This window comes from Microcoleus sp. B3-D7, from assembly GCF_036705305.1.
Lineage (GTDB): Bacteria > Cyanobacteriota > Cyanobacteriia > Cyanobacteriales > Microcoleaceae > Microcoleus.
On the sequence record NZ_JAUBUE010000043.1, the window covers coordinates 1 to 53,118 of the forward strand.

The 53,118-nt window shown below is 45.6% G+C and carries 44 protein-coding genes and 4 pseudogenes; 16 read left to right on the forward strand and 32 right to left on the reverse strand.

Going from position 1 to position 53,118, the window contains the following annotated elements; genetic code table 11:
* Nucleotides 1-145: 145 nt before the first annotated feature.
* The 6 genes and pseudogenes from QUB25_RS23245 to plsX all read right to left on the reverse strand — a co-directional run bounded on the left by QUB25_RS23245 (nucleotide 146) and on the right by plsX (nucleotide 6,615).
* Nucleotides 146-934: an IS4 family transposase gene (locus QUB25_RS23245; RefSeq protein WP_333186581.1), complete on the reverse strand. Its 789-nt coding sequence runs from the start codon at nucleotides 932-934 to the stop codon at nucleotides 146-148.
* 112 nt (nucleotides 935-1,046) lie between these two features.
* Nucleotides 1,047-1,778: pseudogene (locus tag QUB25_RS23250) on the reverse strand (transposase); the annotation flags it as partial.
* Nucleotides 1,779-1,782: 4 nt separating this feature from the next.
* Nucleotides 1,783-2,852, reverse strand: a pseudogene (locus QUB25_RS23255) (IS630 family transposase); the annotation flags it as partial.
* Between the two features lie 264 nt (nucleotides 2,853-3,116).
* The gene (fabD, locus tag QUB25_RS23260) at nucleotides 3,117-3,998 is read right to left on the reverse strand and encodes an ACP S-malonyltransferase (protein ID WP_333064874.1); all 882 of its coding nucleotides are present in this window, start codon (nucleotides 3,996-3,998) and stop codon (nucleotides 3,117-3,119) included.
* Nucleotides 3,999-4,403: 405 nt separating this feature from the next.
* A complete protein-coding gene (locus QUB25_RS23265) occupies nucleotides 4,404-5,405 on the reverse strand; it encodes a beta-ketoacyl-ACP synthase III (protein WP_006633727.1) in 1,002 nt (333 codons plus the stop codon).
* Between the two features lie 160 nt (nucleotides 5,406-5,565).
* The gene (gene plsX, locus QUB25_RS23270) at nucleotides 5,566-6,615 is read right to left on the reverse strand and encodes a phosphate acyltransferase PlsX (protein ID WP_333064876.1); all 1,050 of its coding nucleotides are present in this window, start codon (nucleotides 6,613-6,615) and stop codon (nucleotides 5,566-5,568) included.
* Between the two features lie 214 nt (nucleotides 6,616-6,829).
* Here plsX and QUB25_RS23275 point away from each other — a divergent pair, with 214 nt between their 5' ends.
* From QUB25_RS23275 to QUB25_RS23310, 8 genes and pseudogenes are all read left to right on the forward strand, one after another.
* Complete coding sequence (locus tag QUB25_RS23275) at nucleotides 6,830-8,164, forward strand: D-alanyl-D-alanine carboxypeptidase (RefSeq protein WP_333186586.1); 1,335 nt, start codon at nucleotides 6,830-6,832, stop codon at nucleotides 8,162-8,164.
* An 81-nt stretch (nucleotides 8,165-8,245) separates the two neighbouring features.
* Nucleotides 8,246-8,530, forward strand: a complete 285-nt coding sequence (gene rpsP, locus QUB25_RS23280; protein WP_015175207.1) for a 30S ribosomal protein S16 — start codon at nucleotides 8,246-8,248, stop codon at nucleotides 8,528-8,530.
* Complete coding sequence (locus tag QUB25_RS23285) at nucleotides 8,469-9,005, forward strand: KH domain-containing protein (RefSeq protein WP_333186589.1); 537 nt, start codon at nucleotides 8,469-8,471, stop codon at nucleotides 9,003-9,005. The genes rpsP and QUB25_RS23285 overlap by 62 nt, the downstream gene beginning before the upstream one ends.
* Nucleotides 9,006-9,379: 374 nt before the next feature.
* Nucleotides 9,380-10,333, forward strand: a complete 954-nt coding sequence (locus tag QUB25_RS23290) for a PhoH family protein (protein ID WP_333039441.1) — start codon at nucleotides 9,380-9,382, stop codon at nucleotides 10,331-10,333.
* A gap of 180 nt (nucleotides 10,334-10,513) precedes the next feature.
* A complete protein-coding gene (locus QUB25_RS23295) occupies nucleotides 10,514-10,921 on the forward strand; it encodes a ChuX/HutX family heme-like substrate-binding protein (RefSeq protein WP_333186591.1) in 408 nt (135 codons plus the stop codon).
* Nucleotides 10,922-11,179: 258 nt separating this feature from the next.
* Complete coding sequence (locus QUB25_RS23300) at nucleotides 11,180-11,956, forward strand: DUF6816 family protein (protein ID WP_333186593.1); 777 nt, start codon at nucleotides 11,180-11,182, stop codon at nucleotides 11,954-11,956.
* 24 nt (nucleotides 11,957-11,980) lie between these two features.
* Nucleotides 11,981-12,171 (forward strand): annotated as a pseudogene (locus tag QUB25_RS23305) (photosystem II q(b) protein); the annotation flags it as partial.
* Between the two features lie 485 nt (nucleotides 12,172-12,656).
* On the forward strand, nucleotides 12,657-13,235 hold the full coding sequence (locus QUB25_RS23310; RefSeq protein ID WP_333186595.1) for a Uma2 family endonuclease: 579 nt from the start codon (nucleotides 12,657-12,659) through the stop codon (nucleotides 13,233-13,235).
* A 276-nt stretch (nucleotides 13,236-13,511) separates the two neighbouring features.
* Here the strand turns inward: QUB25_RS23310 and QUB25_RS23315 are convergent, their stop codons facing one another.
* The 9 genes and pseudogenes from QUB25_RS23315 to QUB25_RS23355 form a co-directional block, all read right to left on the reverse strand.
* Nucleotides 13,512-13,685 carry a hypothetical protein gene (locus QUB25_RS23315; protein WP_333186597.1) on the reverse strand — a complete coding sequence of 58 codons (174 nt, stop codon included), beginning with the start codon at nucleotides 13,683-13,685 and terminating at the stop codon, nucleotides 13,512-13,514.
* Between the two features lie 252 nt (nucleotides 13,686-13,937).
* Nucleotides 13,938-14,189 (reverse strand): annotated as a pseudogene (locus QUB25_RS23320) (NB-ARC domain-containing protein); the annotation flags it as partial.
* Between the two features lie 128 nt (nucleotides 14,190-14,317).
* Nucleotides 14,318-14,719, reverse strand: a complete 402-nt coding sequence (locus tag QUB25_RS23325) for a hypothetical protein (RefSeq protein ID WP_333186600.1) — start codon at nucleotides 14,717-14,719, stop codon at nucleotides 14,318-14,320.
* A 333-nt stretch (nucleotides 14,720-15,052) separates the two neighbouring features.
* On the reverse strand, nucleotides 15,053-15,433 hold the full coding sequence (locus QUB25_RS23330) for a pentapeptide repeat-containing protein (RefSeq protein ID WP_333186603.1): 381 nt from the start codon (nucleotides 15,431-15,433) through the stop codon (nucleotides 15,053-15,055).
* Between the two features lie 71 nt (nucleotides 15,434-15,504).
* A complete protein-coding gene (locus QUB25_RS23335) occupies nucleotides 15,505-16,467 on the reverse strand; it encodes a hypothetical protein (RefSeq protein WP_333186606.1) in 963 nt (320 codons plus the stop codon).
* Entirely contained in the window at nucleotides 16,445-16,639 is a 195-nt protein-coding gene (locus tag QUB25_RS23340) for a hypothetical protein (protein ID WP_333186609.1), read from the reverse strand. The genes QUB25_RS23335 and QUB25_RS23340 overlap by 23 nt, the downstream gene beginning before the upstream one ends.
* 12 nt (nucleotides 16,640-16,651) lie before the next feature.
* Complete coding sequence (locus tag QUB25_RS23345) at nucleotides 16,652-16,858, reverse strand: DUF433 domain-containing protein (protein WP_333186611.1); 207 nt, start codon at nucleotides 16,856-16,858, stop codon at nucleotides 16,652-16,654.
* Nucleotides 16,859-16,990: 132 nt separating this feature from the next.
* Nucleotides 16,991-17,203: a Uma2 family endonuclease gene (locus QUB25_RS23350; protein ID WP_333186614.1), complete on the reverse strand. Its 213-nt coding sequence runs from the start codon at nucleotides 17,201-17,203 to the stop codon at nucleotides 16,991-16,993.
* Nucleotides 17,204-17,210: 7 nt separating this feature from the next.
* Nucleotides 17,211-17,519 carry a hypothetical protein gene (locus QUB25_RS23355; protein ID WP_333186616.1) on the reverse strand — a complete coding sequence of 103 codons (309 nt, stop codon included), beginning with the start codon at nucleotides 17,517-17,519 and terminating at the stop codon, nucleotides 17,211-17,213.
* Nucleotides 17,520-17,565: 46 nt separating this feature from the next.
* On the opposite strand from QUB25_RS23355, the gene QUB25_RS23360 reads away from it, so the two are divergent.
* From QUB25_RS23360 to QUB25_RS23370, 3 genes are all read left to right on the forward strand, one after another.
* Complete coding sequence (locus QUB25_RS23360) at nucleotides 17,566-17,925, forward strand: substrate-binding domain-containing protein (RefSeq protein WP_333186659.1); 360 nt, start codon at nucleotides 17,566-17,568, stop codon at nucleotides 17,923-17,925.
* 233 nt (nucleotides 17,926-18,158) lie between these two features.
* Entirely contained in the window at nucleotides 18,159-18,797 is a 639-nt protein-coding gene (locus QUB25_RS23365; RefSeq protein WP_333064137.1) for a lysophospholipid acyltransferase family protein, read from the forward strand.
* 154 nt (nucleotides 18,798-18,951) lie between these two features.
* On the forward strand, nucleotides 18,952-19,485 hold the full coding sequence (locus QUB25_RS23370; protein ID WP_333186619.1) for a hypothetical protein: 534 nt from the start codon (nucleotides 18,952-18,954) through the stop codon (nucleotides 19,483-19,485).
* A 273-nt stretch (nucleotides 19,486-19,758) separates the two neighbouring features.
* Here QUB25_RS23370 and QUB25_RS23375 read toward each other — a convergent pair whose 3' ends face one another.
* The 8 genes from QUB25_RS23375 to QUB25_RS23410 all read right to left on the reverse strand — a co-directional run bounded on the left by QUB25_RS23375 (nucleotide 19,759) and on the right by QUB25_RS23410 (nucleotide 31,010).
* Entirely contained in the window at nucleotides 19,759-20,298 is a 540-nt protein-coding gene (locus QUB25_RS23375) for a GAF domain-containing protein (RefSeq protein WP_333186622.1), read from the reverse strand.
* Between the two features lie 176 nt (nucleotides 20,299-20,474).
* Nucleotides 20,475-21,065, reverse strand: coding sequence for a YdcF family protein (locus QUB25_RS23380; protein WP_333186624.1), 591 nt, complete (start codon nucleotides 21,063-21,065; stop codon nucleotides 20,475-20,477).
* A 734-nt stretch (nucleotides 21,066-21,799) separates the two neighbouring features.
* Nucleotides 21,800-22,630, reverse strand: coding sequence for a GUN4 domain-containing protein (locus QUB25_RS23385; protein ID WP_333186627.1), 831 nt, complete (start codon nucleotides 22,628-22,630; stop codon nucleotides 21,800-21,802).
* 150 nt (nucleotides 22,631-22,780) lie between these two features.
* Complete coding sequence (locus tag QUB25_RS23390; RefSeq protein ID WP_333064131.1) at nucleotides 22,781-23,923, reverse strand: hybrid sensor histidine kinase/response regulator; 1,143 nt, start codon at nucleotides 23,921-23,923, stop codon at nucleotides 22,781-22,783.
* A 150-nt stretch (nucleotides 23,924-24,073) separates the two neighbouring features.
* The gene (locus tag QUB25_RS23395) at nucleotides 24,074-26,728 is read right to left on the reverse strand and encodes a GAF domain-containing protein (RefSeq protein WP_333039485.1); all 2,655 of its coding nucleotides are present in this window, start codon (nucleotides 26,726-26,728) and stop codon (nucleotides 24,074-24,076) included.
* Between the two features lie 585 nt (nucleotides 26,729-27,313).
* Complete coding sequence (locus QUB25_RS23400) at nucleotides 27,314-28,447, reverse strand: glycosyltransferase (RefSeq protein WP_333186631.1); 1,134 nt, start codon at nucleotides 28,445-28,447, stop codon at nucleotides 27,314-27,316.
* 713 nt (nucleotides 28,448-29,160) lie between these two features.
* On the reverse strand, nucleotides 29,161-30,309 hold the full coding sequence (locus QUB25_RS23405) for an NAD-dependent epimerase/dehydratase family protein (RefSeq protein WP_333039493.1): 1,149 nt from the start codon (nucleotides 30,307-30,309) through the stop codon (nucleotides 29,161-29,163).
* Nucleotides 30,310-30,419: 110 nt separating this feature from the next.
* The gene (locus tag QUB25_RS23410) at nucleotides 30,420-31,010 is read right to left on the reverse strand and encodes a chromophore lyase CpcT/CpeT (protein WP_333064124.1); all 591 of its coding nucleotides are present in this window, start codon (nucleotides 31,008-31,010) and stop codon (nucleotides 30,420-30,422) included.
* Between the two features lie 199 nt (nucleotides 31,011-31,209).
* Here QUB25_RS23410 and QUB25_RS23415 point away from each other — a divergent pair, with 199 nt between their 5' ends.
* A complete protein-coding gene (locus QUB25_RS23415; protein WP_333186636.1) occupies nucleotides 31,210-31,434 on the forward strand; it encodes a KTSC domain-containing protein in 225 nt (74 codons plus the stop codon).
* A gap of 299 nt (nucleotides 31,435-31,733) precedes the next feature.
* Here QUB25_RS23415 and petL read toward each other — a convergent pair whose 3' ends face one another.
* Nucleotides 31,734-31,835, reverse strand: a complete 102-nt coding sequence (gene petL / locus QUB25_RS23420; protein ID WP_006633742.1) for a cytochrome b6-f complex subunit PetL — start codon at nucleotides 31,833-31,835, stop codon at nucleotides 31,734-31,736.
* Between the two features lie 77 nt (nucleotides 31,836-31,912).
* On the opposite strand from petL, the gene aroB reads away from it, so the two are divergent.
* A complete protein-coding gene (aroB, locus tag QUB25_RS23425; RefSeq protein WP_333064122.1) occupies nucleotides 31,913-33,007 on the forward strand; it encodes a 3-dehydroquinate synthase in 1,095 nt (364 codons plus the stop codon).
* Between the two features lie 96 nt (nucleotides 33,008-33,103).
* Here the strand turns inward: aroB and QUB25_RS23430 are convergent, their stop codons facing one another.
* Nucleotides 33,104-33,874, reverse strand: a complete 771-nt coding sequence (locus QUB25_RS23430) for a tetratricopeptide repeat protein (protein WP_333064120.1) — start codon at nucleotides 33,872-33,874, stop codon at nucleotides 33,104-33,106.
* A gap of 191 nt (nucleotides 33,875-34,065) precedes the next feature.
* Here QUB25_RS23430 and QUB25_RS23435 point away from each other — a divergent pair, with 191 nt between their 5' ends.
* Complete coding sequence (locus QUB25_RS23435) at nucleotides 34,066-34,905, forward strand: stomatin-like protein (protein WP_333039505.1); 840 nt, start codon at nucleotides 34,066-34,068, stop codon at nucleotides 34,903-34,905.
* On the opposite strand, the gene folP is transcribed toward QUB25_RS23435, so the two are convergent.
* From folP to QUB25_RS23460, 5 genes are all read right to left on the reverse strand, one after another.
* A complete protein-coding gene (gene folP, locus QUB25_RS23440; RefSeq protein ID WP_333186641.1) occupies nucleotides 34,896-35,765 on the reverse strand; it encodes a dihydropteroate synthase in 870 nt (289 codons plus the stop codon). The genes QUB25_RS23435 and folP overlap by 10 nt on opposite strands.
* 135 nt (nucleotides 35,766-35,900) lie before the next feature.
* The gene (locus tag QUB25_RS23445; protein ID WP_333186643.1) at nucleotides 35,901-36,461 is read right to left on the reverse strand and encodes a Uma2 family endonuclease; all 561 of its coding nucleotides are present in this window, start codon (nucleotides 36,459-36,461) and stop codon (nucleotides 35,901-35,903) included.
* A 115-nt stretch (nucleotides 36,462-36,576) separates the two neighbouring features.
* Nucleotides 36,577-37,302 carry a triose-phosphate isomerase gene (gene tpiA / locus QUB25_RS23450; RefSeq protein WP_333064152.1) on the reverse strand — a complete coding sequence of 242 codons (726 nt, stop codon included), beginning with the start codon at nucleotides 37,300-37,302 and terminating at the stop codon, nucleotides 36,577-36,579.
* 75 nt (nucleotides 37,303-37,377) lie between these two features.
* Nucleotides 37,378-37,563, reverse strand: coding sequence for a PCP reductase family protein (locus tag QUB25_RS23455; protein ID WP_006633749.1), 186 nt, complete (start codon nucleotides 37,561-37,563; stop codon nucleotides 37,378-37,380).
* A gap of 100 nt (nucleotides 37,564-37,663) precedes the next feature.
* On the reverse strand, nucleotides 37,664-38,632 hold the full coding sequence (locus QUB25_RS23460) for a hypothetical protein (RefSeq protein WP_333186646.1): 969 nt from the start codon (nucleotides 38,630-38,632) through the stop codon (nucleotides 37,664-37,666).
* An 850-nt stretch (nucleotides 38,633-39,482) separates the two neighbouring features.
* On the opposite strand from QUB25_RS23460, the gene QUB25_RS23465 reads away from it, so the two are divergent.
* On the forward strand, nucleotides 39,483-40,487 hold the full coding sequence (locus QUB25_RS23465) for a PleD family two-component system response regulator (protein ID WP_333186649.1): 1,005 nt from the start codon (nucleotides 39,483-39,485) through the stop codon (nucleotides 40,485-40,487).
* Between the two features lie 234 nt (nucleotides 40,488-40,721).
* Nucleotides 40,722-46,760, forward strand: coding sequence for a response regulator (locus tag QUB25_RS23470; protein ID WP_445251980.1), 6,039 nt, complete (start codon nucleotides 40,722-40,724; stop codon nucleotides 46,758-46,760).
* Nucleotides 46,761-47,072: 312 nt separating this feature from the next.
* Here the strand turns inward: QUB25_RS23470 and QUB25_RS23475 are convergent, their stop codons facing one another.
* Together QUB25_RS23475 and psbC are read right to left on the reverse strand one after the other, a co-directional pair.
* Nucleotides 47,073-50,930 (reverse strand): GAF domain-containing protein, encoded by a 3,858-nt coding sequence (locus tag QUB25_RS23475; RefSeq protein ID WP_333186655.1) that lies wholly within the window; start codon nucleotides 50,928-50,930, stop codon nucleotides 47,073-47,075.
* 568 nt (nucleotides 50,931-51,498) lie between these two features.
* Nucleotides 51,499-52,878: a photosystem II reaction center protein CP43 gene (gene psbC / locus QUB25_RS23480; protein WP_333048188.1), complete on the reverse strand. Its 1,380-nt coding sequence runs from the start codon at nucleotides 52,876-52,878 to the stop codon at nucleotides 51,499-51,501.
* Between the last annotated feature and the right edge of the window lie 240 nt (nucleotides 52,879-53,118).

Consider the following 53,118-nt stretch of genomic DNA (forward strand, 5'->3'; position numbering starts at 1 on the left):
TTCTTTCTTATGTTTGGGTACTAATTTACAACACAGACACCTACTAACTGTAGCACTACTTTAGGAAATTGGTATAAGTCGGTTTCCTTTGAGGCTAGTTCCTTCAAGATCGTAGCCTCCTGTTTTACAGTCTCGGAACATTTCTTCAATGCCCATCCGTTGCTTGTAAGCATCGATCGCTGCCGACAAGTCGCTGTAAATCTGTGAGAATAAACCACGCTTCCTCAACCTTCCATGCCCCATAGTTTCTTTTCCACTTACAAGCAACATCAAATCCAGTAGCGGGCTGACTTTTCCTCACTCTTTTACCTTGAAAATACAAAGAGGTTCCTGGCACAATCCCTAATTCATCTAGCCGTCGCCAAACTAAATGTTCTGTTTCGATACAATGATTCCTCTTCAGTCTCAAACAAAAAGACACACCCTTTTCTTTCAGCCAGTTTCCCAAGTCTACCGAACAAAATTCACGGTCTCCTAAAACTATTACTTTATATTGGGAAAACAATGGTAAAATCGGCTGTAAATTTGTAGTTTGTTCGTCGAAGTTGCTGCTTCCCAATTTTGGCAATAATGACCAGTATAATGGAATTGCTCTTCGCTCCCAGATTAAGCTGACCATAAACAGATTAATAGACCCCCATTGACTGCGATCTATTGCGATTGACAAGCTTTGACCAACAGGGCAATAAGTAATCAACCAATAAGTAATTAATGGAAACCAAATTAATTCGATCGTTAACTGAGGTAAATCTAAAAATCTTTGTAATTTCCGCCGCCGACTTTCGGCTGTAATTAGACAGGGAAATACTCGCGAGAGCCGTTCTAATCTCACTTGTTTTTCTGATTGCATCAAGGATACCAAGGTTGTCATCATCAGAAACTGAGATGGCGTCAGGTATTTTTGTAAATGAGTCTGGTAGAATGTTAGTATCATTATTTTTTTGGATAGGCAAGCGTGTAACTATGCTGCTGCCTATCTTTTTTTACCACAAATAGGCTCAATCCTTACAAAATATGGCTTTGGGGCTGGTTGTCACCCCCCCAGGCCGCTTACTCAAGTTGTTTAAAGTAGCTCCTAGCTCAATTAATCTTTCAATGTGAGAGAGATTTCTTTTAAGGTATTGCAGTTGTTTTTTAATCGCCGTTTTTTTTTGCTCTGTGACGGTCTGCGCTGCTTGGCAATGGATAGGTAGTCTTTACGTGCTTTGTTGCGGTAGGTTCGAGGTTTTTTCTGACAGAGGTTTTTAATCGAATTGTAGAGGATATCTACAATCTTTTCTTTTTGCATTCTTGCTCGATCGAGAATGCTTATGTCTGTGGGATAGGTAATATCGGCGCTGGCACAGGTCGCATCTAACAGTAATTTTCCTCGGAGTACACTGTCACTAGGTTCTTCTGGTTCTTTTTTGTTTCATTCAGATTGAGGGGTGGTGGCCCAGCGGATCTTTTTCACCATTTTTTGATTCACTTTATTAACCAGATTGACGCTTATTCTTTGTCTAAAATGAACCAAGAGAGAGGCATCAAACGGGATTTCATTGCTGTAAGATGAGAGACAAATAAAGTATTGTAGGTATGGGTTTTCCCGTATTTGTTCGACGGTTTCGCGATCGCTCGCCCCTAATTTCTCTTTGATGATTAATGCTCGATGATGCCATCCGAAACGATTTAGCTGGTTCTCCCATAGATGAGGCAAAATTTTGAGCATATTCTGATTCAAATTCCGACCACGGTATCAGTTGGGCCATCGTTACCCAACGGTTGTCTGATACCATTTTTTAAAAGATGTGATAGAGATAAAGAATGTAAAATCCAAGACCATCCGGTGAGAAAACCAATGACGCGAGCGGTGAAAGATGCCAAAATTTCCTGGACTTTTGTGCGGAGCTCGTCAAGATTACTAAACACCGACTTTCGCTAAAAAATCTTTGAGATATTCCCACACTCTTTCTGTGGGATTTACTTCTGGACAAGCCGGAGGCTGAAATAGTAAAATTATATTGTCTGGTAATTCAGATGAGCTTAAATTATGAGCGGGTGCGTTATCTACTTGAATGATGTGTAATTCATGAGGATATTGTCTTGACAAAAGTTGTAAATATGCTTCAAAACAAACTTTGTCTAAATGCGAAAACTCCCAAAAAAAACTTTTTCCCGTAGCGCTCGAGACTGCCCCATACAGCCAAAAACACTCAAATTTCCATTGATGCTTCTTAAGGGGCTTTACACCTGAAAGCGTCAGCTTGCGCCGACGAATTGTATGCAGCCCTATCCGCGTTTCATCACGCTCACCAATAAGTGACTTTTTTATATTTGCTTACTTGAGGTAAAGCTTTGTGTAGTAAAGCTTTTATCTGTTGATGCAAATTATTTTTCAATTCCTTAATCGCCGTAGATTTCTGAGAAATACTGCGAGGTCTTGGAATTTTTAATTTACTTTTCAATTCACCTCTAACCAAAGAATATACAGCCGGGTAACTACTGGCTATTCCTTTAATCAACCAGGGCCAAAGATGAACTTCTTTATAACTCTGAAATCCTTCAGGGTCTCTCAACTCTTGTTGCAATGAAGCTGCTATTTCAACTGAGAACTTTTTTGGGCGACCGAAAACCTGCCGATTTTTTAACAAATTTTCCAGACCGCCCTTTCTATATTGGGAGAGCCAGCGATGAATGGTTGCCTCACTTTTACCTAAAACTGTGGATACTTCGCGAACAGTTTCTACTTGTTTTGACTGAAATAAATAAAGCATTTGAACTTTGTTATAAGCTAGGATTTTTTTTTGCTGTTTGAGGATTTCTCGTAAATTTTCTACAGATTCGGTAATCTTTATATGAGGACGACCAGACATTGTAATTCTCGCCTTTACTTTTAACACAAGTCTATCACATCTTTACAAAAATGGTATTACATCAGGATTTGTCGATCGCCCCGTCAGGTCGATCGATTTCTCTATTTTGGATTAATATTTTCTAACTGTCTGGATCGTCTATCCCCAATTTGCACAACAGGCAATATTCGGATTTGCCTGTTGTGCTATTTGTTTTTCGGCAATCTTCAGGCCTGTTAACTCTCAATTTTACGACCTGGGATTTCATCACAGGTTAAAAATAGATTAAGCGGGCAAATCTGCAAAACTGCTAACATTTACCAGCGCTAAATCCGGACAAGTCCGTTTGATCAAACCTGTGAGAACTTTGCCGGGGCCAATTTCCACTACGCGATCGATTCCTTGTTGTGGCAGTTGCAGCGAAATTTCTCGCCACCGGACGCCTTTGGTCATCTGCTGAGTCAACCGCTGCTTTAAAGTGGCTGCGCTGGTAGTGGCTGAAGGTTCTGCGTTCGAGAGCACCAGCATTTTAGCATCGGAAAACCTTGCAGACTTTAACGCTAGTTGAAACTCTGCCGCCACCCCGGCCATCAGGGGAGAGTGAAACGCACCAGAAACATTCAATTTAACGGCGCGTTTGACTTTGATTTTGGCAAGCAAATCTTCTACTGCTGCGGGCGTTCCAGAAATCACGACTTGTGCTTCGCTGTTGTCGTTTGCCAGCACTACGTCTCGGCTGTATTGAATTTGCAGTTCTAGTTCCTGCCTGTCGAACCCGATCAAAGCCACCATTTGACCGCCGGAGGCAGTGTCCATGAGTTCGGCGCGGCGTTTGACTAAGCGCAAGCCGGTTTCAAAGTCAAAGACGCCTGCTGCGTAGAGGGCGACGTATTCTCCTAAACTGTGACCGGCAACTACCGCTGGTCGATCGCTTTTTTCTCGCATTAAGTCGGTCAAAATACTTTCTACTACGAACAAGCAAGGCTGAGTGTAGAGAGTCCGAGATAGTTTTGCTTCTTCTTGTTGGCAAACTTCCGAGACAGACCAACCTAAAATTTCTTTAGCGAGCTCAAATTTGGCTTTGGCTGTTGGCAAGTTTAATAAGTCTGCACCCATCCCGATCGCCTGGGAACCTTGCCCGGGAAATACCCATGCTGTTTTAGTCATTTTTCCGGTAATCTGCTAATTGGTGGTTGCTAATTGGTGATTGCAAAAATTCTTTCTTTCCCGCTTCTAAGTTCGCTCGCTGGTATCCGCTATCTTTCGGTTAACGAACTATCTACTCGCGACTCACAATTATAACATAATAATTGCATTTTTTACGAAGTTTATATTTTTTTTGCTACTTTAATTAAATTAATAGCAGTAACAAAATTTTCCACCTTCTAGCCGGGGAAAGTCGATCAAACAATAGAGGATTTTCTATTTCAGGGCGTGCTTGTCAAGAACTCCTGTCCCGGGGGTGTGCGGCTGCACACCTTGCCCTATGTATGGCGTGTTCAAGGATTTGTATTTTGCAAGTGTCACAGCCCCGACAATAAGCAGGGCAAGTTTACAGCCGGCCGCCAAATATTACCTTCCCCATTGAAAAATCGCCGCCCCCCAAGTCAAACCTGCACCGAAACCAGCCGCAGCAATAGTATCGCCCGGTTTAACTTTACCCAGACGCACGGCTTCGTCTAAGGCAAGGGGAATTGAAGCCGCTGAGGTATTGCCGTAATTCGCCAAATTGCTGATTACTTTTTCGGGGGGAATCTTTAGCCTTTGGGCAACTGCATCGAGAATCCGCTGATTGGCTTGGTGCAACAGCAGCCAGTCAATTTCTGCAGCGTTAATATTAGCCCGAAACATAGCTTTTTCTATGACTTCCGGCACTTTTTTTACGGCAAAGCGATAAATTTCTTGACCATTCATTGTGATGGGATTAAATCCGCCAACTCCGACGCTGACGCCCTCAATTAATTCTTTTGACTCGGCTTTGTAAGCCAAATTTAGAGACGAATTTTGTGTGCCGTCGCTGCGAATTTCAAATCCCAAAAAGCGATCGACTTCTGAAGCTTGTAATACCACCGCACCTGCACCGTCTCCAAAGAGAATACAAGTACCCCGATCCGACCAATTCACCCACCGAGATAAAATATCTGCTCCGATCAGCAAAACATTTTGATAAACCCCTGTCCGAATGAACTGCGAGGCTGTAACTAAACCAAAAACAAAGCCCGAACAAGCTGCTGTTAAATCAAAAGCCACAGCTTTTGTGGCGCCCAACTGATATTGAATTTTACTGGCAGTGCCAAACAAATCGTCAGGACTCGAAGTCGCCAAAATAATCAAATCAATATCTGTCGGCGAAATTTCTGCCATTGCGATCGCCTGAAGCGATGCCTCCGAGGCTAAATCGCACAAAGAAGTACGATCGTCTGCCAGCCTGCGGGAGCGAATGCCCGTCCGCGCCCCAATCCACTCGTCAGAAGTTTCTACTATCTGACTCAAACCGTTATTATCCAGCGAAACCTGCGGTGTACAAGAACCGCTACCTGTGACGGCAATGCCGAACCCTGATTGCTGCAACATTCCTCTCCATTTATGAGCGATCGATCGAGAAATTAAAAATTAAAAACTACCAATTAAAATTATTTTTTAAACTGCTGAAATTACTTTTTAAGCAAAACAGTGGGTTTAAGCTGACTTTTTTAATTTTACATTTTTAATTTTTAATTCCTACTTACTGCCTCTAATTCACAGCTTCTTGTTCCATAGCGCTTTGGTGATTGGACGATCGAATTCGCTCCAGCACTTGGTTGTCAATAGCCTCCTTCGCCAAACGAATGGCATTAAAAATAGAGCCAGCTTGAGACGAACCGTGGCTGATAATGCAAACTCCAGCAACGCCCAATAGCAAACCGCCGCCGTGTTCAACGTGGTCTACCCGCTGCTTAAATCCTTGCAAGCTTTTTTGCAGCAGAGGATCGTTAATTTGATGTTGGAGTCCTTTGACTAATTCTTCCTTCAGCACTTGCACGACGACTTCGCCCACCGCTTCGGCAAACTTCAACAACACGTTGCCGACAAATCCGTCGCAGACAATCACGTCGAATTTCCCCGACAGCACGTCGCGGCCTTCGGCATTGCCCACAAAAGGAATGTTCGGGTTGTCCACCAATAACTGGTGAGTCCGCACTGCCGCGTCGTTGCCTTTAGAAGGTTCTTCGCCAATGTTGAGCAAGCCGATTTTAGGTTCGGCGACGCCCAGCACGCACTGGCTGTAAATAGTTCCCATAAGAGCAAACTGCTCCAAAAATTTGGGGCGGCAGTCCACGTTAGCGCCGACATCGAGAATGAGTACAGAGCTGCCCGGTACCATTGTCGGTAAAACCGCACCGATCGCAGGGCGATCGATTCCGGGGAGCCGGCCCAACCTGAGCAGGGCAGCAGCCATTGCCGCGCCGGAGTGACCGGCGGACACCACAGCATCAGCTTGCTGCTGCTTTACCAAGTTCATCGCTACGTTAATCGAAGCGTTGGGCTTGCGTTTGAGGGCACTCAAAGGTTCTTCGTGCATTTCCACCGCTCCTTCAGAAGGAACGATTTCTAGCTGACCTGTAGAGACGCGGCCGATCGCGTCTTGTTGCCGGAGCGAGTCTTCTATTTGCTGCGGGTCGCCCACGAGCAAAATCTCTACGCCTAATTCTTCTTGTGCCTTAAGCGCTCCAGCTACAACTTCGGCGGGGGCATGATCCCCGCCCATAGCGTCTATTGCAATTCTTGCGCGTGTCGATCCCATTGACCAATGTTTGAGAAACACTAAAAATTCTACCAGGAAGTCAGGAGCGTGAATCCAGAAGTCTGAATAAAGAACTAACCTCCGCTCGCAACGGCGATCGGACAATTCTCATTTCCGACTACTCTGATAGAACTTGTTTTGTCACTACTTTACTATTTTTGACTGCAAATTGAAAAAATCAATGCAATAGTTTACATGACTTTAGGAGTAAAAGATGCTGGATTTATTTAGCTCAGGGATCGTGTCTCTGTGGCTGGACATGGCTGGGGTACGCAGTGTCGGGCCTAATGCTGCGTCAGTGCTGGCTTGGCGGGGAGGGATACCCGGGTTAGTGGTGGCCGAAGATTTGGCTTTTGGGGGAATAGATGCGGCAAATCCAGACTTGCCAGCAGAAGCGACGGTGCGGGAATATTTAAAAGATTTGAAAGACAAGAACCTGATTGATGGGAATCAGGGAATTTGGGTGCAAGCGGGAATGGTGCCGCTGGTAAGTCAGCAGGGCAAGACCCTGATGCCTGGGGCTTCGCTGACTAAGATTGCTACTTCTCTGGCGTCCCTGGAGACTTGGGGCCCGGATTATCAGTTTGAAACGCGGTTCCGAGCAACGGGGCCGATTAGCAATGGTGTATTGCAGGGAGATTTGGTGGTCAGCGGCGGGGGCGATCCGCTGTTTGTGTGGGAGGAGGCGATCGCCGTTGGCAATGCTCTCAATCAAATGGGGATCGAGCGTGTGGCGGGGAATTTGGTGGTGACAGGCAATTTCCGCATGAATTACCAGTCCGATCCTTTGGTGGCGGGGGACATACTGCGGCAAGCCCTCGACGGGAGCAGTTGGCCAAAGGATGTGGTGGCAATGTATTCTAAGATGGCTCCGGGAACTAGAAAGCCGCAAGTAACGGTTGCCGGCAGCGTCATTGCTGAGAAATTTGTGAGTTCGGGGCATTTGCTGCTGAAACGCCGATCGCTTCCTTTAGCCGAAATTCTCAAGCAGATGAACGTCCACAGCGATAATGAAATAGCTCAGATGCTGGCAGACGATTTGGGCGGGGCAAAAATAGTGCAGCAGCAAGCGACTTGGGCTGCGGGGGTGCCGGAGGAGGAACTTCAATTAGTTAACGGTTCGGGATTGGGAGTGGAAAATCAGATGTCTCCGAGGGCGGCTTGTGGGATGATGCAGGCGATCGCGCGCAACCTTCAGACTACTGGGCTGACGATTGCTGACTTGTTTCCGGTGTCCGGGCGCGATAAAGGAACTTTGGAATACCGACACATTCCGCCGTCGGCTGTGGTGAAAACTGGTACTTTGGACACGGTGATTGCTTTGGCTGGAGCCATACCCACGCGCGATCGGGGTTTAGTTTGGTTTGCAATTATTAATCGCGGCACCGATTGGGACTCTTTGAGAGCGCAGCAAGATATATTTTTGCAAAAATTGGTGCAGCAATGGGGAACAGCATCGATTTTGCCACTAGCAATTACACCGCACATTGACGGCGCCAGACCTGCCTTGGGGGCAGCAAATCGTAGCGATATTTTGGTCGGAGGTTAAGAAATACGGGTTGAGTTGGGGTTCGGGGAAGGAGCACTGACAAAATAGCTTAGAATTGGAACAAGACTATTGTGCAAGAAGATGATCAAACTGCGATTGAAGAGATACGGGAAAAAACGCGAGACAAGCTACCGGATTGTAGCGATGAACAGTTCTACTCGCCGCGACGGCCGTCCCCTAGAAGAGCTCGGCTATTACAACCCCAGAAATAACGAAACCAGGCTGGATGTTCCAGCGATTGTCAAGCGCCTGCAAGAAGGCGCTCAGCCAACTGACACCGTGCGTGACATCCTGAGAAAAGCCCATGTATTTGAACAAGTCGGAGCCGGAGCCAACGTTGAATCCAGCACAGCAACAGCCAGCTAGTCCCAACTATGCTGGACTGGTTAAGTTTTTAATTGGGCCTTTTTTAGAGACCCCAGGTTCTTTGCGGGTTGATTGCGAACTGCACCCGCGCCAATCGCGCGTCTGGGTTAGGCTTGCTTTTGAAGATCCCGACAAAGGCCGGGTTTACGGTAGGGGCGGACGCAATATTCAGGCAATTAGAACTACGCTCGAAGCAGTGGCGCAGACGGCGGGTCAGTCCCTCTACTTAGATATATACGATGGTGAAGCGGGCGATCGTGGATCGGGTCCGCCCAGGGGCGATCGCGACCGCCCCGATCGCGACCGCCCCGATCGCGACCGCCCCGATCGTGGCTCGCGGGAGCCGCGAGGCGACTTCCGACCCCGGACGCCTCCTCCGTCGCCGAGTCCCTTAGCTAGCAGAACTCCGAGAGAACAACCTCGCCGTACTAACACACCTACGTTTAGAACAAGCAGAAATACTCCCGGTTATTAACTAACTGCAGAGCCAAGAAAGAATTTTAGATTTTAGATTGCCTGTTGTAGACTTTGTATTACAAGCCCCGTTTGGTTTGAAATTGCCGATTTTGCGATCGGAAACAAATGTGAAATTTTAAATTTCAAATGTCAGCGGCATCAGGTGAATCTAAAATCTAAAATTTCAAATCTAAAATCTAAAATTGCCTGACTTAATAGAAGGGAGATTTGATTTGTGCCTCAAGCACCAAACTCATTTGGGAGCTAAATCTAAAAGACGCCTTAGATACTAGGTAAAGCCTAGTAACGGGCGTCTTTTTGTTCGCAAATAGTGACTGATTTAACGTTTAGTTGTGAACTTTTAATTGCTTATTTGGAGGAGCTTATGTTGGCATGAATGAAAAACTAACAATAGAGTTACCGAGTATTCAAAGCGCAATGTCGCTGGCCGGTAATCAAGAAGAAAACCTGAAAATGATCTCTAAGCAAACCGGTGCTACCCTGGTAATGCGAGGGCAAGAACTGCTGATTTCCGGCACAAAAAGTCAAGTAGAATTGTGTCATAAATTAGTGCGATCGCTCTCCGACTATTGGAAATCCGGCAAAAATATTACCGGAGTTGAAATCCAGACAGCGCGCCAAGCTTTGGATACCAACCGCCAAGGCGATTTACAAGACTTGCAGCGAGACGTTCTCGCCAGAACCCGCCGCGGCGAAGAAATTAGAGCCAAAACCTTCAAGCAGCGGCAATACGTCCAAGCAGTACGCACCCATGACCTGACATTTTGCATTGGCCCCGCTGGTACTGGCAAAACATTTCTAGCAGCTATTTTCGCCGTGCAAGCGCTGTTAAGCAAGCAGTACGAACGGCTGATTTTAACCAGGCCAGCCGTGGAAGCTGGCGAAAAATTAGGGTTTTTGCCGGGAGATTTGCAGCAAAAAGTCGATCCATATTTGCGCCCGCTTTACGACGCCCTGCAAGAAATGATCGACCCTGAAAAAATGGCCGATTTAATGGAAAGAGGCTTGATCGAAGTAGCTCCTTTAGCTTATATGCGGGGGCGCACTCTCAGCAATGCTTTCGTAATTTTGGACGAAGCTCAAAATACGACGCCGGCTCAGATGAAAATGGTGTTGACTCGTCTGGGCTTTCGATCGAGAATGGTAGTAACGGGCGATATCACTCAAACAGATTTGCCGCCAAACCAACAGTCGGGATTGTCAGTCGCCCAAAACATTCTACGCAACGTTGAGGGCATTGCTTTCTGCGAATTTTCTCAGGCGGATGTGGTGCGACATCCTCTAGTGCAGCGGATTGTCGCTGCTTACGAACTGCACGAAACATGAAGGAAGAAGGAATAAGGAAGGCTTTAGTTATCTACGAGAGAAGGAAAGCTTTAGTTATCTACGAGAGAAGGGAGAAGGAAGAATTATCCTTTTTTATCTAATTCCTTTTCCTAATTCCCAGCTACCATTTTCTTCTTATCCATTTAATCCCAAATCCACAACCCACAATCCAAAATTGATATGACTGCGACTCTGAAAGAATTCTTGGAAGCTTGCGAACAATTGGGAACGCTGCGTTTAATCGTGACTAGCAGCGCGGCTGTGCTGGAAGTGCGCGGTTCAATTCGCAAGCTGTTTTATGCGGAGTTGCCGAAGGGTAAGTATGCCAATATGCACGCCGAAATATTTGAGTTTCATCTGAATATGGACAAAATTAAACAGGTGAAGTTTGAAACTGGCGAGGCGAAAAGAGGCAATTTTACTACTTATGCGATCCGTTTTCTGGACGAACAAAATGAGGCTGCTTTGAGCGCGTTTTTGCAGTGGGGGAAACCGGGGGAATACGAACCGGGACAGGTGGAGAACTGGCAGGAATTGAAGGAAAAATACGGTGAGGTTTGGGAACCTGCACCTGTTGAGGCGCTTTAAAACAGAGGCTTTCTCACCTTTAAATTGCATCTGGGGGGCGGGAGTTCCTGCCTAACCCTACTCCCCACAATCATAAAATTTATTTTGGTGCAACAGGCCGGAAAGCCTGTTGCTGAAAAGGGTATAAAATATGATGTTTAACTGATTTGTTGTCTAATTTTTGAATTAATGAACCGCAGAGAGCGCAGAGCACACAGAGAAAAGAGAAAGAGAAAGAGAAAGAGAAATCTAAGGTGAGTTGTTTGAATGTAATGTGGTATGAAAGTAATTTGGAGTTTTTGTTTGGTTTTGCTGGTGTTGCTGTGGGGTGGCGGTGCGAGGGCGGGGGTTTTGGGCGATCGCATATCAAGTTTTCCGAATTGGGAAAGCAAGCCTCCTATCGCTGTAGCTAAGGGAGATTTGGTATATCCCGACTGGATGGGGGGGAATTGGAATGTTGCTAGCACTTTGGTAGACTTAGCCGCTCCTTTAGCGCCAAATATTGTCACACCAGGGTTTGAAAGCAACCGCCAGTATTTGCAGCAGCCACTATTATTTAAAGTGCGATTTCAACCGGACAAAAATATTGGTTTTATTTATAAAAATACATCTAAAAAAGCTACAAAGATTGTAGCCGATCGCACTTTTAACGGTTTGAACATTGCCAAGGCTTATTTAGGCGATGATGGCGTACTTTCGGTGAAAGTCGATCCGACCAATCCCAACCGCCAAATTACTGTTTTGAAAGGGGAACGCCAATTAATTTCGATTGTTACCAGTCGCGGCACTGAAACGCCGAATCCTCGCGAATTTGTGTCTACAGAGATTTCTCAGCAGGTGTTTCGGGGAGAGTCTGATATTTATTTAAACGAGGTGGAAACAACAACGGCTTATAGAGTTGTTGGAGGCGGAGAAAATGGCGATTCTGCGAGTAAAAGAATTGAGGCGGATCAGGTGACAGCGATTTATTTGTCGCCGCAAGACCCGGATTATTTTGCTGCTGGGGGGCATCCTGTGGCTTTGTACCGATATCGGTTGGAGTTGGTGCGGGCATAATTCAGTTGTCATCTCGATCGGTCTAGCAACTTCAATTTCAACCAATCTATTATCGACTCTCAAGGTCGTGCGATCAATACTTGGGCCGATGTGATTAACCGCGCTAACTGGGGTAGGAAAGTGATGCACGAGCGCAATGCTCACAACTTCCCGCTTGATTTGCTGCTGGTGAAACCACCCCAGTAGCAATGGTTGCTCCTTCTATCAATGGTTAATTTTTAACTTGAGATAATCAAAAAACGCCCCTATTTCTAGGAGCTCTTTTTGTTTAAACGGAACTTACCCCGTGTGTGGGGTAAGTTCCGTCTGAAACCATTGCGAGGTGAGACTTGCCCGGAGCCTCCAAGTCTTTTACATGACTACAATCTCTGACAACCCTTATGTGGCGGGGTTTCTGCTTAAATTCATCATAGAACAATACTCTCGCCCTAAATATTAAGAAAATCTTAAATACATGACTACGGTTTGTCGGCAGTCAAGTTGCTAAAACCGAGACGGGACAAAGAATACAGCCTCCAGAACTACCCCCGCAGGGGGTAAGTTCCGTTTAAAAAAAAATAATTTTGCGATGACTCGGCGGTTGAAACTGCGTCTACACAAACGAAGTCCACCTCCGCGGACTAAAGAATAGAATATTAGGATAGACGCCAAGTTTTGGAAGTCGTATATTATAGAAAAGCGATTGTAAAAGGTAAGTCAAATGGTTGTCGCAATTTCTAAAGCAGGATTGGGTACAGGTGTGGCTTTCCTGTCAAACGTGACATGGGAGAGTCTGGAAAAGTTGGATGCAGATTTGGCTGAGACTGGGGCGCGTTTAACTTATTTGGATGGGTGTTTAGAAATTATGGCTCCTTTTTCTGAGGAACATGAAGAGTCTAGAAACACTTTAGATCAGCTTTTAGAAATGTATATGCGGACGAAAGACATTCGTTTTTATGCGCGTGGTAGTACAACCATCGGCATGAAGGAGTTGGGTGCACGGAAGGAACCAGATGAGTCTTATTGTTTGGGTACGCGCAAGTCAGTTCCAGATTTGGCGATCGAAATAACAGTGACGAGTGGTGGAATTGATGCGCTGGAAATCTATCGTCGGGTGGGTGTGCAGGAGGTTTGGTTTTGGGAGGATGGGGTAATTTCGGTTTATTGCTTGCGTCCAACGGGATATGAGTTGGTGAGTAAGAGTGAACTGTTGCCGGAGTTGGATTTGCGATCGATCGAGTTTTATTCGCGGATGGCCGACCAATATGATGCGGTGAATGCTTTTATGCGATCGATGTAGAATAGAAAAGAGTAATTCTTTGGTTTAATTGCGTTGCGATCGGGTTAAATTACCCATAGCTTATACAATATTTAACTTGCACTGAATGTATGCTTTGAATACGGGATTGAGAAAAAACATCGATCGCGCTCCTACTAACATTTTTTCCACTAAGCCGCGTCGGGCTAAGGATTGTATGGTTTGCCAAAATTCTGATTGGGATAATTCACTATCAGCAGGTTGTCGTGAAATATCTACAGCTTCATTTTGACTGGCTAACCAGTATAACGCCTTTTTTTATGAGTCTGATAAACGCTCTAGATGAGATTCTAAAAGGGGTTCTAACTCACCTAAAAATAAATCTGCTGTTCCATCTGCTAAAAATAGCGAAACGCTACCGTTAAATAATTCCAAAATTGTAGCAGCGATGATATTTAGCCAGGAAGGATGTCCTTGATAAAGGTCGATCAAGTCTGACCATTTTTCCTCATCTCCTAATTCTTTTTCTCTGAGAATTTCGGCAGCTTGTTCTCCTAACCCTTTGAGGTTTAAGGTTTGCGTCGAGAGGTTTACTGCTTCTAAAGCAGTAATTTCTCTGGGTTTTTCCCAACTGAGGAGGATTAAACAACTTTGATGAGAGGATGTGGCAATTTGTTTGAAAAATTTGCCATAATCTTCATAGCCGGCTAAATATTGACCGGCTAATTGACTGCTTTTAAAAATATTTTGTACGTCATCAAGGATTACTAAACAGCGAGAAGATCGAAAATAATCGATGACAGTGGGTAATGGCGCTTGTGGCGATCGCCCAAAAAATTGCTTGAGTTCGGTTTGGAGGGTTGAAAGTGTGGGTGTATCAGCGAGACTTAACCAAATAATATAATCAAATTCGCTTTGAGTTTGTTCGATGAGTTTGAGGGCGAGATTGCTTTTACCAATTCCGCTTAAGCCGCAGATGGTGGTATTGAGTTTGATAAAAAATTAATCAATGATAACGATAAATAAAAATATTTTAATCACAAGGCTTAGATGTGGGTGCGTCCAATTGAGATGATTATCAAATAGATTATCGCAGGTGATGCACTCTACTAAGTCAGGACTTACTAAAATCTATAGGCTATACTATCAATAATATTTGGGTCTATTTCTTGCTTGATAATAGTTTCCCAACCTCTCTCTATATCTTCTATATAAATACCTTTACAACTTTTGTGCAATTCAAGATATTGAAATATGGGTCGAGATAATTGGGTTTGTAAATGCATCTTTCGTTTTTTAGGAATTACGATATAAATGGGAAAATTGGGGTCGATAAATGTTAGGGGGTTTAATTTGACATTAGCCACAAAATCACCCATACGCAATAGCCCAGAGTGGATAGCAGTAGTGCATTCAATTTCAAATAATGCTACTATTTTAAACTGAGTATCTAGCCATATTACATCAATTAATTTACTAATCTTTTCAACCTTTTTGTCTAATCCACCAACAGGGAATTCTTCCATTGTTAACTCTTTAAGTTTACCGAGCCTAGAGTCCTCGCAAGTATTGTCCCGCAATCTATGCTCTCCGAATATATAGTCCTTTGAGTGATCGTTTCCAGCAATCCATACTTTATGGCCTAATTTTTGTCCTATCTGTGCCAGAATTCCCTGTGTTTTAGTATGTATTGAAATATTTGGCCATAAAGCTGCTGGAGGTTTTTTATTAAAACTCTCTTGAGACTTTGGTTCATTTTTTTGTTTTCTGTAATCGGATATAACTCTGTCTTCGGGAAAAAATAGATTTAGCTGATATATATTCTTTTCTTCAATTTTCCGAATGATTTGTTCGGGTTTTTATAATCCTATAGCATTGGTTATATCAGCCCTTTCGATATTTTTTACTTTTTTTAGGTAAGCATTGGTAAGGTTAGCGCCTCTAAGATTAGCCCAATCTAGGTCTGCTCCTTCAAGATTTGTATCTTTCAAGTCTGCATAAATAATATCTGACCATTTCAGATTAGCCTCTATAAGAGATGCCCGTCTTAATTGAGCGCTGATTAAATTAGTATAGCTTAGATTGCTATAGTTTAAGTTGGCATTGCTCAAATTTGCACCACTTAGATTAGCAAAGCTCAGATCGATTTCTGTCAAATCAGCATCGCTTAAGTCACAACCATGAAAATCTCTTCTGCCTTCTGCATAAAGTTGTTTCAGTTCGTTTTCATCTATATTCATAAACTCCTATCAACTATTTTATTAAGGTACATTGCTCTAAGTGACAGTAGAGCCTATTGTCTGCGATCGCCCTACCTCCTCACTGGCTCAAATCCCTGCACAAAACTTATCCAGCGTGGTACTTTATCACCTGTAATATCTAGGATGGGAATGTTGAAACTTCTGACATCAGGGCGACCAATTTCACCAGCCGAAAAAGTAATATTCGTAGGTTCCGACTTACCTAAACCATAGGCACTAGCTATTTGATTAGCAAGTCGGCAGGTTATTTCAAAACTTCCCATATTAATCCTGCCACCTCCAGCCGCGTAATTCCATGTAATACCGGGTGTTAAAGTCCCCTCCTGACACATAAAGTGAGTGACTTCAAACATTTTAGAAATGTGAACATCATATCGCCTTAAGCGTCCTCCATAAGCCGATGCTGTGGTATCCCTTTCTGGTACTACAATCGATCCAAATCCTTCGTCAAAACCAAGCTTCATCGGCAGCGCTGTGGAACTTGTAAGCGGTTGACTCGCTTGAGGTTGTACGCGGGTTGGTGACATCTGTATTGGTTTGACAAATTGACTATTAGCGCGAATAAAACAACCTTGCGCCGCACCAGCAGTGTAGGTTTTTCCTACAAAAAGCCAAGGTAAACCCCTGGTATCACGGAAAGTAACACCAGCATTACCAGGAAAGCTTTCAAAACGCTGTCCCTGTTTTAAAACACCAACTACAGACCAATTAAAAACATCAAATGGAGTGCGGTTGTCAACACGCATAAATTCTTCAAAAGAAGAATTCATGCGACAATTTAACCCCTTTGGGTCTGAGTCTACTACTTCCCAATAAGTATGATAAGTTCTTCCTATATAATCCCCTTGATTATTAGGACTTGGGAGAGGTGCAGTAGAACCCAGTTTAGCTGTTCCTAATACCAGAAAAGTTGCCAGAGTAATGGTGTTTAATTCTTTTAACATGGGTATCACTTTTAAAACACTATATCCATCATAGTATTTAATGATTTTATGATACATTAACTCTATCATACTTTAGTATGAAAAACTCTAGCTTAGACTTAAACTTCGCCTTAGCCGCTCGAAGCTTTTCCCATGCAGCTTCCGTTCCGGGTTTTGGTGGTTGGGCGGCAATTCTAGCAATCAGATCGCGATTTTTTTCTTCGTAGTACAACCGCAGTTCCTCAGCTTCCTTAAGAACCATTTGATACTCAGCTTAAACATCAGCGCGATTTGCCTCAATATAAGCTAAAGCCGCATTAATTTGTTCCTCTGTAAGGTCAAACAATCCCCTGATAAACTTAGGCGGATATTGAGCCGTCACATAGTCCATAATGTCGTAGATAGTGATGCGCGTACCTGCGAGCGTCAGTCCTCTTTCTGTACGGATGATAGCTGTTTTTTCGTTAGATATGTTTGTCATGCTTATCGCCTCCTCGAAGTTATCTTTATATTAATATCTGATTACCCGCAATTTTTGGATTCGGTCTTACTAACTGCCTATGTTAAATTATCAATAATACTCGCAATTTTCCAGAGTCCGATCGCACTTTCATTAAAAAGCCAGTTTTTGAAATAACTCCGCAACCGGAAGAGTAAAGCCTGAGACGATTTCTTCGCCATCTAGGGAATCAGCAGACTTGAGCAGGCGATCGGGATCTTGGGACGATCGATACACCAACACATACTGTTTTTTAGGATAAATCACCCAAACTAAACGCGCTCCATTTTCAAAAAATTCTACGAGTTTGTCGTGAATTTCAACCACTATATTGCTAAGAAAAAGGATTTCTACTCGCAGTACGCTCTGGTTTCCCTAAACCATAAGTATTAGCAATATCGCTAGCCAACTGACAGTTTATTCTGAATTGCCCCATGTCAATTTTACCATTTCCGGCGCGGTAATACCAAGTTCTATCGCCAGCTTTGGGTATCTCCTGACAGTCCGAATATGTCACCTCAAACATCTTGGCGATATGCAAGTCATAGAGGTGCAACTGACCCCCATAAGCAGATTTTGTCGTATTGGTTTCTGACACCGTAAGGGTATAAGTTCCTCCGCTCAAGTTCAAGATAATCTTCAAGGAAAATACTCAAGACTCGTCGAAAGTCGGCGGCACGGCGACCCAGATTAAAGTAATTAACAGACCTGCAGTTAGCTGCACTCACCAAAAGTTTAAAGAACAAGTGCTCGGAGGTAGCGAGTTTGCCACGGCGCCAAATGTTACCCTCGATCAACGAGATGCGACAACTCCCCTGCTGCAAGTCTTAGGCAAGAACGGCATTGATTATGCCACATTCGCTCAAGTAGTCAATCAGAGAACGGTGCGCGTTGTTCCAGTCAACTGTGCGACGCCGGATGCGGGTAATTATCCTTACAAGCGGCAGTTGTACTACGCCTACAAAAATCCTCCTAGCCAAGCAGTTAAGGATTTCTTGGGCTATGCGACTTCTTCGGAAGGACAAAAAGCTATGCTGGCCAGAAATTGAGCCTTTGCAAACCTCCGACCTTCAGTGAAATAGTCCACCAGACTGAAGTCTGGCGCTACACAACCTTGCGTCCGCGCCGGCGGACTTCTTCTTTAACCCACGTAGGTGGGTTTTGTGTGTGTAGACGCGGTTTCCAAGCGCAGGCAACCCTACAAACCTCAAAATACTATTCATTTGTCATTGCTGAACTGATAGGCTAATATTCGATGTAATTTAAAACTTAAGGTTTTTCTGTGAGCAAAAGTCGCGAACCCGTCGAAAGTTTACTTCTCTACTATTTATTCAAATGGTCAATTGTCAGCCCGATGCTGCACCTTTACTTTCGAGGCCGCATCTACGGTGCAGAAAATGTTCCGACAGAAGGGCCTGTGGTAGTAGTCAGCAATCACGCCAGCGATTTTGACCCGCCGATTTTGTCGAATTGCATGAGGCGGCCTGTGGCATTTATGGCAAAGGAAGAGTTATTTAAAGTTCCTATTTTGAAGCAGGCAATTACGCTTTACGGTGCTTACCCAGTCAAGCGGGAAAGTGCCGATCGCAGTGCCATTCGATCGGCTATCCAATCTTTGGAAAATGGCTGGGCGACGGGTGTATTTTTGCAGGGAACTCGCACGCCAGATGGCAGAATTACTGAACCGAAATTAGGTGCTGCGCTGATAGCTGCTAAGGCAAAAGCGCCGCTGTTACCTGTTAGTTTGTGGGGAACTCACGCGATTTCGTCGAAAGGTTCGGGAATTCCGCGTCCGGTGCCGCTGACGGTGCGAATTGGCAAGCTAATTGAAGCGCCCGGTTCCTCGGATCGCGAGGAGTTGCAAGCGCTGACTCAAAGATGTGCGATCGAGATTAATGCCATGCACGATTTGGGTCGCTGATTTTATAACTTTTGTTGCTGTTTTTCAGGTTATATCTACAGATAGATGAATGCTGAAGATAAACATCGAAAAATATCAATATAAGTGATTGAAAACAAGCGCAATAATTAGGCTTGAATTTGAGTTTAATTGGACAGGAGATAAGAAGAAAGATATGGTAACAAGCAATCAAACCCGCGCGTTGGGATTGTTTTCTAACCGCGAAGATGCGGAGCAAGCTCTGACAGAATTGAAATCTTCCGGGTTTCCAATGGATAAAGTTTCGGTTGTTGCTAGGGATGCAGGCGAGTCTATAGGCGAGACTGAAACGATCGCTCAGGTGGGCGATAAAAATCTAGACACAGGAGCAGGAGTGGTAGCAGACACTCTGACAAATAGTGCTTTAGCCACCGTGCTAGTGGGTCTCGGAAGTTTAGCTATTCCCGGAATCGGGCCGATGATTGCAGCGGGCACTTTGGGCGCCTCACTGGTGGCTAGCGTAGCAAGCACTGGCGTCTCGGCAGTGGCTTTCGGTGGAGTGGTGAAGGCCTTGACTGACTTGGGAATTCCCGAAGAAACAGCTAGAATTTACACCGATCGCCTGCGGGCAGGCGATTATTTGGTGGTAGTAGATGGCGCTGAGGATGATATTAGTCGGGCTCAAGGGATTTTCAGCAGTCGGGGCATTCAAAATTGGGGCGTTTTTTAAACAAGAATTGTGCACCGAGTCTATCCCTAGGGCGATGCACACCTCACCATTGGTGAGAACAGTCCGCTCAAATTTAGTACCAGACTTTTCGGTGAAAATTAGCGCATCGATCCCCCCTAACTAAAAAAGGGGGGAACCGGAAACGGTGTTTCGTCCCCCGGGAAGGGTATTGAGATTCGACTAAAACCGCGATTCTAGACGCGGTTTTAGTCTGAACTGGACATTCATTCATTGCCCACGCGCTCCCTACAGGTAAATTATTGATTTTTATCGCTAATCTTTTGATGCTGAGGCGGTGACATAAGCGACAGCTAAAGGCGAAATTTTTTCTGTAACTGCTGCGATAACTTGGCGATCGAAGTCAGTCCAAACTCTGGGGCGATCGAACATACAAGGCTGCAAAACCCCCCACAATAAGCCGTCAGCACAAAGGTGAGCGTGAATCAAAGCTCGATGTCCGAACTCTTTTGCCTCAAAATTTTTGTTGACAACTTCAGGATTTGCTGTTTCAACATCCTCAACAAAAATCGAAGGTTCAGTTCGCAAAGCTGCTGCAAACAAAGGGTCTTCTTCCCCTAAAGATTCCGGTTCTTTTTTCCATTCTGCGTCCCAAACCTCTGGAATGTTCGAGTTGTGACGCCAGCAGTAAGGTACTCTGCCCATTTGCGTTTCAGGATTGCGGAGGTAGAGAAAGACCCGATCGCAATTTAACACCTCCCCTAAAGCCGGCACCAAAGCCGAAAAAACAGCATTCGGCGTTTTGCTGTCACTCAAAATTTGCTCTAGAACTTGTGGCAGAATTTGGTCGGTCATTAACTTTAGCTTTTGAAGTTCATCTACTAATTTTAAACTACTCCTTCTTTTCTCTTCTCTCCTTTTACCCATTTGTTATCAGCGTCTTCCCGATGTCTTAAATCGCTATAGAAGACAAGTTTTAAAACCAGAGGGAATGGGAAAAAATTTAAAACTTGCTCAATGCTTTCCTTTGTTTATTCAATTCTGGCTTGGCTGAAGTTAGCACCCGTATAACCGGTTGTCAGCCAAAGAATAGCCCTAGCGCCGTCGCGAATAGCTTTTTCCACCGGTTCGGGGGTTCGCCCAGACGGAACTGCCACAGGCTTAAAGGTAATGCCTCGACTGCCGAGTACGATTTCGCCGATAATCTGAGCTCGCCGCATATGATCGTCAGAAGTGATCAGATACACGCTCTCAATCCCTTGAGCTTTCAATTCATCTACCAGGGTGGTAAAATTTGTTACCGTGTCCACCGCTCTGTAGTCTAAGTGCAGGCGATCGGACTCAATTCCCGCTTCTGAAAATACCCATTCCGCGAACTCCGGATTGCTCCCAGACGACACCCAAATCGGCAATTCAGGATGAGCCCGAGCAAATTTGGCGGCAAACACCTCTCGCTCCGTAGCCCCACCTAGAACTAACAAAGCTTGGGGTCTCTGAAATTCGCTCTTAACCTGCTGATAGCCAAACCAGCACGCCGTCAAAAGCCCTACTAGGAACCAAAAACTGCGTGAAGTGTTCAAACGCTTGTAACGCTGCGTGTTTGAGTTGATTCTTAACCACATCTAAACCTATAAAAATTTTATGTAACTCACAAAGGAACCATAACAAAAAATACCGCACGTATAGCCCACTAACAGGAATTAAAAATTAAAATTAAAAAAAGGGTCGGGGGATCATAGATTTTAGATTTTAGATTTTAGATTTTAGATTTTAGATTGACTCTACGCTTGTGGTGGGGCTTAAACAGGTGATTTTAGATTTTAGATTTTAGATTTCAGATGGATTCTATAGATGTTCTGCGTAAGTCCTCATCTTCAAGCAAGTATTCGTCTGTGGGCGAATTCGTTAGCGGATATGCAAAAAAGAGGGGCAAAACTTAGGCTTACCCCTCCTGCTGTTAATTTTTCTTGATTTTTAACGGGACTGGCCGGGTTCGAACCGGCGACCTAGCGCTTCAGATTTGTGTGAGTTTCCCCACTCTCTGGACTATACCTTCACCATATGCTTGCAGCTTTTAGGTGGTGACCGTCTAGTCTCTAAACCTTCCTGATTTCAATATAGGCGATTGTTTAATCGCCCTGAACTCAGGCTTGGCTTGGTATTGCCTTAGAGTTATAGGAATCCACGAACTCTTTAGGTTTCACCAAATTTGACCACATTCACTCCCAGAGTTTCCTCGCAGGGTGCCCGATGCTTCAGGAGGCGCTTGCTCTATCCATCTGAGCCACAGCCCCAGTTGCTAAACCGTTTTGATTATAGCAGTTAATGTCGATTTTGAATTTTTTATTTTCGATGATTAGCGATCGCACGCTACCAATTTCGCAGCGATGCGGGCAAAGTTTTCTGCTGCCGTGAGTTTACCAGCACCGTAACAGGCGCGCTGTCTCCATGCGGTGACGGGGAGATGTCCGGGGGGAGCATCTTCGTTGAAGGAGAGCTCGCTGTAATATTTCCAATTTTCCTTGACTCGCCAGCCGACTCGATCGCAAAATTCAGTATAATTTGCCTCGGTACTTTCCCAAATCTGCTGCTGCACGCTTAACCCAAACCGCCCGCTGCTGTATTGTTGCCAAAGTTGGTCGATCGTGCGAAGGTCTGTAAGAGGAAAACTGTCAATATCGGCTGCACTCAGCCAGCCTTCGTCTTGCCTGACAGCGATTTGCAGCAAGATTTCCCAAGTGTGTTCATCAGCTTTGCGCCATTTTCCGGTTTCTAATAGCTTTGTCAGTTGGCGGTAGTCCATCCCCACTTCCGAGATAGCGGGAGTTTTGTCAGGTATGGCGCCGATTTTGTCTTCTAGTCGCAGTAGAGTGCTGACAATCAATTCGGGGTTGAGTTGTTCGAGGCGGTACAGAACCCATTCTAACTGAGATTGAATGTACGTGCGGGCGATCGCACCTTCCTGAAATTCGCTCTGCAACTCATCAAATTTAGCTGACCAATTTTGTTGATTGCGAGCCAATTCCCACATTTGTTTGGCCCACTGCAATCTAACTTGTTCTTTTTTTAAATAAGTTTTGGAAGGCTTAGCACGTTCCGGGTAGGGAGTCAAATCCCAGCCGCAAATCGAGCAAAACTCTGCTTTTTCTTCTATGTATTCAGCACCGCACACTGGACAGTTAGACATATTGCCATAAATTCGGTTGCCAAGTAATTATATGACATCGCGTAAATTCACCCTAATTCTATTAGGTACGCACTTTGCACCCTACAATGAGAGTTTTTCTGTACTAATGTGGGCATTTAGCACCCGAAAGTTAGAGTTATTTATACCGCTCTAACAAGGCAAGCGAATAGTAAACAAACTGCCTTTGCCCAAATCTGATTTTACCTCGATCGTCCCGCGGTGAGCTTCGACAATTTGCCGACAGAGGTGTAGTCCCAAACCTGTAGCGGATCTCTTGTGAGTTCCCGAACCAAACCTTTCAAATAACTTTGCTTTTTCGGTGGGAGAAATACCGGCACCAGTGTCTTTTATTTCTATTATTACCCATGCCAGCGGTTGGTTTTTGAAGCTCGTATAAGCAGGTGAATTGGCAGCTTTTAAGCTGACATCTATTGAGCCGTTGTCGGTGAATTTAATCGCATTTCCGATGAGATTTGTCAGCAAGCGGTGGAGTTCCAGACGATCGCCCGGATACTTCGCAATCGGTGCACTTTCTGCACTTTCTGTCAAGTCTAAATTTACCGACAAACCTTTAGCATCCGCTAGGGGAGCTAGTTCTTCAGCTACCTCAGTAATAAGCTGGCGCAAGTCCACTGCAGCGAAACTTAGGGATTTGGCGCCTGCTTCGTAGCGGTAGACTTCCAGCAGCATATTTACGAGCGCGATCAGGTTTTTGTTGCTGCGAACCATCGTCCCGAAAGCGTCGCGCATGGGAAGGGAAATTTCTCCCAAAGCTCCCTGCTGCATTAAAGTTAGCATTCGATCGGCTGCTACGAGGGGCGTCCGCAAGTCGTGAGCGAGTCGGGAGACAAAATCTTCGCGCTGGAGGGCGATCGAATTGCGCTCGTCTACGCTGTGTTTTAGTCGCAGGAGCGATCGAACCCTCGCCAGCAGTTCATCCATTTCGACTGGTTTGCGGATGAAATCGTCTGCTCCCATGTCCAATCCCTGCACTACGCTCGCACTGTCGTGAGCAGTGATCAGCAAAATCGGCATAAACGGCAATTCCTTATTTTCTCGGATTCGTTTAGTGACTTCGTAACCATCCATTCCCGGCATCATCACGTCTAGCAGTACCAAATCCGGGGCTGACTTGTCAATTTGACTCAAGGCAGAAAAGCCGTTTTCCGCCGTGCTAATTTCGTAACCTTCTTCTTCTAGGATTGTCTGAACCAACAAAACATTATCTGGTGCGTCGTCTACCACCAGAATGCGATCGGCTTTTGTGGCATTCGGAACAGATAAATAACTCATTTAATTGTTAGCCTGGAAATAAATACTAACTTTAATATGCCATCCGATTTATCATTTCACATTTTTACACTTGTTAACTCTGTCATAAGGAAGATTTAAAATCTTTATCAAATCTTTTTACTTTTGAGCACTCGGATGTAATATGAGCTACTACTTGGTTGTCATCCTATGCACACCGTCCCAATCATCGGGCGGGGGTACTTCCAAATAGCTCAGGGATCGATCGAGGTGAACTTCCACAGGTCGATCGCTGGGTCGCATTGCTAAAGCCGCTTCAAAATAACTAATAGCTTTCTGAAAGTTTCTAGCAATATAAGCATCCCTACCGTTACTGTAAAGTTCCAAAAACCGAAGGGTTTCCCCATCAATTGGTTCAGAACTATTTTGCAGCAACTCGTAAATACCAACTGGCTGATTTTTGCCCTTAACCCGCACCTTGTCTAACTCTCGCACCCAAATTCCTTCGCGACACAAACTGTATGTAAATTCGCTCAAAATTATATCGCATCCGTACTCCTTTGTAAGCTGTTCCAATCGCGAACTCAAATTCACCGCATCCCCGATTACCGTGTAATCCATGCGCTTTTGGGAACCAATATTTCCCGAAACCACTTCTCCAGAACTAATCCCGATTCCGAAGCGAAATGGATCTGCACCGGGGCGAGAATCATTAAACTCTTTCAAACGCCGGCGCATATCTAAAGCCGACTGCACCGCCATCCAACCGTGACTTTCCGGGGGATTCAGCGGCAGGGGCGCGCCGAAAACTGCCATTAAAGCATCGCCGATAAACTTGTCTAAAATGCCTTCGTAGTGGATAACGGCCTCCACCATCGTCTCAAAATATTCGTTCAGCAGAGATACCACATCGGACGCTCCCAAATTTTCGGTCAGCGTGGTATAGCCGCGAATGTCGGAAAATAAAATAGTCACTTCTTTGCGTTCGCCCACCATCAAGGCGCCTTCGCCCAAGGCCATCACTTTATCTACGACTCCAGGAGTCAGGTAGCGGTACATCGTATTTTTCATCCGCTTTTCGCGGCTGATGTCTTCGAGTACCACTAAACCGCCGCGCACTCCGCCCTCTGGATTTAGCAGCGGGTTGACCGTCAAATTCAAACTGCGTTCAATTACTTTAATTCGAGAGGCGGGGATGGGCAGCGGGCAATAAGGGTGATACAGGGCAGAATTTCGCAGGGCAAATAGAGATTGGGCATTAGCTAATTCTGCCAGCGCTACTTCCTCAGTCCACGCGCGGTTTTCGCCCCAAGCGTAATATAAAGTAGGCTCAGCGCGATCGGGCACAGCCAAAATATAACTTTCTTCTTCTTCTTTTTGTTGTTGGGAATTAAGTGTTTTTTCTACCAACAGTCCCACAGTTAAACTTTGTTCGGGAACGTAATGTCGGGCAGCATTTTTGAGACTGTCTTCTAGTCGAAATTGCAAATTGTCGATCGGCACAACTTCCCAAACATAGCGATTCACCAGTTTATCTTCCCAAATCTGGGGATTGTGTTTGCTTTTAGCTTGATTTACCGGACAGCCCAACAATTCTAGGGCTGCTTCATTGATAGTCACAACTCGCCCCTTCAAATCCGTGGAAATCACTGCATCAGAAAGACTTTGCAGCATATCTTTTTGATACTGCTTTTCCACCATCACGTTCTGAAACAGTTGAGAATTTTGCAACGCCATTCCCGCTTGGGAATTAAACGCTCGCAAAAACTCTTCGTCGGAAGGGGTGAAAGTACCTTGGTTCTTATTAATTAGCTGAGTTACCCCGATCAGCTCACCTTTAGCGTTATGCACTGGCATACACAAGACAGTCCGAGTGCGGTATCCCGTTTGCTGGTCTGTAGAGGGGTCAAAGCGGGGATCGTCGTAAGCATCTGTAATATTTAGAGGTTGACCAGTCGAAGCCACGTAGCCAGCAATTCCCCTATTCGCCGGAAGGCGGACTTCCATCATCGTTGTGCCGTCAGCCTTAGCTAATTTTGTCCAAAGTTCGTTGGTTTCCCGATTTAACAAAAATAGCGTGCTGCGATCGGCTTGCATCAAGTCGCGAGCTTGATCCATCACAGAGCGCAAAGTTGTTTCCAAGTCAAGACTTTGACCCAAAGTCGTGGTGGCTCTCAACAGTGCGGCAACCCCTCGCTGGTTGCGGGCCACGACGTAGAAAGACTGACAGCTTTCGAGAATAATCCCGATCGAATCTGCAAAAGCCTGGAACTGTTGTTCGTCTTCCTCGCTAAAGGAGACTTTGCCAGCTTTATTTAACAGTCTGACCACCGCTACGGGTTCCTCTTGGCTCTTACTGCTAAAAATTGGCATACAGAGCATGGTATCGATCTGGTAGCCCGGTGGTTCGTCTACTTCGGTATTAAAATACTCGTGCGATCGAGCTTCGGCGACATTAATCGATTTTCCGGTTGTTGCTACGTAGCCTAAAATGCCTGCATCCATAGGCAAGCGCACTTCTACATCCTCGCCCGTCAGTGGATCGAGTGTTTTGTGCCACAGTTGATTTTTGTTGGAGTCAACCAAAAAAATTGTTGTCCGGTCTGCTTGCAAAATTTGACCAATTTTGACAGTGAAGGCATCTAAAAGTTGCTCTAAGAGACTTTCGAGTGCTTCATTGTTAATCAGGTCCATCGCCCGGATAAATTGCTGAAATTCAGCCGTGATAAAGTCCAGCAGGCACACTAATTCAGGAACTGGCAGGCTCTTAACACGGGAGGTCAATGCCCCCATAAAATTGACTTGAGTCAGTGTAGCCAGAACGCTACCAGTATTGGAGAATGTCATGATTAACTGCTTGCTCAGAGGGATAGACTGACCGCAGGTCGATCGGCGCGAGATGCGACGGCGGTGCAAACTCTTGAATTTGTTTGCCAGGGCATCGGCACTCGCTTGTCGCTTTGATGAATCGTCGTGAGTTCAAAAGTGGCGCACGCAACTTCAGTTTGCTTGTTATGTATGCTCGATCGATCTTTTTTACAACCTCGATACTGATGAGGGTTCGTCAATTCAAGCTGAACTTGAGTTCGCAAAACTGAAGGCCTGAAAATTAGGTGACAGGCTTTAGTTCGATCGAGAGTGCAGTGTGGATTTGACGCTCTGTGCTCGGCCCCAGCGCGCGGTGTGACTGTTTTAGCGCACTCGGCGACCGTATCCGGTCAGGTAAAGGGCGCTATGAAAGCAGCGCGCAAGGCATTCCTACAGAGCTTACTCATAGTTTAATGGTAAACGCAACAGCAGGATAACGACGGTAATTTATGGATCAAAAAAGTTCGATCGGTCTTGGAAAACATCCCTGCTCGCTACCAACTGACGATCGAACAGCGAAGCTAAGCTGGCAGTGATGTTTAAAGGTGCTACAGATCCTGACATTTAGGCCGCTCTGGGCATGGACTCGGCAAACACCACTGATTGATAGTACCGCTGGAGTTGTGCGGCGGCGGCGGCCCAACCCCAGCGTTCGGCTTCTCGGCGAGCGTTTTGGCGCAGGGTTTCCCGTTCTTCGGGATTGGCAAACAGACGCTTGGTGGCAACCAGAGATCCTTCTTCGTCGGCGGGGTCAAATAAATATCCGTTAACACCGTCGGTGACGATATCGGGAATTCCGCCGCTGCGCGCCGCCACTACGGGCGTCCCCGCAGCCATTGCTTCTAGGAGCACTAAGCCCAGGGTTTCGGTGCGGGAGGGAAAAATGAAGGCGTCCGCCGATGCGTAAGCTGTTGCGAGTTCTTGCCCCTTGAGGTAGCCGACAAAATTGGTGGGGGTACCGGCAAAATATTGTTCCAGGGTTTGCCGGTGCGGGCCGTCTCCCACTAGGGCGAGGCGGGCGTCAGGAATCGCTGCGAGGACTGGTTTGATGCGTTCGATTTCTTTTTCTGCACCCAGGCGCCCGACGTACAGCAGCAGGGGACTGTCTGGGTTATTTTGAGAAAGGCGCGATCGCATTTCTCGACTTGCCAATTCCGGGACAAACATTTCAGTATCTACGCCCCGCTGCCACAAATCTACTCGCTCAATGCCGTGGGTTCTCAATTCCTCCACCATTGCTGTGGAAGTGCAGAGATTCAATTCTGCTTGGTTGTGCGCTCCTTTGAGCAGTTCCCACAATAAAGGTTCGAGGACTCCGAAACCGTAGTGGTGCAGGTATTTGGGCAAATGCGTGTGGTAAGAAGCCAAAATCGGAATGTTGAATTTTTTGCCGTAATATATACCCCCCAATCCCAAAATTGCGGGATTGACAACGTGAATAATATCCGGTTTAAACTGCTCTAATTGGCGACCGACAGCCGGAGAAGGAAGTGCCATTTTCAGTTCCGGGTACATCGGCAAAGGCAAACCCTCCACACCGTAAACTCGGGCGCCTTTGTATTCTTTAATCCCGTAATCTGGAGAAAATATCAGAACTTGTTCGCCCGCCCGCTGCAAGTGATCTACAGTGTGAATCAGGCGCGTCACAATGCCGTCTATTTTCGGCAGAAATGTTTCAGTGAACAGAGCAATTTTCATAAAAATAAGTTATTTAGGGAGCCGATAATCATAGCCAGGGGCCAAGGTCATCGCTAACAGGATACACTGTGTCGCGGGGAGTAAGTCATGGCGTGCGATCGGCTGCTTTTCTACACTTCTTCTTTCTGTTGCACTACCGCTTATTTCGAGCGAGAGGTTTTTGGGATAAAATGCCAATTCCCTGAATGCCAATTGATACAATTATCCCACCTAAAAGCCTTCCCACACTTTCGGTCAAGCAATTAATTCTGTGAATTTCCTGTGCTGTTCCGGCAATTTATCTTGCTTTTTAAGTGGCAGATAAGCCTTCGCTAACTCGCCACTAATTTAGATCGATCACTTGGCGTTACAGCAGCTCATTCAACTATTAAATAATAAGCACCAACTGCCCTCGCTGACAATCCCGGCAGAACCACCAAAAGCAACAGAACGAGAATTTGACTTTGTGTGGCTTTATTCCCCAAAAGCCTGCACAAAAAACCTTATGCCATTTGGCAATTAAGCGCAGAGGACGCATAGGACACAAAACAAAAGATCAAAAAGATAGATATGAAAAAATTAATCTACAACGAAATCCCTTCTGAACTTGCAAACATTTCTCTTCTCTTCCCTTCTTTTCTCTTACTTCGCGCCCTAGCGCTTACGCCCCGCTTCGCTAACGCGCCTTCGCGGTTCGTTAAACAATCTCTTACCCCGCAGGTAGATACCAGAACTTACTTCCAAGAAACCTTCGGCAAAATCTGGTTTTTATCGACACGGTGCTGATATTTTGTAGCAAAATTCAGCAGAGAATCGAGCAGGGAATCTGAGAGATAGTGCGGTTGCAAACCGAGGTCTAGCAAATTGGTGTTTTTGGCATTGAAATAATGTTCTTCTTTCTCGACTCTGGGATTTTCGATGTTGTTGATTTCTACTTTTAATCCCATTGCCATGCCTGCTTTTTGCACCAAGGAGGCTAAGTCGCCGACGCTGAATTGTTCGGTGAATTGGTTGAAGACGCGGAATTGTCCGGCTTCGGCGGGGTTGGCGATCGCCAATTCCACGCACCGCACGGTATCCCGAATGTCTAAGAAGCTGCGGGTTTGTCCGCCAGTGCCGTAAACGGTCAAAGGATGACCGATCGCAGCTTGGATGCAAAATCTGTTCAATGCTGTCCCGAATACTCCGTCGTAGTCCAAACGGTTGATCAACAGTTCATCCATGCCGGTTTCATCTGTGAGCACGCCGTAGACTACGCCCTGATTTAAGTCGGTGGCTCTTAAACCCCAGATTTTGCAAGCAAAATGGATGTTGTGGGAGTCGTGGACTTTTGACAGGTGGTAGAAACTGCCTGGTTGTTTGGGATAGGGTAGTGTATCCTTGCGGCCGTTGTGTTCGATCGTAATGTAGCCTTCTTCAATGTCAATATTCGGCGTGCCGTATTCGCCCATTGTCCCCAATTTCACTAGGTGACACTCGGGGAAGTCTTCGCGGATGGCGTACAGCAGGTTGAGTGTCCCGACGACGTTATTGACTTGGGTGAGGACTGCGTGTTCGCGATCGATCATTGAGAAAGGTGCCGAACGCTGTTCGCCGAAATGGACGATCGCCTCTGGTGCAAATTTTCTCATGCTTTTGCTGAGAAAATCGTAGTTGGTGATGTCACCGACGAACAAGTCGATCGACTTGCCCGTTAAATCTTGCCATCGCTGGAGTCGTTGCTGAATCGGTGCGATGGGAGTGAGGGTGTCGCTGCACAGTTCCAGATCCCAGTGCCGCCGCACGAAGCTGTCGAGGATGCCAACTTCGTAACCTTTGTTAGAAAGGTAGAGTGCGGTTGCCCAACCGCAATAGCCATCGCCACCAATAACCAGGACTTTCATAAATCAACGGTGAATCTTGCTTGCCAATACTGGGTTAATGTACCAGGTATTGGTGCATTCTGAACCTTTAATCAAGCGTGTTCGCCCAGGAAGGAGTCTGTTTTTTTAGATTAAACCTGAATTTCGTCGGCGAAACTGGCCCGGCGGGTGAATTCAAAAGGGCCGGCTTGGGCTCCCCAGACGTGGGCGTCGGTTTCTGGGTCACGTCCGCGATCGTGGCTAATAAATTTGTCTTGGTCAATCTCGAATTCACTGTCTAGATAGGTTTTTTTGCCCTTTCTGACCACCATGCAGCCTTTTCCGGGTTCGACAGACCCTTTGAAGCTGTTGCCCGTCCACTGCGTAATAAACGTGCAGCCCGGGAGCAGTGTTAGTTGTTCTTTTTTGATTTCTTGCAGCCGTTGCGGGTCGCGGGAAGCGCCGTAGAATTGTTCTTCGTTTTCTATGGCATAATTTTCGATGTCGATTCGATCGCCCACCGGGACTAATTTCAAAACTCGGACTCGGTACGGTACATTCAGTTCAATATCGTAGGCTTGTTCTAGATACAAGCTGAGCCCATCCAGAACTTTGATCGGCAAAGGCCTCATGCAAACGCGGATGTGGGCGAAGAATGGCGGGTTTTCAAAGGCTTGGGCTTGGTTGCTGAAATCGGCTGCCATCCAGCGGGCGAGGGTGACGATATCTGTGGAATGAGTCATTTCGATTTTAGATTTTAGATTTTAGATTTTGGATTGAGGGAGTAGAAATTATTTTAGGGGAAATTCAGGTGCGATCGCGCGCTACATCCCGGACTTCTGCGAAGTCGAGGATCTGGGTATTCTGTTTTTTTAGGCGGGCAAACTTAAATTGCAGGGCGATCGACTATAAATAGTTACATAAAAGCATCGCAGAATTACCATGAAACTAGAACCTGTTGAATCTAGCATGATCCAATCTGCTGGTTATGACGAGGAAAGCTACACCCTCGAAGTTGTTTTTAATAGTGGCAAAACCTATCGATACTTTGAAGTTCCCAAGACTGTCTACTTGGAACTGATGGAATCAGATTCCAAAGGTAGTTATATGCTATCTGACGTTATTGATTGTTTTCCCTCTGAACAATTAAAGAAACGGCGACGATAAGTACGGCATTAATCTCGGTTTGGGATACTTCTCATTTTCATCTTCTAGATAAGTGGGGAATCGAGCGATTTTAGATTTTAGATTTTAGATTTTAGATTTTAGATTTTAGATTGAAGCATTAACCAAATTACTTTCGAGAAAATATCAAATTAATCAATTATAGCCTCAAGTTAGATTAGTCGAAGCATTTGCGCCGTCAATCCAAAGATTTAATCAGAGATTGTTAGCGCAAATACTTTGTCGAACTGATACTTTTGCCAGAGATTAAATCCTCTGGTTCAGACATCTAAATTAGCAAATTAGATGAGTTTGACAGCTCGCAGACCAAACATCAGCACTGTCGCCAAGCCGATCATGCCGCCAAAAATCCCAAAATAAGTTATTGCTCCGCTAAGAGTCATTGCAATTTCTCCAAAACAATCAATAAAAAGACCTATAAGAACTATAATCTAAAATCTAATATCTAAATTAGATAAATATGCAATCCATAATTAAAGTTGACTTGGGGCCACAATCTTACAATGTTTGCGTGCGATCGGGCGGTTTAGACGAACTCGGCAGTCTGATGGGCGATCTAAGTTTGGGCAAAAAAGTGCTACTGGTGTCGAATCAGTCGATTTTTCGGCAGTACGGCGAAAGAGCAGCAGCAGCCCTCGAATCTGCCGGTCTGGAAGTCAGTAGCTGCATTTTACCACCGGGAGAACAGTACAAAACTTTAAATTCGGTGCAGAAAATTTACGGTGCGGCTTTAGCAAACCGTTTAGAACGTTCCTCGACAATGGTGGCTTTGGGCGGCGGGGTGGTGGGCGATATGACAGGTTTTGCTGCGGCGACTTGGCTGCGGGGAATTAATGTCGTGCAAGTTCCGACTTCGCTGCTGGCGATGGTTGATGCTTCTATTGGGGGCAAAACGGGGGTAAATCATCCTTTAGGGAAGAATTTAATCGGGGCTTTTCACCAGCCGCGCTTGGTTTTGATTGACCCGGATGTACTCAAAACTCTGCCGGCGAGGGAGTTTCGTTCGGCGATGGCGGAAGTCATCAAGTACGGGGTGATTTGGGATGCTGAACTTTTTGGGAAGTTGGAGAATTGCAAGCGTTTGGATCAAATGCGCTATGTGAAGGCGGATTTGTTGGCTGAAATTTTGAGTAGGTCTTGCCAAGCTAAGGCTGAGGTGGTCAGCAAAGACGAGAAGGAATCGGGTTTGCGGGCGATTTTGAATTACGGACACACAATCGGTCATGCTGTGGAAAGTTTGACCAATTACAAGGTGATTAATCACGGGGAAGGAGTGGCCATCGGCATGGCTGCATCAAGCCGGTTGGCTGTGGAGTTGGGAATGTGGGATGCTGAGTGCGATCGCCGCCAGTCTGCTTTGATTGAAAAAGCGGGTTTACCTGCCAAATTGCCGGCGGGTGTCGATGTTGAGGAAATTTTGCATACTTTGCAACTCGATAAGAAGGTGCAGGATGGCAAGGTGCGGTTTGTGCTGCCGGTGCGCTTGGGTGAGGCTGCTGTGAGCGATCGGGTGGATGGGGATTTAATTATACAAGTTTTGAAGGAAATGCTTTAGATTCTCGTTTTTCGGGGTGTTTAACCGTCGCTAAACGCCCATTAACGCCGATCGCCAAAGATGTTTTTTCTTTCAATGGGCGATCGGCGGTTGAGTTTAGGAACCGCTCGACTGCGAATTAATTTCCTCCAAAATTTTATCTACTCTGTTAGCTGCTTGAGTTCTACCTTGCTTGATAAATAACTCCTTAGCTTTTGTCAGGCTGGCTACGGCCTCCGCTTGGTTTTCCTTGTCTCCTTGCTGGTACAAACCGACTCCTAAATTGTTTAAAGCATCGGGATATCGATCGTTAATTTTAACGGCTTGTCTCCACTGAACAATTGCCTCGGGCAACTGCCCCTGACTTGCCATCGCCACGCCTAAATCGTTGTGAGCTTTGGCGTGCTGCGGGTTGACTTCAATTGCTTTTTGGAATAGAACGATCGCATCGCTCATTTTACCTTGCCCCGACAGCATACTTCCCAACTTGTAATAAGCATCCGCTTCTTTGGGATAGCGAGCGATTAGTTGCCGGTACAAAGCTTCGGCATTGACAGCATTTCCTTGACCGTAAAGGTCGTTGGCAGTTCTCAAACCCATCGTGTAGCCTTTACCTACAACTTGGCACTTTTTCTCGGAGTTGCCTTCCTGCTTGCAAATCCTTAGTTCGTCTCCCTTCATCTCGTAGGACAGAACTTCTCGAACAGCAGGGCCTCGGCGCGGTGGCTGCAAGTTCTGCGACTGCAAGTTTTGCGAGAGTTGCAGGGCGATTGGCTCAGCTTGTGCCGGTTGCGCCGCTGCGACACTGCAGATTCCTGCACCCACCAAAATGCTTGGGGCAATCCACCTCAAAGGTTTGAACCAGCGAAACTCTCGATCGTTTTTCATGTCTTTTGTGGAAACGTGTTGTTGATATGCTGGGTTTCACTAGCGCCGTAAGAGTCGGAGCCGATGAGGCCCACCCGATGAAATAGTTAGTTATTAACAGTCGAGATATTTTAGCACTGTGTGGCCGAGTTTGAGTTAAATTAGAGTAGAATTCCGATCGATTCTCAGTCAACCTTAGCAGGAAAATAGAAATGGGGCAGTCTATTCTTACCATGCTCTTTGCGCTCATCCTCGGCTACGCTGTTAACTCAAGCGTCAAAATAGTCAGCGGTGGCGACGAAGCTTTAGTGGAACGTTTGGGTCAATACAAGCGCACCCTCAAGCCAGGATTCCACTTTATCAGCCCCCTGGTCGAAAAAGTCGTCTGCGTGGACACAAGCCGTGAAAGAGTTTTAGACATTAAACCTCAGTCAGCGATCACGGGAGATAATGTGGCTCTCGAAGTCGATGCCGTTGTGTATTGGCGGGTTGTGAATTTACAGAAAGCTTATTATGGAATCGATCAAATTGAAAATGCGATCGCCAACTTAGTTTTAACGACGTTTCGCGCTGAAATTGGTCGGTTGCCCATGCAAGACATCTTGGGTTCCCGAGATGACATGAATAAAAAGTTACTCAAAAAGTTGGACGAAGCTACCGAAACTTGGGGTGTCAAAGTAATTCGGGTGGAAATTCAAAGCATAACACCTCCGAAAAGGGTGCAAGAAGCTATGGAATTGGAGCGCGCCACCAAGAGCGAGTGGCAAGCAATGGTCAATAAGGCGATCGGCACTAAGGAGTACATGAGGCTCTTAGTTGAAGCTTTAGACTCTCATCCGAATAGCAAGCAAGTTTTGAATTACTTAGTAACCGAAAAATACTTAGACGCTCAACAAAAATTGGGCGAAAGCGACAACGCCAAAATTCTGTTTATGGACCCGAGGAGCATGAGCGAAGCTCTGGGCGAGCTGATGGGTTCTATGCCCGATGTGACGCCTCCTTCTGAGGGCAGGGAAATAACAGTTATCGAGACTAACACTTCTCAAGACTGATTCCTGAAGATAGCGTCGGCTACCTGAGAGACATCGCCCATTTCTCTGACATCGTGAACGCGCAAGATATCTGCCGAATTTGCGATCGCACCTGTACAAGCCGCCGCTGTCCCCCAAACTCTTTGTTTCGCTTCTGGCTGATTCAAAATGTGACCGATGAAGCTTTTTCGCGATACTCCGACTAAAATCGGACAGTTTAAAACACGGAATTTTTGCAAATCTCGCAGAATTTCTAAGTTTTGACTGTAAGTTTTGGCAAAGCCAATACCAGGGTCGAGAATTATTTGAGATTTGTCAATCCCCGCAGCCACTGCAGCAGCAATTCGCCTCTCGAAAAATTCCTTAATTTCTCCAATTAAATCCTGATAATCTGTCAGTTGTTGCATCGTCTGGGGAGTTCCCCGAATGTGCATTAAAATTATTGGCACTTTTAACTTAGCAACGGTTGACAGCATTTCCGAATCAAAAGTAGCTCCCGAAATATCGTTAATTATATCCGCTCCGGCCTCAACCGCAGCTTTCGCAACCTGCGCTCGGGTAGTATCGACCGAAATAGGAACTGAGCCAAAAATCTCGGCTTTTTGCCGCAGTATTTGTACGAGAGGTATAACGCGATCGATCTCCTCTGCTAAGGATATTTCCACTGCACCAGGCCGAGTAGATTGACCGCCAATATCAATAATATCAACTCCCGATTTTACCATGTTTTCCGCTTGCGCCAAAGCAGATTCTCTGGTATAGAAATCTCCGCCGTCGCTAAAACTGTCAGGGGTAACATTTAAAACGCCCATTAAATAAGTACGTTTTCCCCACTCGAAAACTTTATTTCTAATAATAATTTTTTCTGGGTTATTTGTCATGGCGAGCGGGGGATTTGAGATTTGACTGGACGCACGGGTAGCCAGAAACCGGGTTTTTCACGACAATATTTCGTTGTAACCCACAGATTCTGTAAAAAACCCGGTTTCTTTGATTATTAATGCGTTCAGGACTGTTCAACCAAAACTTAACCAGCTAAAAACAGTGTCAACTGTCAATTCTAATTCGATTTTATCAATGATTGGCAACAGAGCTGCACGTTTATACAGTTCTACTTTTTGTCCTGGAAATACTGCCAAAATACTCTCTTCTTCTGGGTCTAATAACCATCCCAACTCAGTTCCGTGTCGCGAACAGTGGAGTAAGTTACTCAGCACTTTTGTTTGGCTTTGGTTTGGAGAGAGAATTTCTATCGACCAGTCGGGATTAATGTCAAAGCGGTTAGCAATTCTACCCGACGGCAAAAAAGGAATTCTTTCCCATCGGAATACTGCTACATCTGGCACGATTGATACGCCGCCAAAAGTGCAGCGTAACTCGGGAAAAGCATTGGCAATTTTCCGAGTTTTCGCTACTTGATTGATAGTCTTGCAGAGTTCACCTTGAAGTACGCTGTGTTCACCTTGAGGCATGGGCTTCTGAATGATTTGTCCCTCAAGAAATTCTGAGGCCGGTTCAGTTTCAGGAAGTTTGAGGAACTCGTCTAAGGCTGGTTTGGGTTTAACGATCGCAGTCATAGGTTAATTCTCCCGATCCGAGAAACACTGAACGGCACATCACAATTGTAGGCGATCGCTGTTTAATTCCCGCCGCCCTTGTTCCAATTACCAATTAGCAATTACCAATTAGCAATTACTGATAATTGACAATTCGATCGAAGCTAGCAGCTTCCAAACTCGCCCCGCCTACCAGAACCCCGTCAATCTCAGGCATCGCCATAACTTCATCAATATTCTCCGGTTTAACAGAGCCGCCGTACTGAATTGGCACGTCAGGATTAGTCAATTTACTGCGAATCAAACCAATAACTCGGTTAGCTTCCTTCGTTTCGCAAGTATCGCCAGTGCCGATCGCCCAAATAGGCTCGTAAGCAATGACTAACTTATTTTGGTCAACATCAACCAAATCTTTTGCCAACTGAGAAAAAATGTGAGCTTCCGTTTCGCCTGCATCTCGCTGCTGCTTGGTTTCCCCAACGCACAGAATCGGAATTAAATCGTATTTCTGAGCAGCTTTCAGCCGCAAATTCACCGTTTCGTCAGTTTCCCCAAAATATTGGCGTCGCTCGCTGTGGCCGATAATGACATAACGGACACCAAGTTCACTGAGCATTGGCCCGGAAATTTCCCCAGTAAAAGCTCCAGACTCTTGCCAGTGGACGTTCTGAGCACCGAGTCTGATCCGGCTGCCGTGCAAATTTTTCGACAGGACAGCCAAGGAAGTGAAGGGAACGCAAAGCACGACTTCCCGTTCCTCTGGGGTTTCCGTCAGGCAGGACATGAATCCTTGAAGAAACTCTAGGGATTCTGCCCTAGTTTTGTACATTTTCCAGTTGCCAGCAATAACTATTTTCCGCACGGGTGACTCAGTAGCTCTGTGAACATCAAAATCAGGCAAATTATAGTGTAAAGCTTTAGGGTACCTTTCGAGCCCTTATTGCCCAAACTCGATGCGAGCTTGCTCAACTAAGTCAACGGTGACGACTTCGGTTTCGGCTTCGCGGGCCAACTGCTCGATGCGGACGCGAGCTTGTCCCCGGACAAAATAGGGAATATTTTTCAGCTTCGCCTTGGCTTCTGGCGTCCATTTTAGATCATCGGAAAATTCGGAATCGGGCATGGCGTATTGAGCGATCGACTACAAGCCTGCATGGATCTGGCTTTGATGGAAAGCCTGGATGTCTTAAATTTACCACGATTTGCGATCGGGCCACATCTTCTCACTCTGCCTTAAATTTGTTGCCTAAAATCGCCGACGCTTCTTGTAAAAGCTGATTCTGCTCTTGTCGAATTGCCTCCAACCTTGTCAAAATATTAGCAAGTCGTTCTTGAGACTCCAAACTGTTTGATTCAACTCCCCTCAATTGTTGTAAACCTGAATTATTTTTGTATTCGGGATTTTTTGAAACCAAGGAGTTTACAGCCACTTCACCGACATTACTTACAGATTTAGAGCCGAAACTCAAAACCCCTTGCATAAATTTTCCCGGGCTTTGCAGAATAAATAACCAGCTTTCTGCAAAAAATCTACCTAAAGCCTGAAAAAAGCCCAATATAATGAATATAAATATCAGGAACATTGCTAAAGATATCAGCGGATGACTCACCAACCAGAAGACTACAGGGTGAGCGTCAATCCAATCTTTGACAGTACCATTGATAGCACTTTTGATGGCATCTGAAGCCGCACCGCTCATATTTCCCGCCTTGTTAATGCTATCTTCTAATGAAGCCTTAGCCTTTTCTGTTGCTTGATTTACACTCTCTACAGCTTGGCTAGTGCTTTGATTCAGAGTATGGACCGCAGAGTTAGTAGTTTGATTAATAGTTTCTTTAGCAGTTGCCGCAGAGTGAGAAACAGCATCAACAGCTTTGTTGGTACTTTCACTGACGCGACTAACTGCTTGATTCGCGACTTCAGATATAGAAATTCTCGCTTTTTCGGTTTTCTCAGCTACAGTACCTAAAGCATTGTTCGTAGCTTGATTCACAGTATTAACGGCAGAATTCGTAGTTTGAGTCAGAGATTCTTTTGCGTGATACGCAGTTTCGGAGAGAGAAGATTTAGCTTGTGCTGTTGCTTCTGAAACAGAATTCACTGCTTTTCCGACTTTTTCAGTCCAAACTTCTTTCGTTTTTTGAACGCTTTGAGAAAAAATTTGAGAAAAATCAGGTCGTGCTACTTCCATAGTAAGTTACCTCCATCAAGTTAATTTACTCTTTCCCAGTGATTATAGTAGAGCTTCTATTTTTAATAGGGGGACTTTAGCAAAAAATTGAGTGAGAAATAAAGCTAATATATATAGAGTCAACTTTTGAGCTTAGTCTCTTTCCTGATGAAATCTGATGAGATCAACAGTTGGGACATCCATGCTCCCATGCTTTGAAAGATGATGCCAACGCTTTGACGATGTGTTCCCTACTCAACCCCAAAGACAGCAGTTTAGACACTATCTGGGGGATTATTGGGAGAAAAAAGAGAAAAAACCTATCCCAGCTCGCGCAGAACTCTGTAAAGGTTTCTTAACAAAGCTTACGCTTTTTTGCAGTCAGAGCTTCCTGGTGCTAACAAACGCTCAACCAAGGGCGAAGCGATACGTGATAGTGTGACCATCAGATGTATTCCCCAAAAATAGCTCGGACGATCGCTCAAAGATGAGGGAGGAATTTGATGCACCTGAAAAAGTCTGAATTAATTTAAAAAATATAGCATATTATCCCACCGACGATCGCGGGATAACAGGTGATCGTTCGTCAAAGCTCGCTTGACGTTGTAAAAACAGTTTAATGCCCCCAAGAATAATTACATATTTACAAATATTAGCGCGAGTTACCGGATTTTATATCTCCGAAAAAAAGCGATAAATTTTAAGTAGACTGTGGCTGTTGGTTTAACCAACCCGAAGCTGTCTAGGATGTTGTTGCGGAAGCTGATATGGTGTATAATTTATGACATATTTTCCCCATTTTAACTTTCCATCCCAAGCTCAAAATATGCTAGGCTAGAATGTTTCCAAAGCTTGAGATACACAATGACGTATGTATCAATCATTAGAAGAGTCAGCCATTTCGAGTAAGGCATCTACGGAACCGTCCTCTCTAATTCTCATTGTGGATGACGATGCCTTGATGCGTTTGCAACTTCGACTGTATTTACAGAAGGAAAAATACCGAGTGGCCGAAGCTAATGATGGGTTGACAGGGCTAGCAGCTTATGAGGAATTAAATCCAGACCTGATCCTGCTAGATGCAGTGATGCCTACGATGGATGGTTTTGCTTGTTGTCAAAAATTATCTGAAGTGCCTGAGAGCGATCGCCCACCTATTTTGATGATTACTAGCTTAGAAGACAAAGAATCTGTCGATCGAGCGTTTGCAGCGGGAGCGGCTGACTATATCACTAAGCCGATTCACTGGGCTGTTCTGCGACAGAGAGTGCGACGGTTGATTCAGCAATTCCACTTGCAACAGCAACAAACCCTACTTTACAAACAGCTAGAAGCCGCCAATCGGCAATTAAAATACCTCGCGTCAATTGACGGCTTGACTCAGATTGCCAATCGCCGTCAGTTTGACCAACAGCTAGAGGAGGAGTGGCGACGCATGACGAGGCAGCAAACTCCTTTGTCACTGATTTTGTGTGATATCGATTTGTTCAAGCCTTACAACGATACTTATGGACACCAAGCAGGGGATCTATGTTTAAAGCAAGTTGCGGCAGCTCTCAATTGCAGTATTAATCGAGCTGGAGATTTAGTAGCACGTTATGGAGGTGAAGAATTTGTAGTGATTTTGCCCGAAACAGAGCTGGAGGGAGCCGTCCAAATAGTTAAAAAAATTCAGGCTCGGATCCAAGCTTTAGCAATAGTCCATAAGAGTTCTCCGAATCATTGCATTACCCTCAGCTTCGGTATTACCACTGTGATTCCCACCCAAGAGAGCCTGCCAGAAACTTTAATTACTGCTGCCGATGCAGCACTTTATCAAGCCAAAGACCAAGGTCGTAATACTTTTTGTACCAAGACTCATACAGTTAATGAGTGAACTAATTAAATCATAAGAGTAAAAACTAAGCCTCTTGTAATTTGGAATAATTTTTTCTTAAAAGTTTAGCGAAATATCAAGTCCTGCATGAGTAAGCCTTGATTGCTGATTGAAAGCTTAAATAATCGGTGGTGCGATCTTCATAGAAACTGTCAGGTAAATAACTGATCGGCTCTAGGGCGCTTTTTTTATCGGAATCAGGTCATATTCAGCAACTAGCGATTATAAAAGTTTATGGGAGGGTCTAGCTCAGTGCGTGATAAAAGATGGTTAGGTGCGATCGCCCTTCTCACTGTTGCGGGTTTTCTGGGCAACTATTTCAGTGTGTCTCTTTTATTTGGGGTTGATTTCCTCTTTGGCAGTATTGCAATACTGATTATTGCTTACTATTTCGGCTGGGGCTGGGGAGGCTTGGCTGGTCTAATAGCAGGCAGCTATACTTATTTCCTTTGGAATCATCCATACGCCACGATTATTTTGGTAATTGAGGCTCTGTTTGTAGGGTTTCTTTGCAAGAATCGCAAACATCCGAACCTCCTTTTATTCGATGGGATTTACTGGTTATTAATTGGAATGCCCCTCGTTTGGCTTTTCTACGGTCAAATGATGCACATGGACGCGAATCAGGCCATCCTCGTTATGTGCAAACAAGCAACCAACGGCATTTTTAATGCCTTAGTTGCCAGCTTAATCATTTCTTATGCGCCGATTCCTCGGTGGGTTAGTCATTCAAAGCGTCTTTCTGCTGTCTCTTTAAAACAAACTATTTTTCATCTGTTGGTTGCTTTTGTGTTTATTCCAGCACTTCTCCTATTAGTTTTTGATGGTAGATACTTTCTGGGTCAAATCCAAACGACGGTGCAAACGGAGTTACAAACAAACGCAACAACTCTCACTAGCGCAATATCTAGATGGCATCAGCGACATCTCTTAGCTTTGAATACATTAGCTGAAACATCGCTCATCCCTGAAGCATACACTGCTGCTAATACAGCGATTAAATCATCGGAGCAGATACAAAAAAACATTAGTCTGGTCGAGCAGTTGTTGCCAGATTTTGACAAAATTTATGCTGCCGATTCATCGGGAAGAATTTTAGCTACTTCTTCTCCTTTTAATCAAACCCGTCGGCGGTTGATCGAAGAAAGCAGGGAACATAAATCTCTCATTATCCTGGCTCAAGAGCGCTCAAGACCTTGGATGACTTCTATCCACAAAGATTTATTAATGGACGAACCTCATGTAGGATTGAATGTACCCCTGCAAGTTGAAGGTCGTTTTCTTGGGGTGATCCACGGTTCATTAGGATTGAGCAAGCTCAAATCTCTCTACATTTTCCAGAGAAACGATCGGCAATTACGCATTACATTGCTCGATGAAAACAACCGAGTCATTGCGAGTAATCAATCCGACCAAAAGCTTTTGACCAGGGTTCAGGAGTCTAAGAACGGCAGCACTCGCACCTTAGAGGGAACCTTCCAGCAGTGGCTTCCTAGCAATGGCAACAATCCGATGATCCGTTGGAAAAACTCTCTGTATATAGAGGAATTTACAATTAGCTCCGATCTGGTGGACTGGATATTACGCTTAGAAATTCCAGCCACCCCTTATGTAGAAAATTTACAAAATCGTTACAAGGCTGACTTGATTATTCTACTCGTCATCACAATGTTGGCATTTTTGTTTGCAACGCTGGTTAGCGAACGACTGGTCAAGCCATTATCCTATTTAGCTCTTGCGACTACTGACTTACCCAACAAGCTTTCTGAAGAAACATTTGAATGGAAACATAGCCCTGTTACTGAAATCAATGAGCTTGCTATAAATTTTCAATTGATGGCGATCGCACTCAATCAAAAGTTTAGGGAGATTACACAAGCCAACGCTACATTAGAACAGCGGGTTCAAGAACGAACGCAAAGATTATCCAAAATCAATCGCTCTCTGAAAGCTGAAATTAAGAGACGTAAACAAGCCGAAGCTGAACTAAGAACAAGAGAGGCGGCGATACGAGCTTTATATGAAGTCACTGCTACCCAAAATCTCAATTTTGAGCAGCGTATCCAAGCGTTGATTGACATGGGATGTCAGAATTTTGGGCTTGCAAGTGGCATCTTGGCTCGTGTGCAAGATAATACTTATGAGGTGATGGTTGCACGATCGCCCGATCGACTCCTGAAACCAGGTGATGTCTTTAATATTAAGCAAACTTTGTGCTGTGAAGCTTTAGACACAAATGAACCCCTAACCATCGAACATATAGGCACCTCAAAATGGCGTTACCATCCTGCCTATCTTGCCCTTGGCATAGAAGCTTATATTGGAACACGAGTGTTAGTTGCAGGCAAAGTCTACAGTACCCTCAGCTTTTCTAGTAAATCTCCCCGTGCAGACAGCTTTAAATCTGCCCATGTAGAATTACTGAAACTGATGGCTCAATGGATTGGTAGTGAAATTGAACGGCATCAGGCAGAAGTCGCTCTGCAAGCGAGTGAAGAGCGGTGGGAACTCGCCCTACGTGGTAGTAATGATGGGGTATGGGATTGGCACGTCAACACCAATGAAGTATTCTTCTCCGCTCGCTGGAAAGAGATGTTGGGCTACGAAGACCATGAACTCCCTAATCACCTGGATGAATGGAGCAAGCGGGTGCATCCCAATGATCTCGATTGGGTGATGCAAGTAATTCAAGATCACTTTGAGGGCAAAACTCCCTTTTATATTACAGAACATCGATTGCTTTGCAAGGATGGGAGCTACAAATGGATTTTAGCTCGAGGGCAAGCGCTTTTGGATGAAGCGGGCAAAGTTGTCCGTATGACTGGTTCTCACAGCGATACTACCGAGCGCAAAAAGTTGGAGCAGGAAATTCAAGCCAGAGAGCAATTATTAAATGCTTTCTTTAACGGAGCTTCCCTAGCAGGGGTGGGGCTGTGTATCTACGATCGGCAGTTTCGATTTTTACAAATCAATGAGGCACTAGCTGAAATTAATGGCCACTCTGTCGAGGCTCACTTAGGTAAGACAACCGATGAGATTTTGGGGGAATTTGCTCCTGGTGTAAATGCACTGTTACAACAGGTTTTAACGACAGGAAAACCTTCCATCAACTTGGAAATTAGGACAGAAGTATCCAGTCAAACTGCTGCCCAGCGCTACTGGCTAACTTCTCATTTCCCCATTTTCAAGGATGCAGAGCAGCCTGTAGCAGTGGGTTGCATTCTGATTGAAATTAGCGATCGCAAACGAGCCGAAGCGGAACTGCAACAAATGAGTGCGGCGCTAGAAAATGCTGTGGCAGGCATTTCTCGGCTGGACTCTCAAGGACGCTATATGTCTGTCAATATGACTTATGCTGCCATCTGTGGATATGGGCATGAGGAAATGCTAGGGATGGAATGGCAAAGAACCGTTCATCCTGAAGATGTTGAGAAGATGGTGGCTGCTTATCAGCAAATGTTGAGGGACGGCAGAGTCGAAGCGGAAGCTAGGGGAATGCGAAAAAATGGCTCTAGCTTCTATAAACAAGTGGTGATGGTCTCTGCTTATGACGAGCAAAATGTGTTGGTCGGGCATCACTGCTTCATGAAGGATATTACCGATCGCAAGCAGGCAGAAGAAGCACTACAACGACAATTGGAAAAAGCCCTACTGCTGAAGCAAATTACCCAAGAAATTCGTCAAAGCCTCAATGCTCAGCAGATATTTGAAACGGCCGCTGTTCAGATTGGGCAAGCTTTTGGGGCCAGTCGCTGCTTAATTCGCACATACCTGGACAACCCACAGCCTCAGTTTCCTGTCGTTGCAGAGTATCTAGGAGTGGGATATGCACCCAGCGGGGAGCATGACATTCTGGCCGCGAGTCATGCTTATACCCAACAGTTGATGGCTCAAGATAAAGCTATCGCCTCCCCGGATGTCTACTGCGATTCATTCCTCACCTGTGCTCATTCAATTTGTACCAGTCTCAATTTGAGATCGACATTAGCAGTGCGAACCTCTTACCAAGGAGAACCGAATGGTGCCATTTGTTTGCACCAGTGCGATCGTTACCGTCAGTGGACCGCCGATCAAGTGGAGTTGCTAGAATCAGTGGCTGCTCAAGTAGGAATTGCCCTAGCTCAAGCCAAATTACTAGAGCAAGAAACTCGACAACGAGAAGAATTAACTCTGAAAAACTTTGCTTTGGAGCAAACTAGGCGGGAAGCAGAAGCAGCGAGCCGAGCCAAAAGTGAGTTCCTGGCGATGATGAGCCATGAAATTCGCACTCCCATGAATGCGGTTATTGGTATGACGGGACTACTGCTCGATACACAACTCAAGGCTCAACAGCGAGACTTTATCGAGACGATTCGTAATAGTGGGGATACCCTTCTGAGTATCATCAACGACATCCTTGACTTCTCCAAAATTGAGTCGGGCAAGCTGGAGTTAGAAAAGCATCCTTTGAGCTTGAGAGATTGCATAGAAAATGCGATCGACCAACTTGCAGTTAAAGCAGATGAGAAGGATATTGAGTTGGGCTACCTCATCCAGCCTCAGACTCCTAAGTTGATTTTGGGTGATGTCACCCGTCTCCGTCAGATTCTAGTTAACTTGCTCAACAATGCGATTAAGTTTACTGAAGCTGGGGAAGTTACGATTTCCGTAAAAGCCTCTCTAGTTGATTCTGACAAAACAATTTCTGAGCCAGGGAACTTGTCAGAAAGCTTGTATGAAATCCAGTTTGCTATTCAAGACACAGGCATTGGTATTCCAGCCAACCGGCTCGATCGACTGTTCAAGTCTTTTAGTCAAGTAGATGCTTCGACGACTCGGCAGTATGGAGGGACTGGTTTAGGTCTGGCGATTAGTAAGCGACTTACTGAAACGATGAACGGCATGATGTGGGTTGAGAGTTCCGGCCACGTCGGAGGAACCCCTTCACCCAAATGGCAAGCCGCTAAGCCTCATCGAGTCACAATGGGTTCGACCTTCTACTTCACGATTGTGGCATCCTCTGTTGCTACTGAGTTAGCCGAACCGATTGAAATGCTACCAGAACTATCTGGCAAGCATTTATTAATCGTGGATGATCTGGCGACTAACCGACAAATTCTGACGTTGCAAGCTGAGACTTGGGGGATGCAGATTCGCGCTGCCCAATCGGCGGTGGAAGCGCTCAACTGGCTTGAGAATGGAGAAACGTTTGATGTCGCTATTTTAGATATGCAAATGCCACAAATGGACGGCTTCACACTCGCCTCAGCCATCCACCAGCATCCTAAGTGCCACCGTTTACCCCTGGTGATGCTGACTTCAATGGGCAAACCAGAAGTGAGTTCTGAAGAACTCTCCACCCACTTTGCGGCTTGTTTAAGCAAACCTATCAAACAATCCCAACTTTATGAAGTCCTGACCCAGGTGCTACAAGCCCAACCGACGAAAGTTCAACAGCGCCCCCCGAGCTCTGTTCAGGATGATATTAAACTTGCCCAGAGACTTCCACTGCGAATTCTGTTAGCAGAGGATAATCTGGTGAATCAGAAGGTGGCACTGCTGCTGTTAGAGCGTTTGGGATACCGGGCCGATGTTGCTGCCAATGGATTAGAAGTTTTGGAAGCCCTGAATCGCCAGCCTTATGATGTAGTGCTGATGGATGTACAAATGCCAGAGATGGATGGACTAGAAACCAGCCGTCGTATTTGCCAGGAGTGGCCGGCTCATGCTCGTCCCTGGATTATTGCAATGACGGCAAATGCCATGCAGGGCGATCGCCAGGTTTGTCTTGATGCTGGCATGAATGACTATATCAGTAAACCAATTCGAGTAGATGCTCTCATCCAAGCGCTGAGTCAGTGTCCACCCAACCCGGAACCGCAGCAGGCCCAAAAGGAGGAATCAGATAGCCACAAGCCAGAAATTGATATGCCAGCGGTTAACCTCACTGAACTGCAAGCCTTCTGTAGCAGCATCGATCAAGATTCAACCCAGATTTTGAGCTTGCTGGCGAACTGCTACTTTGAGGAATCTCTAAAGTTGCTACAAGCTATGAAATTAGCGATTGCCCAAGCGGATACTCAAACCCTAAAGCGAGTGGCTCATACCCTCAAAGGCAGTAGTGCGAATCTAAGCGCGGCTCCTCTGGCCAAGCTTTGTGCCACGCTAGAAGTTATGAGTACCTCTGGTGAACTAGATCGAGCCTCAAGCCTTTTGGCTCAAATCGAGGGTGAGTACGATCGTGTCAAGAATACTCTCCAACAAGAGCTACAAAAGAGCGAAACTAATCTATGAAAGTCAATTAAATAGGCATCTTTTTGCATCAGGACTTAGGCAACTGTCACCCGCGATGCCGCAAGGTGCCTATGCGATATCATACCCACGATCAAGCCTGATTCCAAATCTGTCAGCATCGAAATTATTCATATATTTCTTCTCGACCTCTGCGTGAATCAGCGTCAATCCCTTGTCATCTGTGGCCAGAGAAATTCTATTTTTTTTACCGCCGATGAGGGCAGATAAACATAGATTAATACACATGAATTATATCAATTTCGGCTGCACCCTTCGTGATTGTTGACTGTTGACTGAATTTTACAATAATGATTAATGACTAATGACTGCTGGCTGCCGTCGAAGCGGAATCTCGATCACAAACTCAGTACCTTTCCCCAATTCCGAATTGCATTTTAAAACCCCTCCGTGTTTCTCTACCACAATTTGGTAACTAATTGACAGTCCCAATCCAGTACCTTTCCCAACTGGCTTAGTCGTGAAAAAAGGGTCAAATATGCGTTGTCTCATAGATTCCGTAATTCCGGTACCGTTATCAGAAATCCGAATCACCGCGCTAGGAATAGTACCATTAAGTTGACCGACAGCAGTAGATATTTTAATTTGAGGAATTACAGATTGACCAGCGAGCAACTTGTGCGATTCCAAAGCATCGATCGCATTTCCAATAACATTCATAAATACCTGATTCAACTGTCCAGCATAACACTCAACTCGAGGCAAAATGCCGTATTCTTTCACTAGCACAATGTTTGGACTGTCGGCATTAGATTTCAGCCTGTGCTGTAAAATTAACAGCGTGCTGTCAATGCCCTCGTGAATATCAACCGCCTTCATTTGACTTTCGTCAAGACGAGAGAAATTCCTTAAAGACAGAACTATTTGACGGATGCGATCGGCTCCCACCTTCATTGAGGATAGCAATTTTGGCAAATCTTCTAGCAAAAATTCCAAGTCAATATCTTCACTCAATTTGTCTATTTCAGGACTATAAGCGGGATATTGCTGCTGGTAAAGTTCAAGCAAACTCAGTAAGCTAGCAGTATATTCACTAGCGTGATTGAGATTGCCGTAAATAAAATTAACCGGATTGTTGATTTCGTGAGCAATTCCGGCTACCAGTTGCCCCAAACCAGACATTTTTTCAGTTTGAATCAATTGAGCTTGAGTGTGCTGCAAATCCTTTAAACTTTGAGCGATTTGTTCTGCTTGGCGTCTAGTTTGAGCCAGCAAATCGGCTTGTTGGATAGCAACGCCTAATTGATTAGCAATCTGAGCTAAAAAGTTAACTTCTGAACTTTCCCAACAGCGGGGCTCAGAATGTTGATACGCTGTCAGCAAACCCCAAAGTCCTTGTCCTACAAAAATCGGCGCGATCGCATAACCCTTCACCTGAAATTTCTCTAAAATACCGACAACACACTCCGAGTGGCCAACTTGATAGATATCGTCTACGGCTAGAGTTTCATTATTGGCATATCTGCCGCCTCGGTTTTCCTGCAAATAAGTATCTTGCCAAACTGTACTAATACCTTCCCCTACCAATTTTATCCAGCCATCTTTCACAAACTCGGCAACATAATAGCCACTCCAATCAGGATTAAATTGATAGACAGCAATTCTATCAACTTGCATAAACTGACAAACTTCTTGGGTTGCAGTCTTAAAAATCGCGTTGATATCGAGAGATTGTCGAATCTTAGCCACCACTTCAAACAGTATTCGCTGTTGCTCGGCTGCCCACTGCAAATCAACTGATTGCTGCCGCGTTTTAGCCAACAAATCTGCTTGTTCTAATCCTACACTCAACTGAATTCCAACTTGCCTAGCAAACTGAATTTCCGAAGTGTTCCAATGGCGCAAACCGCTGCACTGGTGCACGCACAGCAAACCCCAAAGTTCGCTGCCATTCATCAGCGGCATAATCACCTGAGCTCTAATTTGAAATTGAGCTAAAAGAGCAGCATGGCAGTCTGAGAGTCCAGCATTTTCGACATCTGATAGCACTTGAATCTGTCCCTGACTATATTTTTTGGCATAGTTTTCGCTAAAGAAATGATCGCGAACTTTTACATTCATTGCCGAAGAAAAACCAGGCAAAACATCTTCGATAATAAATTCGCCTTCATTAAAGTTTAAACTAGGATCAAAGCGATAAATGCCAACTCTATCTGCCTTTAATATCCGCCGCAATTCTGTAGTTGTAGTACGAAAAATTGTATCTAAATCGAGAGATTGTCGAATTTTAGCAACTACCTCAAACAGTATTCGCTCCTGCTCTGCTGCCCGGTGCAACTCAACTGCTTGCTGCTGAGTTTGAGCTAGCAAATCTGCTTGTTCTAAAGCGATGCTTAGCTGAGCGGAAATTTGGCTAGCAAATTTAATTTCAGAAGATTCCCAGTTGCGGGGAGCCGAACATTGGTGTACGCACAGCAACCCCCAAAGGTGGTTGCCTTTCATAATCGGTGCAACTAAAGTAGCTTTGACCTGAAATTGCTCCAAGACTTTGTGAAAGCAATCTTGCAGTCCGGCCTGTCTGATGTCGGACATGGCGTGAATTCGCCCCTGAGAGTAGAGATTGGCGTAGTTTTCTCCAAAGCAGCGATCGTGCACTTTGACTGCCATTGCTGACACAAAATCTGGCAAAACATCTTCGGAAACGAATTCGCCGTCGTTAAATTCTGATGCGGAATCGAAGCGGTAAACCGCAACTCTATCGGCATTTAAAGCCCGCCGCACTTCCTGGGACATCGTGCTAAAAATTTTGTTCAAGTCGAGGGATTTCCGCATTTTTGCCACCACCTCAAACAGCACTCGTTGCTGTTGGGTCAACTGCTGTAGTTGAGCGGTGCGCTTTTGAACTTGATTTTCTAAATTTGTGTTAAGTTCATCTATTTGTTGATCGAGTTGGTAGTGGTTAATAGCATTAGAAAAGTGCGTGCCAAAAATTTGGAGCAATTCAATTTCTTCAGCCTTCCATTCGCGAATTTGGGCAGTTTTTGACTCTTTCCACGCTTCAAAAGATATCCGAGATTGGGCGAGCCGCTCGTCGCTATCAAACTGTCTAGCCCAGAGAGTTTCGGTGTCAAATTCTTCTCGAAAAATGGTTAAGTAACCGAATATGTGCTGGCGGGTTCTGAGCGGTACGATTAAAATGCTGCGAATTTTGGTCGATCGAAATGCAGGTTGCAGGCTTCTCAAACTGCTAATTTGGTACAAGTCGGAAATTGCCCAAACCTGTTGCTCGCCGGATTTAAAATATTCGTGCCAGACGCTGTATTGCTCAACCTGCGGGTATTTTGCCGAAATTTGCATCTTCGGCCCTGAGCCGCAAGTGTAGACTGTGAGTTCCCGATTCGAGTTATCCGAATAGGGAACTAGATTCGTCACCTTGCTGCTGTCGGAAATGAATGGCGTGGCAAAAATGCACAGCCTGCCGCCGGCGGCGTCTAGTGCTGCTACCGATTCTACCAAAGCTGTTTGGAGTTCAATCGCCGGCTGGGAGTTAAGGGCTGCGGCGACGCGGTTGACGGCAGCTTCCCGTTGAGCTTTCGCCCTCGCTTGGGCGAGGAGGGTTGATTGGGCTATGGCGACGCCGAGCTGATCTGCCACCATCTGAACGCCTTGGAGTTCGTTTTCTCCCACACTCCGGGACTCGGAGTGATGAGATACCAACAACCCCCAGAATTCTTCGCCGTGAAAAATTGGTACTACCAAGCAAGCCTTGACGCCCAGTGCAGTCAAGTATTCAGCGTGGCAGGGGTCAACCGCACGAAAGCGCATTTCGTCGGGCAGCAGTTGGCCGGAAACTGCCTCGCGGCGGGGACTTTGGCCTAGCTGCCCGGAATCTATATCGACGATTGATCGCACCTGTAGTTGGGCGAACAGTTCGCGGGCGTGAGGGGGAATATCGTCTGCTGGAAAATGCAGACCCAATAGGGATGGCAAGCGGTTGCCGTTAATTGATTCGGCAATCACTTCACCGCTACCGTCGCTATGAAATTTGTAGATTTTTACTCTGTCTGTTCCCAAGAAGGATTGAACTTCCGCTGCTGTTGCGCTCAGAATTTCGGGTAGTTCTAGAGAGCGGCGAATGCGGTTGGCGATGCGTTCGAGCAAATTTGCTCGATCGAACCTCACCTTGACATTTTCGATCTTTAATGAGTCCATTATTAATCTTTTGCTTTCCTAGCAATAATAGTAAGCGGCCCAAAAGTTTTGTGCCTGTTAAAAAATTCGGCAAGCACAGCCATTTAATAAAATATAAATATCCTGATGGCGATCGTCGATTAGTTTTGCACCTGTAGCAATCTGCCTTAAAATTGCAAGTTTTCAGTGCAACTTTCCATTGTGTGGGATTAAAACTTTTGTACTTTAAATATAAACTTTGTCGAGCCTGCCTTGCAAGGCACATACCCCAACGGATTAAAATTGTCAAGTTTCAAGACTTGTAGAGTCATTCACCGCCAGCGATGAAGGTCGCACCGAAATATCTCAGCCCTAGATGCAAAAGATCGCTCAGGAACGAGCTGACGGAAAGAAACAGGATTGAATTCAACAGCTTAACTCAGAAACCGGGTTTCTACGTCTTGGATTGTATCTGCTGCTAGCGGGTTCGGAGAACAGTCGATCGACAATCCGGAGCTTTTTCAGATATTATTTGCTCAAAAAAAAGCTCCTGCAGTTAAGCAGGAGCCTTTTTCAACTAGACAATCAAATCAGAAATAAGTTCGATCGATTAGTCTAAGTCTGGCATAGAAAGTACCGCTTCATTTTCGCGATCGATACCCTTCTCAAAGCCAGCGACAGCCGCGCGAGCGCGACCAGCGTGCCACAAGTGGCCGACCAAGAAGAAGAAACCCATCACAAAGTGGAAACAGGACAGCCAAGAACGAGGAGAAGTGAAGTTAAACGAGTTAACTTCAGTCGCCACACCGCCCACAGAGTTCAAAGAACCCAGAGGAGCGTGAGTCATGTACTCAGCCGCGCGGCGAGCTTGCCAAGGCTGAATGTCATTCTTGATTTTGTTCAAGTCCAAACCGTTAGTACCGCGCAAGGGTTCCAACCAAGGGCCTTGGAAATCCCAGAAACGCATCGTTTCACCGCCGAAAATGATTTCGCCAGTAGGAGAGCGCATCAGGTATTTACCCAGACCGGTGGGGCCTTGTGCAGAACCGACGTTAGCACCCAAGCGTTGGTCGCGGATCAGGAAGGTCAAAGCTTGCGCTTGAGAAGCTTCCGGGCCTGTCGGACCGTAGAATTCGCTGGGGTAAGCAGTGTTGTTGAACCAGACAAAGCAGCAAGCGATGAAGCCCATCAGGGACAAAGCGCCCAAGCTGTAAGACAGGTAAGCTTCGCCAGACCAGATTAAGGCGCGGCGAGCCCAGCCGAAAGGCTTGGTCAAAATGTGCCAAACACCGCCAGCGATACAAATCAGGCCGAGCCAGATGTGACCGCCGATAATGTCTTCCATGTTGTTGACGCTGACAATCCAGCCTTCGCCACCAAAAGGAGAGCGTACCAAGTAGCCAAAAATCACAGCCGGATTCAGAGTGGGGTTCGTGATAATACGCACGTCACCGCCGCCCGGAGCCCAAGTGTCATAGACACCGCCGAAGAACATGGCCTTAGCTACCAGCAGCAGAGCGCCACATCCTAACAGAATCAGGTGGTAGCCGATGATATTGGTCATCTGGTTCTTATCTTTCCAGTCGTAGCCGAAGAACGAAGAGTATTCTTCGAGAACTTCTGGGCCGCGAACGGCGTGATAAATGCCGCCCAAACCAAGAACAGCAGATGAAATCAAGTGAAGAACGCCGACTACGAAGAACGGGAAGATATCCGTAACTTCACCGCCGGGGCCGACGCCCCAACCCAAAGTAGCGATGTGGGGCATCAAGATTAAGCCCTGTTCGTACATGGGCTTTTCTGGGATAAAGTGAGCGACTTCAAACAAAGTCATTGCACCGGCCCAGAAAACGATCAAGCCAGAGTGAGCGACGTGGGCGCCCAGCAGTTTGCCGGAGAGATTGATCAAACGAGCGTTGCCAGACCACCAAGCGAACCCGGAGGATTCTTGGTCGCGACCGCTTGCGTAGGAATTAGAGAGCGTTACCACCCGGTAGAACCTCCAACGATTTTAGATTTTGGATTTTGGGTTTTTTTGTTCCCTAGTAGGGCACGGTATCACCGCGCCTGCGCCGGGGAATAGGGATTTGGATTTCAGATTAGTTTAAAAAATTTAAATTAATCTGAAATCCAAATCCTGATTTTTTTAAAGTGCGTTACCGCGAGGCAGAACTTCTTCAGGGAAGATGAAGTTTTCGTGGGGTTGGTCCGTAGGAGCCATCCAAGCACG

Excerpts from the sequence above, each read along its gene's own strand:
- QUB25_RS23375 (WP_333186622.1), bottom strand. The coding sequence starts at position 20,298 with ATGACCGACCAAATTCTGCCACAAGTTCTAGAGCAAATTTTGAGTGAC.
- petL (WP_006633742.1), bottom strand. The coding sequence starts at position 31,835 with ATGACTCTTAGCGGAGCAATAACTTATTTTGGGATTTTTGGCGGCATG.
- QUB25_RS23445 (WP_333186643.1), bottom strand. The coding sequence starts at position 36,461 with ATGACTGCGATCGTTAAACCCAAACCAGCCTTAGACGAGTTCCTCAAA.
- QUB25_RS23415 (WP_333186636.1), top strand. The coding sequence starts at position 31,210 with ATGAAACTAGAACCTGTTGAATCTAGCATGATCCAATCTGCTGGTTAT.
- QUB25_RS23325 (WP_333186600.1), bottom strand. The coding sequence starts at position 14,719 with ATGGAAGAATTCCCTGTTGGTGGATTAGACAAAAAGGTTGAAAAGATT.
- QUB25_RS23460 (WP_333186646.1), bottom strand. The coding sequence starts at position 38,632 with ATGGAAGTAGCACGACCTGATTTTTCTCAAATTTTTTCTCAAAGCGTT.
- QUB25_RS23345 (WP_333186611.1), bottom strand. The coding sequence starts at position 16,858 with ATGACAAACATATCTAACGAAAAAACAGCTATCATCCGTACAGAAAGA.
- QUB25_RS23395 (WP_333039485.1), bottom strand. The coding sequence starts at position 26,728 with ATGACATTCTCCAATACTGGTAGCGTTCTGGCTACACTGACTCAAGTC.
- QUB25_RS23370 (WP_333186619.1), top strand. The coding sequence starts at position 18,952 with ATGGTAACAAGCAATCAAACCCGCGCGTTGGGATTGTTTTCTAACCGC.
- QUB25_RS23390 (WP_333064131.1), bottom strand. The coding sequence starts at position 23,923 with ATGAGTTATTTATCTGTTCCGAATGCCACAAAAGCCGATCGCATTCTG.
- QUB25_RS23455 (WP_006633749.1), bottom strand. The coding sequence starts at position 37,563 with ATGCCCGATTCCGAATTTTCCGATGATCTAAAATGGACGCCAGAAGCC.
- QUB25_RS23340 (WP_333186609.1), bottom strand. The coding sequence starts at position 16,639 with ATGGTTCTTAAGGAAGCTGAGGAACTGCGGTTGTACTACGAAGAAAAA.
- rpsP (WP_015175207.1), top strand. The coding sequence starts at position 8,246 with ATGATCAAACTGCGATTGAAGAGATACGGGAAAAAACGCGAGACAAGC.
- QUB25_RS23400 (WP_333186631.1), bottom strand. The coding sequence starts at position 28,447 with ATGAAAATTGCTCTGTTCACTGAAACATTTCTGCCGAAAATAGACGGC.
- QUB25_RS23435 (WP_333039505.1), top strand. The coding sequence starts at position 34,066 with ATGGGGCAGTCTATTCTTACCATGCTCTTTGCGCTCATCCTCGGCTAC.
- QUB25_RS23290 (WP_333039441.1), top strand. The coding sequence starts at position 9,380 with ATGAATGAAAAACTAACAATAGAGTTACCGAGTATTCAAAGCGCAATG.
- QUB25_RS23470 (WP_445251980.1), top strand. The coding sequence starts at position 40,722 with ATGGGAGGGTCTAGCTCAGTGCGTGATAAAAGATGGTTAGGTGCGATC.
- folP (WP_333186641.1), bottom strand. The coding sequence starts at position 35,765 with ATGACAAATAACCCAGAAAAAATTATTATTAGAAATAAAGTTTTCGAG.
- aroB (WP_333064122.1), top strand. The coding sequence starts at position 31,913 with ATGCAATCCATAATTAAAGTTGACTTGGGGCCACAATCTTACAATGTT.
- QUB25_RS23310 (WP_333186595.1), top strand. The coding sequence starts at position 12,657 with ATGGTTGTCGCAATTTCTAAAGCAGGATTGGGTACAGGTGTGGCTTTC.
- QUB25_RS23430 (WP_333064120.1), bottom strand. The coding sequence starts at position 33,874 with ATGAAAAACGATCGAGAGTTTCGCTGGTTCAAACCTTTGAGGTGGATT.
- QUB25_RS23380 (WP_333186624.1), bottom strand. The coding sequence starts at position 21,065 with ATGTGGTTAAGAATCAACTCAAACACGCAGCGTTACAAGCGTTTGAAC.
- QUB25_RS23465 (WP_333186649.1), top strand. The coding sequence starts at position 39,483 with ATGTATCAATCATTAGAAGAGTCAGCCATTTCGAGTAAGGCATCTACG.
- QUB25_RS23385 (WP_333186627.1), bottom strand. The coding sequence starts at position 22,630 with ATGTCTAACTGTCCAGTGTGCGGTGCTGAATACATAGAAGAAAAAGCA.
- fabD (WP_333064874.1), bottom strand. The coding sequence starts at position 3,998 with ATGACTAAAACAGCATGGGTATTTCCCGGGCAAGGTTCCCAGGCGATC.
- QUB25_RS23335 (WP_333186606.1), bottom strand. The coding sequence starts at position 16,467 with ATGATAGAGTTAATGTATCATAAAATCATTAAATACTATGATGGATAT.
- QUB25_RS23285 (WP_333186589.1), top strand. The coding sequence starts at position 8,469 with ATGTATTTGAACAAGTCGGAGCCGGAGCCAACGTTGAATCCAGCACAG.
- QUB25_RS23475 (WP_333186655.1), bottom strand. The coding sequence starts at position 50,930 with ATGGACTCATTAAAGATCGAAAATGTCAAGGTGAGGTTCGATCGAGCA.
- QUB25_RS23265 (WP_006633727.1), bottom strand. The coding sequence starts at position 5,405 with ATGTTGCAGCAATCAGGGTTCGGCATTGCCGTCACAGGTAGCGGTTCT.
- plsX (WP_333064876.1), bottom strand. The coding sequence starts at position 6,615 with ATGGGATCGACACGCGCAAGAATTGCAATAGACGCTATGGGCGGGGAT.
- QUB25_RS23295 (WP_333186591.1), top strand. The coding sequence starts at position 10,514 with ATGACTGCGACTCTGAAAGAATTCTTGGAAGCTTGCGAACAATTGGGA.
- QUB25_RS23275 (WP_333186586.1), top strand. The coding sequence starts at position 6,830 with ATGCTGGATTTATTTAGCTCAGGGATCGTGTCTCTGTGGCTGGACATG.
- QUB25_RS23245 (WP_333186581.1), bottom strand. The coding sequence starts at position 934 with ATGATACTAACATTCTACCAGACTCATTTACAAAAATACCTGACGCCA.
- QUB25_RS23405 (WP_333039493.1), bottom strand. The coding sequence starts at position 30,309 with ATGAAAGTCCTGGTTATTGGTGGCGATGGCTATTGCGGTTGGGCAACC.
- QUB25_RS23410 (WP_333064124.1), bottom strand. The coding sequence starts at position 31,010 with ATGACTCATTCCACAGATATCGTCACCCTCGCCCGCTGGATGGCAGCC.
- QUB25_RS23300 (WP_333186593.1), top strand. The coding sequence starts at position 11,180 with ATGAAAGTAATTTGGAGTTTTTGTTTGGTTTTGCTGGTGTTGCTGTGG.
- QUB25_RS23330 (WP_333186603.1), bottom strand. The coding sequence starts at position 15,433 with ATGAATATAGATGAAAACGAACTGAAACAACTTTATGCAGAAGGCAGA.